Source organism: Sulfitobacter sp. M05, from assembly GCF_029285175.1.
Lineage (GTDB): Bacteria > Pseudomonadota > Alphaproteobacteria > Rhodobacterales > Rhodobacteraceae > Sulfitobacter.
The window spans coordinates 1-57671 of sequence record NZ_JABEDH010000006.1 but is presented as its reverse complement, the minus strand read 5'-3'; the positions used below and the strand labels follow the sequence as shown (position 1 = coordinate 57671).

Genomic DNA, 57671 nt, shown 5'->3' with positions numbered 1-57671 from the left:
CAAAGCCGGCTGGAACTTCAGGTAATAGGGATAAAGGTCTTCCCAACCTTCTGCCCCTGCTGGCGCTTTCAGGTCATATGCGCTTGGAAACATTGATGTCTTTGCATCCATTTCACTTCTCCTCCCAGAGATTTCTGTGTTCTGATTTATTTTTTTGATCCGACAGGATTGTTCAGAGCCCCAACCATCCCCATCATTCCCGTTGCAAAGCTTTTGGCGGGTTGCTCTATCGGCTTTTGCGACCAGACCGTTTCCGGACGGCTTTGCAGGGCAACAAGGTTTTCCCCCTCTGGAAGGTCGGCATCGAAGGCCCATTCGACATCTTGCGGGCACTTGTTCTGACGTTCGAGTGCCTTTGCCAGTTTCGCCACCGCAATCACCTGCGCATCTGTCAGACATTGCGCCTTGCGCCGGTCCGCATCGACCTCCCGCTCCACGGTGGTGGCGGCGGCAACATCTGGCACCAGCTCGATATGTTTGTCGGAAACCTTGCGGTCTATGACTTCCATCAGCACTTTTTCGACAGTGAAATTGTCCGGGGTGACGATGCCTGACACGACCAATTCGCCCAGCCCGTATGACGCATCAATTACGATCCGCGTGCGATCACCGGTCAGGGGATCAAGCGTCATGGCAACACCGGCAGTCTGGGCATTGACCATCTTTTGAACTGCCACACTCATCAGCACATCAATCTGGCCCAGATCGTGATCATGGCGGTACTTCATGGCACGGGCCGTGAACAAGGACGCCCAGCAATCGCGCACATGTTCAATGACCGAATCCGCCCCGACCACCCAAAGATAAGTATCCTGCTGCCCTGCAAAAGAAGCATCAGGCAGGTCTTCCGCCGTGGCGGAAGAGCGCACAGCAACCGGCATGTCACGGCCCATCGCAGTGTAATCGTCGCGGATCGCCGCTTCGACCGCCGCAGGGATCTTGTGAGAACGGAAACGGATCTGAATGGCCTGCGCAGACCGTTCAAGAGAGGGCACATTGTCAAAATCGGTGCTGTCCAGCTGTGCTTGGATTTCGGCACGCAGGCCGGTTTCATCCAGCATCGCAACATAGGAATCCGTTGTCACTGCAAACCCTGTGGGGACAGCAACACCGGCTTGAGTCATCTCGCCCAAACTGGCGCATTTCCCACCCACACGGGCATGGTCAGCAGTTCCGATACCGCTGAACGGCAAGGTAAATTTGGTCATCAGGCAGCCTCCAAACCCAGATCCAACATCACCTTATTCGGGACGCGGAACGAGATATTATGCAGATATTCAATGTGTTGATCCGGTTTCATCGTCATGTTCGGGAACCGCGACGCAAGTTCTCTCAGCATGATCCCGAACTCCAGTTTCGCCAGTTGGAAGCCAATACAGAAATGTATGCCATAGCCGAAACTAAGATGATTGCGGGCGTTATCGCGATGGATGTCGAAGGTTTCAGCATTCTCAAAAACCGCTTTGTCGCGGTTACCCGAGCCCATCACCAACAGAATATTCGCGCCCTCAGGTACAGGCACACCGCCGATGGCCGCCTTCGTTTTGGCGCGGCGGCGCCATGACACAATCGAAGGCTCGAACCGCAGAACTTCCTCGGTGGCTTTCGGGATCAGGGATGGGTCTGCGCAAATGGCCTCCCAAGCGTGCCGGTTCGACATCAAGGTAATCACAGCGTTCGACATCAAGGTGGTGGTGGTCTCATGCCCGGCAAACAACACGGAATACATCACCCCGGCGATTTCCTCATCCGTGATATCGGCACCGTTGGCCTGCGCCTGCACCATATCAGTGGGGAAATCGTCACCCGGCGTTTCCTTGCGAGCAGCAACAAGATTACGGCAATAGGACCAATACTCGACCATCTTTTGCGCCAGCGGCAATTGCTCTTCGTCGCTCAAGTTGCCCCAAGTCAACAGCGCCCGGCTTGCGGCCCAGTCCTTCACCTTCGGCACATCGTCATCCGGGATACCCATCAGCGCGAACAACACCAACGCTGGAACATCATAGGCCACTTCGCGGAAAAAATCACAGGACCCAGCTATCGCAATTTTGTTCAGATGGCGGTCGATGATGGCCTCAATACGTGGCTGGATCGCTTTGAACCGGCGGGGACCAAATGCGGATTGTGCAATCTTGCGGATACGCGTGTGATCCGGCGGGACCCGGGCAGACAAACCCGAATACACGGTAAATCCGCCGTCTTTCATAATCTGCTTACCCGCATCACACATTGGCCGCATCGGGGCCTGTGCATTGTCTGATGAAAACGTGTTCCAATCTTCAAACACAGCTTTGACATCAGCATGACGCGTTACAATCCAGTACCCTGTCTGCGGGTCCTGAAACACTGGCGCCTCTTCGCGCAACTCCAGCCATTTGGCATGCGGCGCGTTGAGGTCAAAAATATCGTATCCCTCAGTACTGAGGTGTTTCTCGACGGTCATCACAAGTCCTCCCAGACAGCCATTCGCTTTTGAGAATCACTCTACATTGCCCGCTTTGGTTTTTCTTTGGGTATTTTAAGCTATTGTTAGGAAATAGAAAAAAGGAGGCTGTTTTTCAACTTTTCCAGTGTGTCGCCATCCGGTGCCAATTCAAGCGCCGACACGGCCTTCAAGAACTGGTCATATTGCCGGCGGATCGCGTCACTGCGGTTTTGGGCATGGAACACATGCATCGCTTCGGCATGGGCAATCTCGCAAATGGGGTCAATTTGCAGGGCTTTCTGACAGTTTCTTATGGCGTCACGGTACTGTCCTTGGCGGCGTAACATAGACGCCTTGTCGCGCAGAACTTTCAGGGCCATGTCCTTGAACCACGCGCGTTTTGGCACCACCCAGTTTTCCATCTCGTTTTCGAAATAGACCGGTGAAAGGTCTTCGAACAGGGGGCCGGAATACAGGCGGTCGGCCCCGTCCAGTAAGGCAATAGCATCATCAAAGCTGCCTGATTTTTCCAACACTTTGGCGCGGTTGCAAAGCTGTTCGAAGCTGGCGACATCAATCCATGTGCCATCGGGCGGAACCAAGGTGTAATATTCCCCGTTGCGTCTGATGTACTCGGGGCCCCCAAGGGTTTTGCGTAGCATCGCAATGGCCTGATGCAGCCGTTTGCGTTTTTTGGTTTCGTCCGGCTCGTCAGACCACAACATCTCTGCCAGCGCATCAGTTGGCGCACCTTTCTCGCCCCTCTGCAACAGAAAGGCGAACAACGCTTTGTTCTTTTTCACCGCACTGCCGGGCAAATCCCACTTGATCTGGCTCCCGTCCGACAAATAAATCCGCAGCCGCCCGAAACATCTGATTTTCCAAATCTCATCCTTGCCGACACGGGGGCGCAATCGGCGCGGCACAGCAAGCCATTGCGGGTCTGCCCCGGAAGCGGCTCCGTTATCTTCGACAATCAGCCCTTGAAAATCCGACACCAACCGGCCCAGAACAAAACCGATCTGTTGCGAAATTGTGGCCCCGTTCTGGTATTCGGGCGGCAACCAATACGGGTTTCCGTGCAGCCCGGACGGGGCCAAAAAATGGCTGTGGCTGCGCATCGCGGCCAACAGTTGGTCATCAATCATCAAATCCCGGGAATAGGCCGACACTACTGTCACCCCATCCTGCGCGACCAGCTTGTCACACAAGGCCCCCCAGCGTTCAAAGTTTGCGGCAGCAGCAACTGTGCGTGTGCCCCATCGCATATCTACGATCACCAGCGACACAGCGGTCCGGCCTTCGATCAATTGCTGAATCCGCGCGCGGACATTTGTCAGGCTGATCGGTACATCATCCAGCCCAACCATCCCGAAATCGCTGCGAACCTGATTGGCCAGATGTGACAGAAACAGCGGATCATTGGCGATGACGAGGGTCGCACCCTCACCCAGCACCTGACCGACCGATTTTGACAGAAATTCGGCATCTGTCTTATCATATATCGTCGAAATGTTGCGCGGTGCCGTTGGATCAACACCGGCTTGTGATGTTGTCACGTGTTGTTCAATTCCTTTGACCACTGGTGAATCCAAATCATGGACCGGTGACGGCATGGTATTCAAGTCCTTGCCATGCGGCTGACGAAATTGGAAAAGGAGCGCGCCGCGACAGATTGCACTTCTTCGGCCCTCCGCATCACGCCAACGGCACCGCGGGTCTCGGTCATATCAAGGTCAAGTGCAACAAGCGCCCCCTGCGCAATGTCACGCGCCACAACCCCCCGACTGATGATCCAGACCGTATCGGGATCGGCACGCACAACTGCATGGCCAAAGGATGACGAGGCCGTTTCGATCCGATTGCGAAACAGCGGGACGCCCTTCGCAATAAGATACCGTGCCGTTAATGGACGGATCGCGGAATCCTTAGGTGGATACAGAACGCGAAACCCGTCCAGTTCGCTTGGATCGCGCACCGCCACTGCCCGGCTTTGGGGATGGGCGACGACCACAACTTCTTCGGTATAGAGCTGGCGAAAACTGAGCCCGACCATAGTGTCCGGTTTACCCAAGCGACCAATCACCAGATCAAGCCCACCACTGCGCAAGCGGCTTGTCAGATCCTGATGCGGACCTTCGTGAATTTCCACCATCGTATCGGGGTTTAGGCTCTGAAATGTCGACACCGCCTCTGGCAAAAGGGAGGACGCAACGCTTGGCAGCGCGCCGATACTCAACTTGGTCGAAGCATTCTTTAGCGATTGAATGCTGCGCAATCCATGTCTGAGGGCGGCGGTACTTTGCTCTGCAAATTGCAGAAAAATCTCGCCCTGAACCGTCAGTTCGACGCCGGAGCGGCTGCGGTGCAGCACCACCACACCAAGGATTTCCTCCAGTTCTTTCAGGGTTTTAGAAATTGCCGGCTGCGTCAGGTTCAGCCGCTCGGCGGCGACCTTGAAACTGCCAGCCCGGGCTATTTCACTAAAGGCATCAAGGTGACGAAATTTAATACGGCGATCCATATTCATATCCAAATGGGAAACTAAATTGCGCTGTATATCAATTTTCTTGCATATTCAAATATGGGATAGGGATGCAACACGGTCAGGAGGACGATATGAAAACTCAGGTTGCAATTATTGGCGGCGGTCCATCGGGGTTGCTACTGTCACAGCTTCTGCACAAGCGTGGCATCGAAAGCGTCATCCTTGAGCGAAAGACAAAAGACTATGTCCTTGGCCGTATCCGCGCTGGCGTATTGGAACAGGGTTTGGTCAAGCTTCTGGAAGAAGCCGGATGTGCCGATCGTCTGCACGCCGAGGGCATCGTGCATGACGGCACGCTGGTCTCTAGCGGTGACACCCTGTTCCGCATTGATTTCACCGAACATACCGGCACGCCAGTGATCGTTTATGGACAGACTGAGGTGACGCGCGATCTCTATGCTGCGCGCGAGGCGATGGGCGGAAAAATCGAATTTAACGTGGAAAACGTGGAAATTCACGACGCAAACAGCGATGCGCCGGCGGTCACATATACTGTCGGAGACCAGCAACACCGTCTGGAATGTGACTTCATCGCCGGATGTGACGGGTTTCACGGCGTCAGTCGGCAGGCGATCCCTCTGGATGTCCGAAAGGAATACGAAAAGGTCTATCCCTTTGGGTGGCTGGGCATCCTCTCTGAGACGCCGCCGGTCAATCACGAATTGATCTATGCCAATTCCGACCGGGGGTTTGCCCTATGCTCCATGCGCAACGAGAACCTAAGCCGGTATTACATTCAATGTTCGCTGAGTGACAAACCCGAGGATTGGACCGACGAGGCCTTTTGGCAGGAACTGAAACGCCGCATTCCCTCCGAGCAAGCCGAGAAGTTGGTGACCGGTCCCAGCATCGAAAAATCCATCGCGCCCCTGCGCTCATTTGTAACCGAACCGATGCGATGGGGCCGGTTGTTCCTCTGCGGTGATGCCGCCCATATCGTACCACCCACGGGCGCAAAGGGGCTAAACACGGCGGCCTCTGATGTTCACTACCTCTACAATGGTTTGCGCGATTACTACGAAAACAACAGCAGAGCAGGCATCGACAGCTATTCACAAAAGGCACTGGCGCGTGTCTGGAAAGCAGAGCGGTTCAGCTGGTGGTTCTCTTCCCTGATGCACCGCTATCCTGATCAATCCGAGTTTGATTTGAAGATGCAGGTAGCCGAAATCGAATTTCTGCGGACCAACGAGGCGGCACAGAAATCCATGGCCGAAAACTATGTCGGGTTGCCCTATTGATGCGCGCAGTTATTGCAAACGGGGTCACCCTACACGTTCAGGAGGCCGGTGACCCCAATGGCCAGCCGGTTCTGTTCTCGAATTCGCTCGGCACTGATTTGCGGCTTTGGGATGAAATTTTGCCCCTCCTGCCAGACGGGCTACGCATTCTGCGCTATGACACGCGGGGGCACGGCCTGTCCGAGTGCCCCGGCGGACCCTATTCGATGGATGCGCTGAGCCGCGACGCAATCGCCTTGATTGAGGCCATGAAGCTGGGGCCGGTCATATTCGTTGGCCTGTCCATAGGTGGCATGATCGGGCAGCAACTGGCCGCCCGCCGACCGGACCTTGTGATAGCATTGGTTCTGTCAAACACAGCCGTCAAAATGGGGGACCCCCAGGCTTGGCAAGACCGGATTGCCGCAATTCAGGCCGATGGGCTTGCCGCTTTGGAAAGCGCTGTGCTGGACCGGTGGTTCGGGCCTGATTTTCGGACCTCTACAAACCTGCCGCTTTGGGGTGCGATGCTGGCCCGTACACCACAGGCCGGTTACACGGCCTGCTGCGCGGCCATTGCCGGATGCGACCTGACAGAAACCACCCGCGTACTGCGCCTGCCGGTCCTTGTCATTGCGGGCAGTGATGACGGCGCAAGCCCGCCCGATCTGGTCGCGGCGACCGCGGCCCTGATACCGAAGGCAGATTTTCACGTTATTGATCGGACAGGGCACCTGCCCTGCGTCGAGAACTCTGCCGCCTATGCGGCCATTTTGAACCCATTCCTAAAGGAGTATGCCCATGGATAACCGGTATAACGAAGGTATGCGGACACGCCGCGCAGTGCTGGGCGAAGCCCATGTTGATCGGGCAGAGGCTGGCAAAAGCCCGTTTGACGCCCCGTTTCAAAACATGATCACAGAAGGCGCATGGGGCACATTATGGTCGGATGATACGATCAGCAGGCGGGAACGCTCTATGCTCACCCTGTCACTGCTAGCGGCCACCGGCAACTTTGAAGAAATACCAATGCACATCCGCGCAACCGCCAACACCGGCGCAACGCCACAGGATGTTTTGCAGGCATTTATGCATGTAGCGGTTTACGCCGGGGTGCCGAAAGCCAATCATGCAATCAAACTTGCCAAACAGACCTATGCGGAAATGGGAGTAGACCTATGAGCCCGACAAACCCACAGAACCGGCGGGGCGGATTTGTACCACGTGATCGCGACTGGCAGCCCGACGCATTGACCCCCGCTTACAAGACCAGCGTGAAGCGCAGCCCGCAGGCCGCGCTGTTGTCGTTTCCAACCAGCCTGAGCGAAGAGACATCGCCGGTGTTCGGTCACAGCATGTTGGGTGCCTTGGACAATGATCTGACGCTGAACTACGCCCGTCCCGGTGAAAGCGCGATCGGCCCACGGATCATTGTGCATGGCCGTGTCCTTGACGAAATGGGGCGCGGTGTGCCCGGGGCACTGATCGAATTCTGGCAGGCCAACGCAGGCGGCCGGTATCGGCACAAAAAGGAAAGTTACCTTGCGCCGCTGGACCCCAATTTTGGCGGCTGTGGGCGGGCCATCACATCCGAGGATGGGTCATACGAATTTCGCACCGTACAACCAGGCCCCTATCCCTGGCCGAACGGCATGAACGACTGGCGCCCTGCGCATATCCACTTTTCGGTGTTTGGCCATGGCTTTGCCCAGCGGCTGATTACGCAGATGTATTTTGAAGGGGACCCCCTGATCCAGAGATGCCCGATCGTCGGGGTTCTTAAGTCACAAGAAGCTGTGGATGCGCTAACCGCGCCGCTGGACATGCACCGCACCACACCGATGGACAGCCTGGCCTATAAGTTCGACATCGTTTTACGCGGACGCCGCCAGACTTATTTCGAAAACCGCAAGGAGGGCATGTGAAGATGGTACAGAAACTGGAATACCTGCGCGAAAGCCCAAGCCAGACCGCCGGCCCTTATGTTCATATCGGCTGCACCCCGAACTTCACCGGCATCGAAATCTATGGCAATGACCTTGGCGTGTCGATGAAGACGGGCACGGTCAAAGGGCAGGAAATCACCATCAGGGGGATCGTCTTTGATGGGACGGGAACACCGTTGCGCGACGCCATGATCGAAATCTGGCAGGCCGATGCAGCGGGATTGTTTGCCTCGCAAAACGAAACACGTGGTACAAGTGACCCTAATTTTACCGGTTGGGGCCGCTCTCCCGGTGATATGAACACCGGCGAATTCTGTTTTGAAACGGTCAAACCAGGTGCCGTGCCTTTTGTCGATGGTCGGATGCAGGCCCCGCATATCACTATGTGGATCGTGGCGCGGGGTCTGAACATGGGTCTGCATACCCGCATCTACTTCGAAGACGAAGCAGACGCGAATTCAGCCGATCCGATCCTCAGCCGGATTGAACATCAAAACCGTATCTCCACCTTGCTCGCCAAGAAACAGAGCGACGGCACATACCGTTTCGACGTGCATCTGCAGGGACCGCACGAAACCATCTTTTTTGACATTTGAGGCCACCATGGGAAACCCCTGTATCATCTGCGTCGCGATCACCGGCTCTTTGCCAACCAAGGAAAACAACCCCGCGGTGCCGATCACCGTCACCGAACAGATCGAAAGCACCCATGCAGCATTCGAAGCCGGTGCAGCGATTGCGCATTGTCATGTGCGTGACGATGAGGGCAAGCCAACCGCCGAACCGGAGCGGTTTGCACGGCTCAAGGAAGGGCTGGAGAAACATTGTCCGGGCATGATCGTGCAACTGTCAACTGGCGGGCGGTCCGGCGCGGGGCGTGAACGCGGCGGCATGTTGTCCCTGTCTCCTGATATGGCATCGCTGTCGGTGGGGTCGAACAATTTTCCGACCCGAGTTTACGAAAACAGCCCCGATCTGGTCGACTGGCTGGCCTCTGAAATGATCCGCTATGACGTAAAGCCTGAAATCGAAGCCTTTGATCTTGGCCATATCGTTCAGGCCACTCGTATGGCGGCAGACGGGCGGCTGAAATCGCCCCTCTATGTGCAGTTTGTCATGGGCGTTCAAAACGCAATGCCCGCCGACGAGGTGATTTTCGATTTCTACATCGAAACGCTGAAGCGGCTTGCCCCCGATGCACAATGGTGCGCTGCGGGGATCGGCGCGGCCCAACTGACAATCAACGAATGGGCCATCGCCAAAGGCGGGCATACCCGCACCGGACTGGAAGACAACGTACGTCTGGATCGGGATACTCTGGCCCCGTCAAATGCCGCTTTGGTGGAGCGCGCTGCGGCCCTGTGTGAGAAATATGAACGCCCCGTCGCCACCTGGCAAGAAGCGCGCCGCATCCTGCACCTTGATCATCCGTGATCAGCGGCCCTTTGTGATCAATGCCGCCCAGGCGTCATATTGCGACAGGAAGAACCTGCCGTTCAGATCATCTGGCAGATGGGACCGTTTGAGGCGGTCCATCACCGGCCCTTTCACCTCGGAGAAGTGAAGGCGGACATCCATGTCCTTGAGGCGATGATTGATCGCCTCAAGGCTTTCGAGGGCGGAATAGTCGACCTCGTTTACTGCCGAAAACATCAACACCACGTTTCTTACGGAACAGCCTGTGGTCACACGCTTCTGGATCAGGTCTTCCAGAAAACGGGCATTCGCGAAATACAGGCTTTCATCCACCCGCAATGTCACCAGTGTCGGATCGGTGTCCACCTTATGGCGGCGAATGTTTCGGAAATGCTGTGTACCGGGCACCAGCCCAACTTCGGCCACATGGGGTCGGGCACTTTTGTAAAGATGCAACAAGATTGAAAGTGCCACACCCGATGCCACACCAATTTCCACGCCAAACCCAAGGGTCAGGAAAATCGTGGCTGCCACTGCGGCAAAATCCCTGCGCGCATAGCCCCATGTTTTCTTGAGAATGGACAGGTCGACAAGGCTGAGGACCGCAACAATGATCGTCGCTGCAAGCGTTGCGTTGGGCAGATAGTAAACCAGCGGCGTCAGCGCGATGGAGGCAAAAGCCAGACCGATTGCGGTGAATGCACCGGCGGCAGGGGTCGCCGCACCGGCATCAAAATTCACAACCGAACGGGCAAATCCGCCGGTGACCGGATAGCCGCCAGTGAAGGCCGCACCAAGGTTGGCCGCACCAAGGCCGATCAACTCCTGATCGGGATCAATGCGCTGCCGTTTCTTGGCCGCCAATGTTTGTGCAACAGAGACGGATTCGACAAACCCAATGACCGAAATCAGGATCGCCGGCACCAGCAAGGCACTGACCAGATCGGGAGACACACTTGGCAACGTAAGCGGCGGCAGGCCTTGCGGCACTTCGCCCACAATTTTCACCCCCTTGCCGCCCAGATCAAAGGCCCAGACCGCCAACGTCGTTGCAACAACCGCCACCACAGGACCGGTTTTGGTCAGGATATCCGCCAGTAAGGCAGGCGTGCCCATACGCAGAAGCGCAGGCTTGAGGTTCTTGCGTACCCAGAACAGAAAACCGGTTGCCGTCACACCGATCACCACCGTGATCCAGTTGATCTCGGACAGATGCGAGAAAATCGAACCCAGCATTTCAGGCAGGGTGTGGCCATGCGCGCTGACGCCCAATATATGTTTAACCTGGCTGGTGGCGATCAGGATGCCCGAGGCGGTGATGAACCCTGCAATCACCGGATGGCTGAGGAAATTCGCAAGAAACCCAAGCCGGAAAACCCCCATCAACACCAGAAGCCCGCCAGACAGAAACGCCAGTGTCAATGCAGCGACCGCATAACCTGCCGTTCCCTGTTCAGCCACCTGTCCAATGGCCGAGGCCGTCAACAGGGACACCACCGCCACCGGCCCCACGGCCAAGGCGCGGCTGGTCCCGAAAATTGCATAAAGAACAATTGGGGCAATCGAAGCATATATCCCCGCCTCAGGGGGCAGCCCCGCCAGCAATGCATAGGCGAGGGATTGCGGGATCAACATGATCGTAACAATCACTGCCGCGATCATGTCATCCGAAAAAGCACTTCGGTCGTAGGTGCGGCCCCAGTCCAGAACCGGAAAGTAGCGTCGCAGGTTTTCAATCATCTTGATGTCCAGAAACTAGCAGGGGCGGGGCAAGGCTGTGACGCCCGCCATTCATCGTGCATTGGGGGAAAAAGAGGGGGGTTATTTGTTTGCGACTTCCAGCCTTTGCGGCTTGGCCATCCATTCTTTACCTTTCAGCATGGCCTTCCAGTAGATTGGCGGCAGCAAGGTCTCTTTAAGGAACCATGCCGCACGGCTTGGCTTTGTGCCATCCAACAGGAAAGACGGAAAGCTTGGCTTGAGAACACCACCATAGCCAAATTCAGCCAGAACAATCTTGCCGCGTTCCACCGTCAGTGGGCAGGATCCATAACCGTCGTATTGCGCCACGGCAGAGCGACCGGCGATGTCAGCAACGATATTGTCCGCCACTGTTGGTGCCTGCATCCGTGCGGCGGCGGCGGTCTTGGCATTGGGGGCGTTCATCACATCGCCAAGCGACCAGATATTGTCATAGGCTTTGTGGCGCAGGGTGGTCTGGTCAACATCGACCCAACCCGCCGCATCCGCCAAAGGCGATACCTTGATGAAGTCCGGCGCACTTTGCGGGGGGCAGACATGCATCATATCGAAATCTACCGTCACTTCCGTTGCATCAGTGTCCGGTTTCGCCACTTTGAACGTCGCCTGTTTGGCCGGGCCATCGACCCGCACAAGCGTATGGAAGAAGTTCAACGTCGCGTCGTATTTTTCAATATATTCCATCAGGGCCGGCACATAGTCCTTGACCCCAAACAACACGCCGCCGGCATTCATGAACTGAATATCAATGCCCTTGAGCGCGCCTTTGCGAAACCATGCATCCCCCGACAGATACATCGCTTTTTGCGGGGCGCCGGCACATTTGATCGGCATCGGCGGCTGGGTGAACAGCGCACGCCCCGATTCCAAGTTTTGGACAAGCTCCCAGGTATAGGGTGCCAGATCATAGCGATAGTTGGACGTGACCCCGTTGCGGCCCAGGGTCTCCTCCAGCCCCTCGATGCCGTTCCAATCCAGTTTCAGGCCCGGACAAACCACCAGACGGTCATATTTCACCACACGGCAGCCATCCAGAATGACCGCGTTCTTCTCCGGTTCAAAAGCCGCAACCGCGGATTTGATCCAATGCACACCCTCGGGAATGAGACTGCCCATGGTCTTGGCCGTGGACTGGGGATCAAAGATACCGCCGCCGACCATGGTCCAACCGGGCTGATAATAGTGAATGTCAGCCGGATCAATGACTGCGATTTTCAGATCGGGCTGGCGTGACTTCAGGCTGGCAGCAACAGAAATGCCACCGGCCCCTGCCCCGACAATAACAACTTCGAACTGTGCATCCCCTGTATCGGTGGGCGTCTTGCCCCCGTTGGCAATGCGCCGCGCCACCCCGTTCATATCGTATCCGGCGGCCTTGGTCGCCGCGAGGATTTCCGGCATCGGGCGTTTCTGGGATTCATGAAAGGACCAAAGCGTCGCTGAGCGTGTGCCTGTGCGGCAATAAGCAAGCACCGGGCGCTGCATTTGGCCCATCGCTTCGGCAAAGGCGGCAACATCATCATCTTTCACCATGCCGCTTTGAACGGGCACATACCGCGCCTCAATGCCCGCCGCTTTTGCCGCTGCCTCGATCTCTCCGAATGAGGGCTGATCGGCACCTTCGCCGTCAGGCCGGTTGCAAATAATCGCACGAAAACCTGCCGCCTTGATCGCGGTCATATCTTCGGCTGTGATCTGAGGACTGACGGTAACCTTGTCAGTCAATTTCTTCAAATTCATGTTCTTACCCCTAATTTCGGCCAGCATCTGCAACGGCCAGGCGGCCATCGTGGTTAAGTTTACGGTCAGACAAAGCCAGCCCTCAGGGTGCTATTCTTGGCCCCAAGGATCACAGCCTTGAGGTCTCGCATTCCTACGGCAAACCACGCAGCTTGCATAAACGGCGGGCACCGGAACCGGGTTTCCTGTGGCGCCTTGCGCCAGTTAAAGTGCGTTCACCGGCACCTTAAGCATCGGTACACCATCCTTATCGGTCGGTACCTCACCTGCGCGCATGTTCACTTGAAGGGACGGAATAATCAGCTTTGGCATATCAAGCTGGGCATCACGCTCTGTGCGGAACTTGATGAAATCTTCCTTGGTTTTGCCACGGCCAACATGGATGTTGTGTTCCTTTTCATCAACGACAGTGGTTTCCCACGCAATATCCCGCCCGTTCGGCCCATAGTCGTGGCACATGAACAGCCGTGTTTCATCCGGCAGGGCCAGCACTTTCATAATACTCTCGTACAGCTCTTCTGCGCTGCCGCCCGGAAAATCACAGCGCGCGGAGCCACCATCAGGCATGAACAGCGTGTCACCGACAAAAGCGGCATCGCCCATTACATGCACCATACAGGCAGGGGTATGTCCCGGCGTATAGATGGCGAAGGCCTGCATATTGCCAATCATATAGGTATCGCCGTCTTCAAACAGGCGGTCGAACTGGCTTCCGTCGCGCTGGAATTCGGTGCCTTCGTTAAAAACCTTGCCAAAGGTGTCCTGAACCACAAGAATTTTTGAACCGATGCCGATTTTACCACCCAGTTTCTGCTGGATATAGGGGGCCGCCGACAGATGGTCCGCGTGAACATGGGTTTCGATGATCCACTCCAGCTTAAGGCCCTGCGTTTCGATCCGGCGGATCAGTTCATCCGCATGGCCATAGGTGATCCGCCCAGCGGCATAATCGATGTCCATCACACTATCCACGATGGCACAGGCGTTGGACGAAGGATCTTTGACGATATAGCTGATTGTGTTCGTGGCCTCGTCAAACAGCGCCTGAACGTCGGGTTTGATATCCATATTTACAGGGTAGTCAGACATTTTCTCTCCTCCGGGTGCGCAGGCAGGACCATGTGGCCGCCACGCCTTCTTGTTTCATCATCATTTCAGGGGTTTGCCGCCGCAACCAACATCTCGCAGGTCGACGGTAGCTTTCCCTTGTTTGCGTTTTGACACCCACCCAATGGCGGGCGTTAAGCAGCTTCTGCTGCGGGCTGCCGATTCATGATCCATCGCGCAATAACGATGCCGGCAATCAGTGCGCCGACAAAAGCAAAAGCTTCCCAGCGTCCAGTGCCGAGGGCCGGCAGGGCACCGCCCGGACAGAACCCTGCGATACCCCAGCCAATCCCAAACACCGCTGAGCCGCCAACAAGTTTGGCATCAATGCTGCGGGATGTCGGTACCCTGAACGTACCGTCGAAAATCGGTGCCTTGCGCCCGAAAACCAATTTATACCCGATGAACGTCGTGAGCAGCGCACCACCCATCACAAACATCAACGACGGATCCCATGTTCCGAAAACATCAAAGAAATTCAAAACCTTCGCCGGGTTGGCCATGCCTGAGATCGAAATCCCTACGCCAAAGATAATCCCGATAAAGTAAATTGCGATCAACTTCATATGCTCAGCCTCCGATAACGTGGCGAATGACAAACACGGTGACAAAGGCACAGGCCATAAATGTCAGGGTTGCCGCAAGGGATCGGGGGCTAAGCCGCGCCAATCCGCAAACACCATGACCCGAAGTACACCCCGAACCAAAAGTAACACCGAACCCCACGATCAGGCCACCGATCACAAAAGCTGCGGTTGAGTTGGGCACCTGTAACGCCGGCATGTCACCAGAGATCAACCAGACCACCGCCGGTCCTGAAACCATCCCCGCCAAAAGAGCCACCCGCCAACCAAAATCCTGAGCGGAGGCCGGTTGGACGATACCGGCCAGAACGCCGGTTGCCCCCATGACGCGCCCGGCAACCAGCATCAGAAGAGTGGCAGCAAGGCCAATCAGGACCCCGCCAACCAGAGAAGCAAGAGGTGTAAACGCCGTTTCGATCATCAGCAGTCCTGACATGTCTTAAGGCCCACAATCCGGTAGAGCGGGCAGTTGCCGACAAAAGCTGTCAATGTGAACACACCCGCGACAACCAGTGCGATCCAGAACAAAATACCCGACCCCAACATCGCAGTGCCAAAGGCGACAAACAGAAGTGCCGCCGCAATAACGAGCCGCAAGCCGCGGTCGATTTTTCCCATGTTCGTTGCCATGTCTCACTCCATCGATAAGTTATAAACATATGTTTAACCCAAATCTCCGGAGACCTTGGTGACAATGTCACCGAAACCAATTCTTTTTCTTGGGGGACATTAAAAATGCAAATGGGCGACCCTACGGGCCGCCCATTAACCTTCATTGCTGTTGTCACTGCATCGAATTCAAGCCGAACATATTGCCTTCAGTGTCTTGGCATAAGGCCACCCAACCGTATTCCCCGATCGAAAATTTGGGCCGGATCACCTTGCCGCCCGCCTCCTCGACCCGCGCCTGTTCAACCGCACAGTCCTGTGCAGAAAAATAGATAATGGTGCCCCCGACACCCGGTCCGGCATGGGGTGATTTGGTCAGCGCACCCGCAGCTCCATACGCCCCCATATCGGCAGGAAAACTCATCATCTGGGTTTCACCGGTCGGATCACCCATGGCCTCCAACTGTTGGCCCAATACGGTTTCGTAAAATTTTACGGCCCGATCCAAATCGTCCACATAGATATCAAACCAGGCAACTGCGTTCATCTTTGTCATCTCAATCTCCAATTCATGTGTTGTTCTGACACTTGGATACCAAGGGGCCTGCCCCCTGTATTGTAGATTTCAGACATCGAATTTGCGGGCATATTTCCCCGGAGTATATCCCGTCGCTTTACGAAACGAGTGGATGAAGTGGCTTTGATCCGCATAAGACCATATGTCACCGCCATTCAAGGAGTGCTGTATTCTCAATATCTTAAGGAAGTCATGTGGCGTAAAACCGGTGGTGCGTTTCAAGATCCGTTGCAGTTGACGCGCCGACAGACCTGACAATTCTGCCATCTCAGCCACAGAGGAGATATCGTCCAGATTTTGGAATATTCTTTCAGTGACAGGGTTAGGGGCAACCAGTTTTTGCGCCACCAGCATATCCATCAGCGCCGACAGAATATCCTGACTTTGCTCAAACCCCTGTTTCTCCAGTTTCCGGTTTACCTCGATCAGCGGCAAGGCCCCGTAATAGGGTTTGTCGACCATACCGTGGGTTACCTCGGTCGGGTCGCCCTGCCAGACACCGGGCAGCAATCGAATATTAATAAAATGAAATTTCCTGCCCAGATCAAACTCTTCTGACTGCGCCCGAAGGCGGGACACGCCAGCGACTTGCCGTGTCAGCTGGTCAAATACAATATAGGTGCAGCCATCCGGCAGGGCGTGGAAGCGATACGCTTCGGGCAGAGATCCGTGGGTGTTCAACTCCAGATACCGGTGAACGATACCTTGCAAATGAGCCGGCGGTTCAGCTTCGGTAAACGCCACCTCGCGCACCGCTTTCTCCTTGCCGTTGCCTTTGGGGTTGTACATGCCGCGCCTGTCTATCCTGTGCGAAATCTGAACCGCCATATGGCAAATATACGGCCTAGCCGGGAGGAAAACAGCCCATCAATCGGCAAATCCAGCAAACAAAGATGCCGGGACGCTCGTCAGCACACTTTGATCACGGGCACACCCGCCACGATCTTGCCACCGTGGCCAGTGCTATCACCGATACGCATCACACCTTTGCCGTTGATTTTGACCTTGGAAGACCCTTTTTTGTGCTTATCCGGCCCCGGTAAACCCGTGCAAAGGGCTGCCCCTCCTTCAACCGCCCAGGGGATGCCGTTGAATTTGACATGGCTTTGACCGGCGGTGATGATTGGTCCGCCGACATGGGGCCGCGGGCCCGGCTCAACCTTGGGGCAGACGTGCATCATTCCTAAAATAGCGAGAGGTTTGCTACTCATAAGGTGGCTCCTTTCATCCGGCCGTCGCGGGGTCTTGTGCGGCCTTGGCCAGCAATAATGCGACATCTTCTTCGGAAGGTGGCTGAATGCGCAGCGGCATCCCGGTTTCGACCAAATCAACATGGCGGCTTTGCAGGCTGCCATCCGGGCGCAACTTGTGGCGTTGCAGATGCACGTAATCCTGATGAGTTTCGGCAAAGACCGCATCGACCCCGCGCAGGAAACTGACCCTCTGCGCCTCATCAAACGCCGGCAGATAGGCGTTCAGATGTTGCGGGCGATAGTATTTAAAAAAATAGGTCTGGCCGTCCTCGTCCTCAATCTTGATAAACTTTTTCATCTGCGTTTTCAGGCGCATCAGCGGCAGACGTGTGTGCAGGATGATGCCCCAGTTCTGGCCATAGCCGTCTTCGACAAACCAGTCCCAGGCATCCCCGAAGCGGCGCAACTCGACCAGCCATGGCCCAACATCGCCAAGGTCTTCAAAGGCGGCACCGTCAAACAGGCAACGCGCCGGTTCTGAAAATGCGTCAACGCAGATCGGAATGTCGGGATTAATTGAAGCGTCGAGCAGCAAATATGCCTTAAGCGGTGGCGTCTCTTCGTCTTCGGCCTCCGTCCGTTTGGCCTCATCCGCTTCCAATGGATCAAAGATCAACGCATCCAGCGCCAATTCGACCGCTTCTTTTTCTGGCGGCGGGGAAATGAATTCAGGCAGGTCCATGGCTTACTTCCCCTTACAATCCTGCGCGAACGGCTTGTCCGATTTCAACGCATCCACCTGATCCGGCGCACCGGATGTAAAATCAACTTTGGGCGATTTCACCTTAAGGTGCTTGGTCTTGATTGTGATCCCGCTGTTGTCGATGATGATCGTGCCGCCGGGGCCACCAATCACAAATTTATCCTTGGCGTGCAGCGTATGCTTGCGGGTGCGGCTGAAGATGGATTTCTTGGTCTCAAGGTCGTAGTCCTCGCCCACTTTGGTCTGCATCAGCTTGCCCACAGAGGTGGTCAATACATTGCCGACCAGGACGTTTTTCGCCAAACCAACCTGCTCGGTTGATCCTGCGCCAACGGTTTCCTTTTTGTATTTCTCTACCGTGACATTCATTGTCCCCGAGGACGGCATGATCATCTGCAACAACCGCGCCATGGTGGCACCCTTGCCCAGCTGGTCCGCACCACCCGCGTTCCGGTGGCCACCAGAGCCGGTGAATTGCCCCTTCATCGCAATCGCGGCCAACTCGTTTGGCAAATCAGACACGCCTGCAACGATCCCCGCAAAGCCACCAACGCCTGCTCCTGATCCAGCTTTGTTGGCCCCTTTTTTCATGAACTTGCCGCCAGCCTGCACCAGCGGCATCAGCATTTTCAGCAAGCCCATGCCACCACCACCGACAGAAATGTTCTTGTTTGCGCCAACCCTTTCCATCGAGTTTGCCGCAACATTAAGCGAGGCATTAGCCCCGATCTGTTCCACACGGTTGGCCGAGATATTGGCGCTTTGGTCATTCAGCACGCGGATCGTCTGATCCTTTTGTGCATGGATCGCCATGTTTTCCTGACCGGCCTGTGCTTCAAAGCTGATCTCGTTAAAGCCGGACCCTTCATGTGTATCTGCACGGATCACATGTTTCGTTTTATGCCCCGGCAGGGAATAGGGCCGATCCGTCTTGCCGTTAAACACACAGCCGGTGACCAGCGGCTTATCCGGATCCCCCTCAAGGAATTCAACCACCGCCTCCATGCCGATCCGCGGAATGACCATACCGCCATATTCACCAGCGGCAGAATGCTGCAAGACGCGGCAACGCATCGAATAGGCTTTTTGCAAATCCCAATGGAAATGCACCAGAACCCGCCCATATTCATCACAGTCAATTTCGCCCTCACCCACAACCATAGCAGTCTGTGGCCCGTGGATACGGGGGATATATGTCGTGCGCGGCGGCAGGATGGGTGCATCCACCGGTGTCAGCACATATTCGCCGCTGAATGACGCCGTGTCGCCGCCTGAACCGCCTGATTGATAGCCATTGGCGGAATAGCTGTGGCGCGCTTCCAGACAGATCAGCGTGCCCGGCTTGCGCCCAGGAATTTCATCACCGGTCAGGTCCAGCGCCAACCCAGATGACAGCGAAGGGGCGTTGCCGACAATGCGCTGCCGGTGATCGGCAGATTCGATTTGTTTAAGCCGCGTTTGAGACAGTCCCTTGCCGGTCCCCGCCTCAAGATAATCACCCGGATAGGCATAGGACTCAATCTGCCCATGCGGATGGGTACGCCCCGAAAGCTGGCTGACCTGCATCGCGGCCTTGGGTGTTTTGAAGTTAAAATCAGTAAGCTTGACCGCACCAGTGGTCAGCCCCCTGCCGGACCGCCAGTCCCAGAAATGTTCGTCATCGGCATTATGATCATCAACTGAGTTGTAGTAATCCCGCGTGCCCCCTGCGATGGCGCTAAAACTCAGCGGGTCGTCCGTCATCACCAGCGTGTGCGCCCCAGCCTGATGATCAAAGCAATAGTTAATGCCAAAACGTTCCATCTGGCGGCAAATGAAATTACGGTCAGTTTCGCCAAATTGCACCGTGTATTCCAGTACCGGGTAATCCTGCAACAGACGGTTATCAAACAGCGGCTGTGATGCCTCGGCCCAGTCGGCAAAGACTTCCTCGATAATTTCGACGACTGTTTTATTATGGAAAATCCGCTGGTTCTGGCGTTGATCCGCCAGCCACAACCACGGTCGTAAAGTCAGCGAGTAAAGGTAACCACCATCCCCGACTCCCAGCGTTTCAGCATCCGTGATGATCCCGTCATAAAACCGCGGCCCGTGCAGCTGGTTGGAGAACGCCACATGCGCGTGGGTGCCCATCAGCGCGTTCAGATCAATATCCGACTTCAGCGATACTGCCTCGATCCGATATTCAAACAGATCATTCACCGCATCCTGTCCGGTGAAACGCAACAGCACCAGTTCCGTTTCTCCCAACATAGTGGTCAGGATAGCTGGCCGGTTTTCTTGATTAAGAACTAAATTCATAAAACCCACTGATCCTATTTAGAATCGCCCAAAGAATCGCCATTTCACAGCCCACCAATCAAATGCGGATGCGCCCTTAGGTAGAATGGAAAACTTCTGGCTGATGTACAAGTGAAAGCCGTAGCGAAAACCCCGATACCCGTCCGGGTTTGTCTCTCGGATATATATGACGATGGATTGACGTCGCCGGATTTTCCGCGACACTCTGGCAATATGACGCCCGATGATCCTGCATCCACTGCCGAACCAGACAAAACGCAACCGCCGCTGGCCGCGTTGCGCTATGCCACGCCGGCGGAACTCTATGCCAAAATGCCGCATGTGTCCCAGCTGACGCTGCACCGCCCAACGGCAACCGAAAGGGCGATTGAATATCTTTACCGACTGCGGGCCTCGACCACTCCGGAAGAGGCGGTCACATTCACTGCCTTCGCCACCATGCCAAAGATGGGCGTTTGGTGGGGATATGAATGCCTGCGCCAGTCGGGCGATGCGCTAAGTAATGCAGACCGCGAGATGATGGAGCTGGTGGCAAATTGGACCCAGTACCCCGATAACGAAAACCGCTACCGCGCGATGAAGGCTGCACTTTATGCGCCGGTGCTGACCCCGGCCACCTATCTGGGGCTGGCGACGGGCTGGTCTGGCGGCGCAATTGCCCCCAATGATCCCGCGGGGGTTCCGGCCCATCGAGGGCCACGTGCGTTGAACACTGCCGTATTGTCCTGCCTTGCGCAGTCCAACTTACAGGCGCGGTCAATTCGTCTGGCCCGGTTTATTGATCAGGCCGAAGTGCTTTACCACGCGACCTAGGGCGGCAAATTGACAGCTCTGGCTCCCCATTGTTCCGGCATATCCCACTGGAATTGACGGTAATTTTCGCGCAAGTTGGTTTGCAATGACATTGCGTTTGCGAATCGATAATTTTGACACGCTCGAAGATGGCGGACCGACATGGATCACTCTTGATGAAAGAGGGGCGAGTGTCGGACGGCGTACGTCAATGGATTGGATTCTGCCCGATCCGGCCAAACATGTTTCAAGCCACCACTTTGACATCCAGTTTCATGAGGGCGGGTATTGGCTTCGGGATACCTCGACCAACGGCACTTACCTGCAAGGCAGCCACTACCGGATTGACGGCCCGATTCAGTTGAAAGGCGGCGAGCGGCTGATTGTTGGCCATTATGTTATCGCTGTGGAACTGGCCACGCGAGATGCCGCCCCACCGCCGCGCCAGCAGCAAGCCGGCGTCACCATTGATCCCTGGGGCGGCATCGGCACAGATGCCGATCCCTGGGATATGGCAGGCGACGCCAATGCTGGCGGCCTTGCACCGGTTAACCCGTTACCTCCTGCTGCTGCCAACCCACATCACCTTGATGAAATGGCGCATGATTTTGTACCGCTTCAGCAGCCCTCGCGCCCGCAACACGACGCGCGCCCATCCCTACAGCAACCCGACGTGCAGGCACGCAAAGCCGACGCGGTGCGACAACCGGCCCCGCAACACGTGAATGCGCCGCCGCCGCCACTGGCGGCACCAAAAGCGATGCCAATGCCACCAGTGGGCAATCCACCAGAGACCCGCAGCAGACCCCAAACGCCGCCCCAGCACCACCCATCTCCTGCCCCGCCTCCTTCGGCCCCCGCACCGGCAGACGCGCCCGCCCAGCTGGATGGGCAAGCGGTGTTGGCGGCCTTCTGTACCGGTGCCGGCATTGACCCCAAAGCCGTCGAAGGGGTTGACCCTCTGCTGTTGATCGAAACTCTTGGCCAGAGCGCACGGGTGACGGTGGACGAGGTCATGCTGATGCTGAGGGACCGCGCCAGCGTCAAACATTTCACCCGCAGTGGCGAACGCACCATGCGCAGCGCCCGGGGCAACAATCCGATGAAATTCCTGCAAGACAGCGATCAGGCGTTTGCCGCCTTGCTGTTTGCCCCCCGCGACGGTTTTGTAAACGGCGCGGAAGGGTTCGAGAACGCGCTGAGCGATCTGCGCCAGCACCAGACGGCAGTGTTTGCCGCCCTCCAACCGGCACTGGCCGAAGTCCTGAGCGGCCTTGCACCGGATGAGATTGCCGACCGCGAAGGGACTTCCGGTAACCTGCTTGGCGGATCAAAGAAGACCCGAAACTGGGATGCTTTTGTCAAACGCTGGGACGCAAAAGCCAGCACCGGAGATCACGGTATGCTTGACGTGTTTTTGCGCGCTTTTGCCAAAGCTTACGCTGATGCGACTGGAAAACCGGATCAACCTTGACGGTAGCAGATTTTGCGCCTTACCTGCGGAACAAATGAATTGGGGAATAACCCGTGACACTAGACGAATTGTTGATGCCTGTTGCCGAGAACGCCCCCTGCGGTCCTGATCTGGATGCGACAATGGACGCCGGATATGAGGATTACTATTTCGGTGCTTTGGGGCGGCTGCCCGCCTATTATTACCGTCCCGGTGTAGAGCGGCCCGACGGCACAACCTCGCAGGATATGATCTTTGACACAGGTGATGTGGACATCACTGCAGAACGTCGCGAGATCAACGGCCTGCTGGCCCGCAGCCGCGACATCCGTCTGCTTGTGCTTCTGGCCCAATGGGAGGCGTTGGCTGGCCGGCTTGAACCTGTGGCGGATGCCATCGACACAATTGCCGCGCTGCTTGAAACCCATGGCGATGACCTGCACCCCGGTTTCGCCGATGGCATCTCTGCCCGGCGGGACGCGCTGGGGGATCTGAACAGCCAAATCACCCTTATCCAACCGCTGCAATTCCTGGGGCTAACCGGCACCGACGAGGTGAGCTTGCGGAAAATCCGTGTCGCCGCCGGTGCGCTGACCCCTTTGCAAAACGAGCAAGACCTGACGCCCGGCATGATGACAGACGCGCTGGGTGATCCCGGCAACAAAAAGCGCTTATCGGTCAACCATGCCGCGTTGCTGCGCCTTTCAGAGGCACTGGCCCGGATCACACGCACCTGTCAGGCGCACGAAACTACGCCCTTCACCCCCGCGTTCGATCTCCTCACGACAACAGTGCAGGAAATGCTGAGCGCGATCAGTGCGGCACGCCCAGAGTTGCGGGCGGCAGAGACACCAATCTCGGCCACGCCAGAGCCTGCGCAAACCGATGACACACCCGCGGTTAATACTGCGGTGCAGGAAACACCGCCTGCCAATGCGATCACCAGCCATACCCACGCAAGGCTCACGCTTGAGGCCTGCGAACATTATTACCGTCGCCACGAGCCCTCTTCGGCTGCATTGTTGCTGGTCACGCAAGCGCGTCTGCTGATTGGCCGCCCACTGATCGAGGCGCTGGAAACCCTGCTGCCGGAGAAGGCCAGTCAGGCCATTGTCGATTTCGGCCCCCAAACCGGATTTTCCCTGAACATCGACCGGTTGCGCCAACTGACCGACAGTGCCCCGCAAAGCCCGACACCAGAGAACGAAACCCAAGAACCTGAAGGCCCCGCACCACGGGTTCTGTCCGGCGATCAGGCCGCAGGCGCAATGCGCGCGGTTGAGACCTATTTTCTCACTGCCGAACGATCCTCACCGGTTCCGCTCTTGCTTCAACGTGCCCGAAGTTATCTTGCCCGCGATTTTCAATCATTGGTTGACGAACTGGTCCCAGTGGTGGAAACAAACCCGTGAATATGATTGCTTTGCCAAATATCCTTTCGCCTGAATTCTTAAGAGATGGCGCAACGTTGACTTTGATGGTTAACGCTGGTTCACTTTTGAGTGAAAAACCAAAGTTACTTTCTTGGAGTAGTATGAATGGCGTCTGATTCTGGTTCCGGTTTCATCAAACGAAACCGTCCGCCCCGCGTGCAAATTCAATACGAAGATCCCTATGACAGCGAAAAAATGGTCGAGCTGCCATTTGTCATGGGCGTGATGTCCGATCTTTCGGGGAACAACCCCGGTGTTGAACCCGAAGCGGCAGATGACCGCAAATTTTCGGATGTGACCAAAGACACCCTTGATGATTACATGGGCGCGACCAAACCCGGCATGACCTTTATGGTCGGCAACAAACTGGACCCCGACAGTGGCCAGAAGATGGGCGTGGATCTCCAATTCGAAAAGATGGAAGACCTTGAGCCAGCTGCGATTGCGCGTCAGGTTCCAGCGCTGAGAAAAATCCTCGAAGCGCGGGAGCAACTGGCAAACCTGCAACGCTACATGAGCGCGAAACCCAAAGCACAGGAGCATCTGCAAAAGCTGCTGAGCGACCCCGAACTGATGGCAGCCTTGGCTGATCGTGCCGGACCCGACACCGATGATGACTGATGTAGGCGGCAACAGCCCCACATGTCAGCAGTTTAGCCGGAAAAGAGATCAAGATGACCAATGAAACACAACAGGAAGACCAGCAGGGCGCAGAGGCGCTAAACGAGCTTTCCGAATTTTCGGATATCCTGAAACAAACGATCAAGCCACGCTCTGAAGTGGCTGCCAAAGAAGTCGACAATGCCGTTGTCGCTTTGGTGCGCGAAGCGATGGGCGACCAGTCGCTGATTGCGGAAGATGTGATTGATACGCTGGATGCGATGCTGGCCAAGCTTGACGAAAAGCTGTCCGACCAGATGAACGAGATCATCCACAACGAACAATTCCAGCAGTTTGAAAGCAGCTGGCGCGGCCTGGCCTATACACTGAACAACGCCGAGACCGACAGCACCCTGCGCGTCAAGGTTCTGAACATCTCCAAAAAAGAGTTGCAGGCGATGATGCGCCGTTATCCCGGTGCCAAATGGGACAAATCCCCGCTGCATGACATGGTCTATGAACAAAACCTTGGGACGTTGGGCGGCAAGCCGTTTGGGTGTTTGATCGGGGATTATCACTTCAGCCAGTCATCTCCGGATGTAAACTTGCTGAACTCCATCGGTAAGATCGCCGAAGCGTCACTGGCTCCCTTTGTTTCTGGTGCCTCGCCTGAATTGCTGGGCCTTGACAGCTGGAACGAAATTTCCGTGCCGCCAGACCTGAGCGAGATTTTCGAAACACCGGAATATGCTCAGTGGAACAGCCTGCGCGACAGCGAAAACGCACGTTTCCTTGCGCTGACCCTGCCCCGCGTTCTGGCCCGCGAGCCTTACGGCCCCAACAGCAATTCTGTTGTAGAAGAGTTCAACTTTGTCGAAGACACGGACGGCCACGGCGGCCAGATGTATTCCTGGATGAATGCGGCCCATGCGATGGCGGCCAACATCAACCGTGCCTTTAAAGAGAGCGGCTGGACCGTGCGCATTCGGGGCGTGACCTCGGGTGGTGAAGTGGCAAACCTGCCGACGCATTTGTTTGATACCGGTGATGGTTCGAAAGACCTCAAATGTCCGACCGAAGTGTCGATCACCGACCGTCGTGAAGGGGAGCTGTCGCAAGCGGGCCTGATCGGCCTTATCCACCGGCAACACACCGACAAGGCGGCGTTCATCGGGGCGCAATCCCTGTACCGCCCCAAGAAATATGTCGATGATCTGGCCACCGCGTCAGATAATATGTCGTCACGTATTCCCTATATCTTCGCCGTGTCGCGGTTCAGCCATTACCTCAAGGCGATGGTGCGCGACAAAATCGGGCAAAGCCCCGATAGAATGCAACTTCAGATGGACTTGCAGGCGTGGATCAATAAATATGTTTCCGGAAACCCAGACAGCGCCAGCGAATTCGAAAAGGCGAAAAAGCCTTTGGCCGGCGCAAAAGTAGAGGTGGTAGAGGACGAATTGAACCCTGGTTACTATCAGGGCAAGTTCTTCCTGAAGCCTCACTTCCAACTGGAAGGCATGGATATCGGGATGAGCCTCGTATCCAAGCTGCCAACAGGTAAATAATTATAAGATTTCCTGCCGCGCAATTACGCGCGTCGGGTTCCAAAGTCCCAAAAGGAGTGAACTAGATGGCCATTGATTGCTTTTTGTATCTCGACAACAACATTGTAGGTGAGTCTCAGGACGATAAGCACCGCGACTGGATCGACATCCTGTCCTGGAACTGGGGCATGGTACAGTCCGGTACGACCCATCAGGGCGGCGGTGGCGGCGGCGGCAAGGTTGACGTCAGCGATATCACAATCAGCAAATACGTTGACAAAGCGACACACGATCTGATCGCGCGCTGCTGCTCAGGCGAGCACATCAAAAGCGGTCAGCTTGTGGTGCGCAAATCAGGCGGTCAAGCGCCGGTTGATTACCTCAAGATCGACATGGAAGATATCATCATCAGCACCTACAACACCGGTGGCAGCAAAGATGGTCTGGACCGTGTTCAGGAAACACTGACGCTGAACATGCGCCGTTTCCAGGTCACCTATACCTTTCAGGAGCAGTCCGGTGCGGCGGGCCCCGAAAGCATGGCCGGCTGGGAAATTGCCGAGAACAAAACCTGGGGCAAGTAAGCCGTCACTTGTTTCGATATCCAAGAGGCTGGCCTTCGGGCCCGCCTCTGCGTCTGAGGCCCTTGGGATAGCCAACCATGGTTGGCCCGAACGCAAGCGAGATTATGCAAAACGCCCCAACCGACAAGCGACTTGCAGCCCGGCGCATATGGCGCAAGGGCGAGCGCGCCAAGGTTTCCATCCTTCAAGTATTCCGCAACTCATTCGAAGCAGGGGATGCGAAGGGAGGCACCTCTGATGCCGGTCCACGCAGCCTGCAACGCCGTGACGGATTGGACGAAGCGACCCTGCGCAGCTATCTAGAGACGGATCTAAACGCGCTGTTGAACACGGTCGAGCTTGGCTCGGTTGTTGATTTGCAGGACTTGCCCCATGTCGCGGCCTCTGTAGCGAATTACGGGTTTGGCGATTTATCCAGTGTCGCAACCGCTGACATCAACAGCCCCCATATCAAAGAGACCATTCGCAAGTCCCTGATCAATCACGAACCGCGTCTGGTGCGCGACAGCATCGAAGTAACGGTTGTCGAACCTGACGGTGATAATCGTCAGCGGTTGTCGATTTCTGTTTCTGCTGAACTAATGGGCGATCCCATTGATATCCCTTTGGATTTTGACGCAGAGGTTGATATGGCCGCCGGCAAAATGAAAATGTCTAAGTTGAGGATGCAGGCATGAAACGCGCCCTGCGCGAAGCCTATAACCGCGAATTGGCGCTGCTCAAAGAGCGCGCCGCCGAATTTGCCCATGATTATCCGGGGTTGGCCGACAGGCTGGGCGGGCTGGTCGAGGAAAACCTTGATCCAACCGTTTCCGGCCTGCTTGAGGGCAGCGCCCTATTGGCCGCCCGGGTTCAGACCAAGATGCAGGAGGAATTCAAAACCTTCACGCATGAATTGCTGGATCAGGTGTTTCCCGACGCGTTGGCCCCCACCCCGTCAGCGATGTTGGTGCAGGCCAACCTGCCGCTTGAGAACACCGATCTCGCCAAGGGCATCCCGTTTGAAGCCGGTGCCTATATTGATGCCCGTTTCAAAGATGCCGACAAACAAATCGCTTGCCGTTTTGCGCTGACGGCGCCGCTTAAAATCTGGCCGTTGACGGTCAGCGATGTAAAGTACCACGCCGGGGCAGGGCCGATCGGCGCGCTGGGGCAGGAAATTGCACAGGGCACCAAGGCCGGTATTGTCCTGACACTGGAACGTCTGGGCGCGAAAGGGGCCGATCCTGCGGATCTGACCCTTTCTGGTCTGGGCGCTGACACAGGGCTGGACGAACTGATTGTTCATTTGACCGGCCCGCTGAAAGACAGCGTCGCCCTGTTTGAACAGTTGTTTTGTGACACCACCCGCATCTCGCTGCGCTGGTTGAACGCCCAGGGCGACCCCGTATTTGCCACCCTGCCGCAACACAGTCTTGAACAGGTCGGCTTTGACCGGGATCAACGTCTGTTCGCCCATAACACCCGCCTGTTTGAAGGGTTCGCCTTTCTGCGTGAGTTCTTTGTTTTTCCACGAAAATTCGCCGGTTTCCGCCTGAGCGGGCTGGCCGATATTCTGCGCTACGTCCGTCAATCACAGGTCGAAGTGATCTTTGAATTCGACACGGTGAACCGCGCCCTCGCTTCGCGACTTGAAAAAGAACATTTCGCCCTGAACGCCGCGCCCGCAATCAACCAGTTTGAGGAAATGTCCTCGCAGGTGCGTATCAACACCAAAGAGCACGAGGCTGTTGTTACCCCCAACTCGACCCCGATCACCCATTACGAGGTGCAATCAATCAAGGATGTCTGGGCGTTCTATCAAGGCCAGCAAAATAAGGTCCAGGTTTACCCGCTCTATGCTCTGCCCCCCGATGCCAAAGATCCACGTCAGGTACTATATTATACCTATCGCCGCCGCCCGCGCCGCTTGACTGCCGCTGAACATCGCTATGGCGCATCAAACTACCGCTACCGCGGAACCGAAACTTTTGTATCAATCTATGCCCCACCCGGTGATGACATCGTGCAGCGCTTGCAGATCAACACACTGTGCTCAAACCGGCATCTGCCCGAATTCTTGCCCATAGCACAGTCCAAGAATGATTTCTTTTTCTGCGATGACCAGACCGTTACCTTATCCTGTGTGGCAGGCCCGACCGCGCCCACCGACAGCCTTGCCGACCTGGAGTCCGGCGCCGCCCATCGCACTACATCAGGTGACGTCTATTGGCGGCTGGTTTCTTACCTTTCGCTAAATCACTACGGGTTGGAAAGCCGTGATGGGAAGGATGCCGCCGCCAGCATGCGCGAGATGTTGTCGTTGTTTACCGATCTATCCGACAACGTTAGCGAGGCCCAGATTGCTGGCTTGAACAAGGTCGAAACCCGCCCCGTGGGCCGCACGATCCCCCATGCCGACGGGTTTCACACCGCGCGCGGGATCGAGGTGACCCTGACCTTCGATGAAGAGGAATACGAGGGATCCGGCGTGATGTTGCTGGCTGCGGTACTGGACCGCTTCCTGTCGGAATACGCCGCGGTCAACAGCTTTACCCAGACGGTTGTGCGTACCGTGCAGCGCGGTGAGATCAAGGTGTTTCCGCCCCGTTCAGGTTCCGGGCCCTTGCTATGAGTGCGCCAAGCAAGACCGAAATCCTGAACCAGCGTGATGCACAGGCCAAAGCGGCGTTTGGACAGGGCCTGTTTAACCTGCTGCGCCGACTGGAGCGCGAGGGCCAGGGCGCGCCGCGCATCGGTCAGAACACGCGGCTAAAAGAATCGCTGGTGCGCTTGGGGCAGGACCCGTTTCTGGCCTTTCCCGATGCCGATATGGCGCGGGTCGATCTGGACGCCAGCCCGCCAATGATCCGGGCACAGTTTATGGGATTCTTCGGACCACAAGGCGCATTGCCGCTGGTCTGGACCGAAGAGGTGCGGCGCTGGTTTGATGCAGGCGACCCGAGCTTTGTCGCTTTTACCGATATCTTTGCCGCCCGGTTTCAGGAGCTGTTCTTTCGCGCCTGGTCGGATGCCCGCGCAATCACCCAGTTTGATCACGAAACACAAGACAGGTTTTCGGCCTATGTGCTGTCCCTGACCGGCAGTGGCTCTCCGGCTTATCGCAATCGGGACACGGTACCTGATACGGCCAAACAACGGCTGGCCCCTCTGGCTGCGGGGCGGATCAAAAGCCCGGTGAAGCTGCGGCAGATGTTGCAGGTCCATTTCGGCAATGCAGTGCGGATCGACATTGATGAATTCGAACCTGCCTGGCTGGAATTCGAACCGAATGCCCTGTGCCAGATGGGCCGTCAGGCGGCAACCATGGGGCGGGATGCCAACCTTGGTGAACGTGTTCTGTCCATTGGTGAAAAGATCACCATCCAGATTTACGTCGAGGACTATGACACCTACCTGCGCTTCCTGCCCGGCGGCACGGATCACGATCACTTGCGCGATCTGACCTTCTGGTATCTGGGCCGTGCCTTTGACATCGAAGTGGCGCTGTGGCTGCCAAAACCCGAGATACGGCCTGCCGTATTGGGCCAGACAATCATGATGGGCTGGATGGCCTGTATCGCACCTGATCCCGACAATCCCGAACACCTGCTGCGCGTTACACGGTTTGAACTGGAACCGCTTGAACATGCGCAGCCTGAACAGACCGCCGCCTAGAATAGCGAAGGACACCCGATGACCGAGATCACAATCGAAAAATACGCCGGCAAGATGAACCGCGCCGGCTATGACGCGTTTTTGCAGGCGATGCGCCATGCGCGCAGCGAACGCAACCGGTCTGTCGAATTATGTCACTGGCTGTTCTATTCCCTGTCAAACAAAGATGCTGATCTGTCGGCGACCCTAGCGGAACTGGGGTTGGATCGCGGACGGGTGTTGAAAGACCTCGACAAGGCGATGTCCGCGCTGGACAAAAACGTGACAGAAACACCCGGCATTTCCGACTTTCTGTCCGATGCTCTGAACCACGCATGGACCTATGCGACCCTGTTCTTTGGAGAGCCACAAATCCGCACCGGCCACGTTTTGGTGGCCCTGCTGAGTGATCCCCATCTGAAACGCCAGTTAACCCGCTATTCCATGGTGTTTGACGAAATCTCGGCAGAGCAAATCAGTCAGGACAGCCGCACAATCTGGGCCAATTCCGAAGAAGACACCATGCCGCCGATGGATGGCAGCGGCCTGTCCTCGCCCGATGTTGACGGCACAGGCGAAGACCGCAAAGGCGCCGCCACCCCGCTGGGTCGGTTTGCCAAGGACATGACCGCGGTGGCCGCGACCACCGACCCGATCAAGGGGCGCGGTGACGAAATCCGCCAGATCATCGACGTGTTGTTGCGCCGCCGCCAGAACAATCCGATCCTGACGGGAGAGGCGGGTGTGGGCAAGACCGCTGTTGTCGAAGGGTTTGCACAGGCCTTGGCCGCCGGGGATGTACCGCCCAAGTTGCAAGGCACATTGCTCTATGAACTGGATATCCAGTCGATGCAGGCCGGTGCCTCTATGAAAGGTGAATTCGAACAGCGGCTGAAGTCTGTCATCGACGAGGTGCAGAATAGCCCGACGCCGATCATCCTGTTTATTGACGAGGCCCATACGCTGGTTGGGGCCGGCGGTGCGGCGGGCACGGGGGATGCTGCCAACATTCTCAAACCTGCGCTGGCACGTGGCACCCTGCGTACCATCGGTGCGACCACGTGGTCCGAGTACCGTCAGTATTTTGAAAAAGACCCTGCCCTGACCCGCCGTTTCCAACCGGTCAGCGTCGATGAGCCCACGGTCGAACAATGCTGCTTTATGCTGCGCGGCATTCTTGGCCCGATGGAGGCACACCACGGCGTGCGCATCTCGGACGAGGCGATTGTTTCTGCCGTTTCCCTGTCGCACCGTCATATCCCGGCGCGGCAATTGCCAGACAAGGCGGTTTCGTTGCTGGATACCGCTTGCGCACGGGTCGCGGTCAGTCAGGCCTCGGTTCCTGCCCGGATTGCCGATACGAAAGACAAGATCGAAGCCCTGAGCAGCGAGATCGCCAGCAAGATGGCAGAGCGTGATCTGGGTGAAACCGACGAGGAGCGGCTGACCGAGGCGGAGGCGGAAAAGACCAAGCTTGAGGCGCGTCTGGCCGAACTCGATGCCAGCTTTTCCGCCGAAAAGGAAGTTGTGGATCGTATTCTGGAACTACGTCTTTCGCTTGCCGCTGAGACCCCCGAGGAAGATGCACCAGACCCCGAAGCGTTACGCGCGGAAATGTATGAAAACATGGCCACTCTTGAGGGCAGCAACCCCGACAACCGCATGGTATATGCCCATGTGGATGGGCAGGCCGTGGCGAGCGTGATCAGCGACTGGACCGGCATTCCTGCGGGGCGCATGGTACAAGACGAATTGCAGGCCGTGCTGCAACTTGCCGACCGTTTGCAGGAACGTGTCATCGGACAGGACCACGGGCTGAAAGCCATCGCCAAGAGGATCGAGACCAACCGCGCTGGCCTGTCCAACCCGAACAAACCCATCGGTGTGTTCATGCTGTGCGGGCCTTCGGGCGTTGGTAAAACTGAAACCGCGCTGGCTTTGGCAGAACAGCTTTATGGCGGTGAGCAGAACGTGATCACCATCAACATGAGCGAGTTTCAGGAAGCGCATACAGTCTCCCTGCTGAAAGGGGCCCCTCCCGGCTATGTCGGCTATGGCGAAGGCGGACGGCTGACCGAAGCCGTGCGGCGCAAACCCTATTCCGTGGTGTTGCTGGACGAGATTGAAAAAGCGCACCCCGATGTGCACGAGCTGTTCTTTCAGGTGTTTGACAAAGGCGTCATGGAAGACGGTAACGGGCGCACGATTGACTTCAAGAATACCATCATCCTGCTGACATCAAATGTCGGCACAGATGTGATTATGGAAATGGCCGAAGCGGGCGAAACCACACCGGATATGGAAGAGCTGGAGGCCGCGATCAAACCCTTCCAGCTGGATGTCTTCCCGCCTGCCCTTTTGGGCCGCATCGTTTCGATCCCCTATTTTCCGCTGGGCCGCGATGTGTTGACCGGTATCACCAAACTGAAACTCGGCGCGGTAGAGCGGCGGTTGAAAGGTGCGCATGGCGCGGTGATCACCTATGACGACGGGGTGATCGAACATATCGTCGAACAATGCCGCGACCCCGACAGTGGCGGGCGGATGATTGACAACATTATCACCAACTCGATCCTGCCCGATCTCAGCCGTCAGGTGCTAAGCCGCATGGTATCGGGGGACGTATTCGGATCGGTTGAAGTGTCGGTAGACGACGGGAATTTTGTTTATAACTTTGCTTAAGAACCACGAAGGAGAGAGTAATGGCTGCTGATAAGATGGAATGGGTACTTGTCCAAAAATACGGTACGGAGCCGATCGGTGCCGTCGGATTTATTGGAAAGGATGCGGTCTCGGTTGTCGCCTTCTTTGATGATCGTGACGGTAACAGCGACGGCAAAATCAGCATTGGCGAACGTCTTGCTGCAATGTTGTCCCCGATCAGCATCGAAGGGCGCAATGTCGTCGAAGTGGCGATGCAGGCACGATATGACCTCGACATCCTGCAACGCGATGCCAGCTTTGGGAATATGGCGTCGAAAATGTTCCTGAACTTTGCCCGCGGTCTGGTGCTTGACGGGGTCTATGCAGTCTACTTCGCCCGCGGTGTAAAGATGACCGGCAAGGGCATTGCAAAATACATTGGCGGCGGCACCGTGAAAGAGTTTGCCGTGCGCAAGGGTTTCGAAAAAGCCGTGAAAGAAGCGTTCAACGCCAGCACCGCGCGGTAAATTCAGCCCTTTTGCCCTGCGCCTTTCGGGTGTTTTTGGCATTTCATGAATTGCAGTAAGAATACGTTTTCCGACGTCCTTCACAGGTCGGGAAACGTTCTTTTGCCCCGTTGAGCAACCATGGCCCGACAGAAGCGCGCGTCTCAGCTGCGTCCGGCACAGGACGTTCATTTCAAACGTAACTGTCCACGCTTTTACATCTCGACCAACATCGCATCCACCGCGGCGCGATATGCCAAGGCGTGAGGGGGAATACGCCGCACGGGCGCGGACGCTCGCGGCGTTTTGCCCTTGCGCCGCATCTTGCGGTCCGACCATGCCCGCAGATCAGCAATGCTTTTTCCGCGCAGAAACGGGTTCGCATTGACCACCTGCGCGCCCATCACGGACAAGACGCTGGCCTCCGGATTGGCGCGCAGGGCGGTATGCGCCCCGCCCGGCCCCAGAAAATGCGCCAGATATAACCGCCCGGCAGTGATCTTGTGACCGCGCGCGCGCAAGAAAGCTTCATTCTCGCGCGCCAGATTGCGCACCATTTCACGGCTAAGCGCCGGGTCCGTGCGCAGGGCCAGCAATTGCGCACGGCTCATCTTGCGTACCAAATCGGGCCGGTAGTCCCGCATCATCCGCAGCCATGTGCTTTGGATAAATTGCCCCAGTCCCGTCGCTGTCGAAAGCGGGTTTTTCGCGGTTGCAACACCCGCACTTTCAACGCGGATAATCTGGTTTACCAGGGCATCAACCGCCTGTGTTGCGCGGCCTTCACCGCTGCCGCCATAGGTCAGTGGATCAACCGGTTTGCCACCCGCATGTAATTCGAAATGCAGGTGCGGACCCGTGCTGCGCCCTGTGGTTCCGACAAAACCGATGACCTCGCCTGCGGCGACCTGTGCCCCTTTCTTCAAGGATTTAGCAAAAGCGTTCAAATGCGCATATCGCGTTTCGACACCGCCACCATGATCCAAATAGATCACGTTGCCATATCCCCCGCCATCACCGATCCGTGTCACGCGCCCTGCCGCAACCGCAAGAACCGGCGTGCCCGTGGGCGCGGCCCAATCCACCCCATTATGGTTGCGCACCTGATTGAGGATCGGATGGTGACGCGGCCCGAAACCCGATGTTTTGACCCCATCCACCGGCACCAGAAACCCACCTCCCAAACTTACGCCGCCCCCCGATGGCGCGTCAAAGTCAAAACAGCTGAAATCATCGGCACTGGCCAGCACGTAACAGCGCATGGTCTGTGTTGGCCCATGGATCCCGACATAGAGAACCGCGCCGAGGCCGCGCCCCGCCGGCCCCGGATCCGCCGCTCGTAAAAGCACCATTTCATCCCCGTCCGCCACGAACCGATCCAGATCAAACCGTTGCGACATCAGTACAATCAATTCGCCCACAATACTGGTCGACATGCCGTTACGGATCGCCGCAGAATAAAGCGCATCCAGCAAGCGCACCTCGCCGGGTTTGCCCGCCTCCTGCCTGACCTTACCCGAGCGCGACAAGAGATCAGCGTCAATCCAAGGATCAGCAGCCGGTTCGAAACGCCCCGCGCCAACCTGTGCAAGACTGGCCAGATACCCTTGAGGGCTATAGACCGACATCTGCATTAGCTGCCCCGACCGCCCCCCGGGGCGCATCCGCAGCGCCACCACAGAACCGGTGGCCAATGGGCTGAGCAAGGTCAGTTTCTGCGATGCTGCGCGGGCGATGCCCGCCGCCTCGCTCATACTCAGCCCACCAGACATCAACACATTCGCCAGATCACGCGGGGCCTGAAGCACGATGATCTCGTCTTTATACAACTGTTTTCGCTGGCTCTCGCGCAGGGTAAGTGCGGTGCTGGTAGTGTTCTCGATCTGCGTTTCCACATAAACCGCTGCCGTTGCCGCTTCTTGTGCCGGTCCGATCAAGGTGCCCCAACTGCTTTCTTCCTCAACGGCCACAACCTGACCCTGCGTTGCTGGTGCAGCCATGGGTGTTTGGCGCACCGCGCGCAGTCCCTGACTGCGCTGTGCTTTAAACAGGGCAAAATCATCCCGGCTGGACGGCAGGGTTGTGACCAACCGGCGCTCTGCCACAAACAGTCTGTCCTTAAGGGCGAGAACCGCATCAGGCCCGTTGCGCATCAATCGCCCCTGCGCAAAACCGGTCGGGGCCGGCAGGTTCTTCGATAGATCGCTTTTGGTTCCGGCAAAATGCAGGATCATCGGATCACGGCGCAAATCAATGAAAGAGTTCACCCGTTCAACATCAATCGAAGACCGGGCATTCTCCCCGCTCTGGACCAATGCGAAGGCTTCCTCGTCCGCCCCCTCGGCATTTTCCGCCATCACCGCGACGTTGCCGCCAGTGCCCCGATACCAGCCGGCAATCCCCCACAACAAACCCGCAAATGCGCCCAAGACCAAGGCCACAGCGCAAATGCGCAGCGTGCTGCGTCGGCGACGTCTATCGCGGGCCTGCTGTGCAGTTGTCCGAAAACGGGGGTCGACATCAAACGGCATATGTTACCGGAACACGCCGCCCAGCCTGCCGCCAGAAATGGTTCGCTTGGGGGCCGCCTTGGCCGCTGGTTTTGGGGCGGCGCGCCGCGTTGTTGTGCGGGGCTTGGTGGCGGCACGGCTGGTTGTGCCGCTTGAGGATCGCTTGGCCGTGGCGCGTGGCGCAGCGGCGGCAGCTACCGGCGCAGGGCAGGTTATATCATCTTGCAGAACAATCTGCCGGAACAACTCTACCGACGGATCTTGCGACACCGCCTCCACCCCGTCGATTTCGTCAAAGTAACGCCCGACAGAACGGCGCGACCCCGGCCCCCATTTGCCATCTACCCCCGAGGTGTAACAGCCCATCCGGGACAACTCTGTTTGCAGCGCAGCCGCCAAAAGCGGCGACGGCGGATCAAAGGCACCTGATCCCACCAATGTGGCGAATAGCGCTGCATCCTGTGCGCGCAACGCCCGGCGGGCCTCAAGGTTTTCATAACTGATTTCATTACTTGTCACCTCGCCCAACGGTTCAGCAGGTGAAAAGGACGCCAAGGTCAGGTCTTCGATGATACCCACAATAATCGACGGTTCCGGCAGGCCAGCCGCACGGGGCAGTGCTGCTTGTTGGGCCTGTGGCGTCGGGGCGAAAATCACCACTTCACCTGCATCCGGTGACGCAGAGACCGACGCCGTTTCCAAAGCAACAGGCATCAAACCAACATTTGCAGACGGGGCGCTGACCGGCGTCAAAGACACCACAGAGCTGGTAACCACATCATCACTGATCAAGGAAACGACCGGTGCAACCGGCAACGGTGCCCGCAACACAAGATCGTCCTGCAAGTCAGAGCGCACCGTCACAGCCGACAATAAGCCACCCAGTGACGTATCCGCCTGCAATTTTGATTTCAGCAGATCGGTCAGCCGCATCCCGATTTCGGGACAGGTACCGTCACCGCCAGCAGACACCGCGCCGAGCATCTCAAGACCCGGTTGCGACAATGGCAAGACCGGACGGGCATTTTGCATCGGACAGGTTTCAACCAGCAAGGCCAATTTGGACACCCCAGCATTGACCAAGCCACCAACGACATCGTCAAACCGCAACGCGCCGCCCTCAAGCACAATTCCGGCACCGTCTTCTGTCAAAGGACCGGTCAGGTAAACCACCGCACGCTCACTGCCGTTTAACGCCTCAAGCGCGGCAACAGCGGCCGCGCGCGGTTGATCGCGCAGCATCTGGACGGCTTCAAGCCCTCCAGTGCGCAAGGCACCCGCAGCATAAAACGCATCGGAAAAAGCACTGGGCGATTTCGGGCCGGACTGTCCGATCACAACACCTTGCCAGTCCTGCGCAAAGGCCGGTGCCGGCACCATCAAACCGGCTGCACATCCCAAGGAAGCCGCCCATTTGCGGATACTGAAACCTGCTCCGTTAAGGATCATGGTGCCCGAACTCCTGTTAATACATGCACCCTACATCAAACATCCACCACAGGGCGAGTCGTGATTGGAACTTTCTCCCTACAAACCGATCAGCCCGGTGGTGGATACACAAAGAGCGTCCAACGCTCGCTTTTGCGGGTATCCACCTCGTGAAACCGGGCCTCGATCAACCCGCGCACAAGGCAATCGCCCTCGCCTCTGATCTCAAACCGGTCCGGTGCCACACACATCGGCGTTGCCCCCGTCAAAACCTCGCGGCCAAATACATCCTTGGCAAAAACATAGAAATACCGTGCCGTCAGAATGTCATCTATCACATTGGCACATTGGTTCGGGCCGATCGTCCACCAACCCGATGTATTAAACGCCGTGCGGTCATAGGCGCCAAGAGCCACATTGATCACGTCAAATGTTTGGTTACAGACGGCAAATTGCGCGGCCGCACGGGCAGGCAACAACGAGGCCAGCCCCAAGGCGCAGACCACAAGGCCGGTCAAATTTCGCGATGTTGGACGATCCGTCACAAAATTCCCTGTAAATATGTGGCCAGATACTGTCCTGAAAATCTCATGGTTTCAAATGGTTCTACAGGGTTGCGTGAGGAATATACCACAAGTTTGACGGTTAACGATAATAATGCTGAAAAACAACGCGTTTTGGTGTATGGTTCGGGCATGATACGTCTTTTTGGCATCACAATTGGTTTGGTTATTCTGACCGTCGGGGGCGGCATTGGGCTTTCCAATGCGCATGGCTCTGCGGGTAAGGCTGCGGTTTCGACGCCTGAACCATTCGCGCCGGACAATGCCGAATTGCGCCGGCAAGCCTGGCCTGTTCAGGATAAGTTGACAGCGCAGGCACCCACTGCGGATGAAATGTCGAATATCGTTTCCAAAGACGTCTCGCGGGCAAATGTCCTGCGTTGGCGGCTGTTTGGCTCCGAACTGGCACCGCAAGCAGGACACCGCCCTAAATCACGTGCGTCTGCGCCCACACAAACCGCGCACGCCTCTGGCGATCTGGTGTTTGACGCACCCGTCATTGCGCCCGCAGCAAGGCCGGCAACCGCCATAAAACCCCAACACCGTGTCGTTACAAGACCACGCTCTGTTGATACACCTGCTGTCGCAAAGCGCAGCATGCACGGCGCACCGAAACCCGAATTTCTGATCGGCGTTTTCCGCTAATTCGCCGCGGCCCATTGCGGGCGGTGAATTTCCTTTTCCAGACCATAAAATCCTTGTCCACCTTGTGATTCTGATTGACTTGTCGCACAGTTCGCGGCGCTATGGTCAGGCAATTGATTTATGAATTTGCAAGGAAGACACATGTTATTTAAGCGCCTTATTGCCTCCACCTTCGCCGCCACATTCACCCTCGCTGCACCATTGTATGCGCAGGAAACCCCTGTGTTTTCATTGGAACTCAACGGGGCTACAGAAACCGAAGCAGGCAGTTGCAGACTGACCTATGTCGCGGCCAATCGCACCGGCCAAGCTCTGGACAGAACCGCCTATGAAGTGGCCGTATTCGATTCTCAAGGGGCCGTGACCCGCCTTTTGGTGCTGGAATTCGGTGGGCTGATCGAAGGGAAAACCAAAATCTTGCAGTTTGATCTGGCCGGCACGCCCTGCGGGGCCATTTCACGTATTGTGGTCAATGATGCTGCGGCCTGTGTGGTTGCCGGTGCAGAAGCCCCTATTTGTATGCAGTCACTGACCGCCTCTTCACGCACAGCAATTCAGTTCGGCATCTGATCCACGGATCACGACGTGCTTTGGCGCGGATGACGTCAGAAAGGATGTTATGGAACAGGTCTTTGGGACTTCTTTGAACCCTGCCACTCTGGTGGTTTTTCTTGCTTTGGCGATCCTGTCGCTCATGTCGGTAACGGTCTCAGTCTTCAAACTGGTTCAGTTTGCCCGGATCGGAGTGGGCAAACGCAAACGTGCCGAGGAAATTCTTGATACATGGCTGTCCGGGCGGGGGGATGACGCAATGCGGCTGGCTTCTGAACGGAAATCCGTTCTGGCGCGCATTCTGCAAGCGGTGTTTTCAGGGGTGCAGGCAAAGCCGGGTGAAACCGCCTATGCCGAAGAGCTGGGGCGGCAGACCGCAGTGATTGAACTGGCCCGCATGACCGAGAAAATGCGCCTTTTGGAAATGGTGGTTCAGGCCGCCCCGATGTTGGGCCTGTTAGGGACCGTTATCGGCATGATTGATGCCTTTTCGGTTCTGTCCCTATCGGATGGCGGCGTTGATCCTGCAGCCCTTGCCGGCGGCATCTGGACCGCCCTGACCACCACGGCTGTAGGGCTTGCAATTGCGCTGGTTGCCTACTTCTTTGCCAGCTGGTTCGAAAGCCGGATCGACCGGGAACGCAATCTGATCGAGGCGGCTATTTCTGCCGCGATTTATGGTCGGGTTGACCCAACCGCAAAGGCATAGCGGGGGCGTGTCCGGCGGATTTTCCCTTAACCTACCCAAGCGGCGGACCAATTACCGTTTCGCGTTAACACCCTTGGCTGATGCCATGTTCCAGCTGCTGATTTTCTTTATGCTGTCTTCTGGACTGACGCCCTATTCGCTGCTGCCGTTCCAAAGTGCGCAGGCACAGGTTGACCCCTCTCCAAGCGTGGCTGGCGAAGAGGGGGAAGACCCCGAGCCACCCGCAGCCGAGGAGGCTGGCGATGTCGCCCTCTGGACCATCGAAGCCGAGGCGGTTCTGGTTGGCGGGCAACGTTTTGGGTTTGAGGCGCTGGATGATCTTGCCGGTGCGCTTGGCACGGCAGGATCCCCCGGCGCGGTGGTGCTGATTGTGCGTCCCTCCGCGCAGGTGCAGGATATTACCACTGTTCTGGCCCGTCTCAGCGCCGCCGAGGTGGCCTCGGTTCAGGTCAGCATCGGGGAGGAGTTCTAGAATGGCCCCCCGTCGTCGTCCCCTGCCCCGCCCAAGTGAACCGATCAGGCCGGATGTTTCACTATTCATTGTGAACATCGTGTTGCTGTTGATCCTGTTTTTCCTTGCCACCGGGTCTCTGGTCAGCACGCCGGACGAAGGCGTGCGCATCTCCGAAACCCGTGATTTGCCGATTGATAAACTGCCCAAGCCAGTGCTGATTGTCGAAGACGACGGCAGGCTGACGCTTGACGGCAAAGAGGTGACCGCGGACGGGTTGCCGCAGGCGATGGTCGGACATCAGATCTTGCATGTATTGATTGACCGGACCGCGCCCGCCCTTGATCTTTTGAAACTGGTCAACCGGCCCGGGATGGAAAATCTTGATATCCGGCTTGTCACCATCCACCGGCGGGAGGGCGCATGAGTTTCCTTCCCTATAGCGGTGCTGGCCCGGGGGGCTGGTGGGCTGCAACCGCAGGTGCCGTGGTACTACATGGTGCCGCCATCGCCATCGGATTTGGCGGGTTGCAAAATATTCTGGCCGTGGCCGCACCTGACCCCGAGGACCGCCCGGAATACACCATCACCATTGCGCCGCTCGACAGCGACACCATCGCCGGCCTGCTAGAACAGGAAGGCGAAGCAGGAGCAGATGATGGTAACGGCATTGATCCCGCAACGCCGGAAACCATCGACGATGCGGACCCCGAGGAACTGGCCGCACTTGCCCCCGAGGAAACTGTGCCTGCGGAACCCGTTGCACCGGAACCGGTGGAGCCAGAACCAGTTGCGCAAGAACCTGAAAAACCTGCCACATTGGAACCTGAAATTCCGGAGGCATTGGAAGCGGTACCCGCCGCACCACTCGAGGCGGAGCCTGAAACTGTCCAACCCGTAAGTCCCGCGACAACAGAGCCGCTTGATACCGGTCCGTTGATCCCCGAAACGGTCACCGCTCTGCCTTCAGCCCCCGCGCTGAGCCCGGTTGTACCTGAGGGAACTGCCGGGTTGATCACGACGCCGGTCCCTTCCGCTGGTGAAGCCATCACGCGGGTGCGCCCAGAGGCCGAGGTGATCCGCCCTGCCGCCGCCACAGGTACCGTGGTCGCCGCCGTGGGCCGCCGGCCCGATACGACACCGCCAACACCACGCCCCGCGGCACCAGCCCCTTCCGCACAGGACATCGCGGTCGGTGACCTGTTGCGCCGGATCAAAACCGCAGTGACCGACCCCTGTCTGCTGGCCCTGCCGCGGCGGGATGGGACAGAGGGTGTTGGCCTGGCGTTGATTGCCAGTTCCGACGCTGCAATGGCGCGGTTCAGCGACGCGGTATTGAACGAAGCCGATAGCGAAATACGCCAGACCCGCGTGTTGATTGATGACCGGCAATGTGGCGCATTGAACTATGTGCGGCTGAACCGCGATTATCCGGCCACCCAGTTGGGCCTGCGCCTTGATGCCGCTGAAGTGCCCTCTGGCGGCAATCTCACCGGAGTTTTACGTGGCACTGCGGGACGCTATGTCACCTTGCTGTTGGTTGATAACAACGGTGTGGTTCAAGACCTGCAACGTTTCATGTCGTTCTCGGGCAATTTCGCGCGTTTCGACGTGCCCGTCACGCGGCCAGGCGCGCCCCGCGACACCAAGCAAATCCTGCTTGCGATTGCCACACGGCGTCCGTCAACCGACATAAAGAACCGCGCCGGACAGCTGGCGCAGGATGTATTCTCTAATCTGTCAGGTGAAATCGCCAGTCAAGCGGCCCTTGCCGTTGCCACATTCGACGTCCGCTAAACCCGAACCGCTCATAGCCTCCTAAACTCAATTAATTCAATGCGTTGAGTGATGTTCTTTGTGTCAGACCGTCTTTGCCGAAGTGCCTTAACCCTCTGGTGGCAACAACCTGACATACCCCAAACTCGCCGAGGCTGCTCCTTTGCGGTTGGAAACCTCCTCAAGCACCAGCGCCAGAAGTTCGGCCGCAGGAATGCCGTCACCCGCTGTTGCCGTACGCGCCAGCGGACTGTCGCTTGCAACGATCAGCACCAGTTGCGGCACGGCCTCTGATCCCTTCGCCAGATTAAGACCAAAATTCAGGCTGCGTTGCCCGCCGACGGGATCTGACAAGCGCTCTGTCAGATTAAACAGCGCCCCGCTCGGCGTGATCAGCGCGGCCCAAACCGCCTGCCTGCCAATATCTCCGATCCGCACCGTCATGGCTTGCCCCGAGATCATCTCATCTCTGGTCATTTCGATCCGTGGTGCCTCACGACCACGGCCCTGAAGCGCGTGGGTGAACTCAAGTGCGGCGCATTGATCCGGCGTGATCTGGCGCGGCAAGATCGCAGGGCGTGCGCCGAACTTCTCCTCATAAGCGACAGGCAACCCGGCCAATTCCTCTCCGGTTGGCGAAAACACCTCGATCATTCCAGCGTTGCGCCCCGCTGGCACCCGCGCCAGCAGGATACATCTGCCGGCGTCGAACTCGGCCAGAAAACCGGCACGGGTATTTGTCCGCCGCCCTGGCATCCCCGCCGTCTGGGCCTCAATATCAATACCCGACTCCGGCAGCGGTGGGGCCTCGCCAAACATGCCCATCTGCCATGCCCCCACTCCAACGGCGGCACTGATCGCGACAAACGACCCAACCAGCAACCCAAGCGCCTTGCTGGGGCCGCTGGGTTCTGGTTCTGCACTGGCCCCCGCCGATGGGGCCACGGTCTGGGGTGAAATGGTGCTGGGGTAAATACTGCGCTGCGTGAGGCCAGCCGTTGGCATCTGTAACCCATGCGGCGGCGCGGTGAATTGCCCCGAGCCCGTGGTTTCGGCCGGAAAGAAGCCCATCCCCTCACGATAGGCCGGCGGAATCAACTCGGGATGGTCCACCATCCTGCCCACCAACTCCATCGAGGCGGGGCGGCGGGTTTCATCAGGTTCCAACATGTGGCTCAGAATCGGACGCAAGGCCATCGGCACCGCCGACAGATCGGGGATGGTCAAACGCGATTGCACCGCCACAACGATAGAGCTGCCCATATCAAGCGGCGTCCCAATCGCCGCCGCCGCCGTCAGCAAGGCAAGCCCGTAAATATCCGCTGGCGAACTAACCTCGCCACCGCCCAATTGTTCCGGGGCCACGTATTTATATTTACCGGCGAACTGTCCGTGGGTTGTGCCTTCGGTGACGACTGTGGATTTGGCAATGCCGAAATCAATCAAGCGAGCCTGACTGACATCACCACCGGGCAACATCACATTATCCGGTGATAGGTCACGGTGGGTGACCCCCTGTTCATGGGCCTTGGCCAATCCGCCGCTCAGCCGTTTTAACAAGGTCAGCACCGCCGGCACAGGCAGGGCACCGTGTTCTTTGATATGATCCGAAAGTGGAATACCCTCGATAAATTCCATGACCAGAAAATACTGATCCAGATCACGGTCATGGACATAGTTGTAATAGCGAACAATCGCCTCATGGGCGAGCTGGCGCAGGGTGCGCGCCTCGCGTTTGAACATCAGGCCGGCTTTTTCATCTTCGGCCAGTTCCGGCAAGATTGCCTTGATCGCGACGGGATCGCCGGTGCCGATTTCCACACCACGATAAACGGCCCCCATGCCGCCAGACTTCAGAACCTGATCAATCCGGTAATTATTGTTGATTGTGGTGCCGATCCCCAAAGCGGTGCTTTGCGGCTTTACCGGTGCCACGCCCACTGGCGGATCAAGCGGAGGAACATCCGCAGCCGGCAGCCCCGACGCAGAAGGTGGCGGAGCGTTATTCGGGTCCGGTGTATTGGCAGACGGGTGCGCCTCGAACTGCGTGCGTTCGGCATCCTCTGCGATGTCTTGCGCCGATGGGGCAACTGGCGGGCGGCTTACGATCCGCGTCTTGTCGTCATCCTCATCGTCCGATACCGGTGGCACGCTTTGGCTTCCCTTGCTGTTGTCTTTCCCGCTCACAATACCGACCTTGTATCTAGACTACTGTTATCGAGATCATACAGCATCTCATCTTCCGCCGGCGGTGGCGCATCCGAACAACGTATAACGATTACTGTGACGTTATCACGCGCGCCCCGCCGCACTGTCTCATTTATCAGCTCCGCACTGGCGTCTTGCGGTGGGTACCTCAACAGCGTTTCTGCAATTTCCGCATCCGCAATGTGTTCTGTCAACCCATCCGAGCAGATCAGGAATAAATCGCCCAGCTGCAATTCTCCGCTGACCCGTTCGCAGAGCGGTTTGTCACTGACGCCAATCGCCTGTGTGATGACGTTCTTGCGGGGCCAGTTCTGCGCTTCCTCTGCGGTAATTGATCCGGCATCCAGCAGGGCGCGGGCCTCGGTATGATCGCGCGATTGCTGGGTAAGTTGCCCGCCGCGCAGCAGATACAAACGGCTGTCGCCTGACCAGATACAGTCAAAGCGGGTTTGATGCACCAAAAGCGCGGCCACAGTTGCCCCGATCATGCCCCCCTCTAACGCCGCCGCCTGAGCGCGGATAATGTCATTGGCCCGCGTCAGCCGCTCGTCAAACCGCGCGACCAGATCATCCGCCGAAACGGCGACCCCGATCGAGTTCAGTTCATGCACAATGGTCTGGCTGGCAAAATCGCCAGCGGCATGTCCGCCCATGCCATCGGCAACCACCCACAATCCGTATTCGGGCCGCGACAGGTAGCTGTCCTCGTTAACTTTGCGTTTACAGCCGACATCGCTGCCCTGCCCGGTTTCAAAGGTGAAAAAATCGTTCCGGTTCACGCTCCGTCCTCCGCAGTGCCGGCCACCCCGCCCAAAAGCCAGCCCAGTGCTTGCGGTTCCGGCATTCCGGCACAGCCCAGCCATGTTGCCGCGCGGTTGACATCATCAACCCGGCCGCCTGTCGCCCACCAGTATGACCGGCTCAACTGTGCGCGGGCGCTGTCCGGACCGGACGCCGACACAAGCAGGGCCGCCAAATTCCCTTCGGGGTGATGGGCCCAAAGTGTCGGCCCCGTCGCGGCGTGGTCTTCCCCTTCGGCTGGAATCTCTATGTCCATTCCGTCCAGCAATGCCGCGCCCCCGTGACCGGCGCGCATATTGTCCAAATGTGCCGCCATGCTGTCCCAGACAGCTTGATTGGTACTCTCCCCCAAAGGCACGGTAACATCAGCACCTGCCGCCAAAATGATCAATGGAAAGCGCCGCCCGACACGATCACGTGACGGGTGCAGAATGCCCACAACCGTCTGCCCAAAAACCGCGCGCCCGATCCAGAACCGCACATCCTGCGCACCATCCCAGAACGGGGGCCATCCCTCTCCCATCTGATCACGCAACACCGGCAGACAGGCATCAAGCCACCCGTTCATCACATCAACCAATGGTTCGGGAATGCCCGCCTGAAGAAAATCGCCATAGTCGGGATGTTTGCCCATGATGCCAATGACTGCGTGATGCATCTTATTGCTCCATCGACGCAGGGCAGGAGAAATCGGCCAGCTCGCGCATCAGGAACGGCACCGTGGTGCTGTTGAACTCGATCCGGTAGGTAATCGTGCGCCCGCCAACTTCATGGGTCACATCTACCACATTGTTGCTGACACGTGATCGGCCTTTGCGCAGAAAGTTCACGATGTCCCAGCGGCCTTGCGCAAAGGTGATATGCGACTTGCGGTCATCTGCGGCGGGGAACAGCTCAAGCGCCACACCTGAACTTTGACCCGGCCAGCTGAGCGCGGCGGGGATGCTGTCAGGCTGAGTGCGTACCGATCCGCCGTTCATCGACAGGATCGCCAGTTCAACCGAGGGCGAGGAACTGAGATGGGTCACAGACATATCCACCTTTGGTTCCGATGATCCCGTCGCAAAAAACGCCAGCTGGATCGCCTGCGCGCGGTCGAACTGCTTTAACGCGGCAATAGAAAGAGTCTGGCCGATGGTGCTGTCCGGGGCCGGCATCAACCCGTTTGGCCCGCGTATTACATGCGGTTGCAGATATGACGTATAAAAACTGTCCATCCGGCCACCGGGTCCAAAGAACTGCCCGAAGACCGCCGGCGACAGGTGCCGTCCCGTGCCAAAAGGATAAAGCGGCGCAATCAGATCACGACAGAATTGTGAAACTTCATCGTTCAACGCGCGGTTCAATTGCGTCATGGTGGCCGCCGTCGCAACGGCACGGAATTCGCTATCCACCTCGTTCAGCATTCGCGCAAGATCATCGGGCAGTGCGGTATTGTTGCGGGTCAGCGACGACAGAGACTGACTAAGCATGGTTTCATCCGCCGGGGTCGGGGCCACCGCCGATTGACGCCGGTTCTCGCGCAGGTCCTCAAGATTGGCGAGGATAATATCAATCGGACGGTTCGGAGCCTCACCTTTCAACAGGGCGTGCCATTGGGCAAAATCATCGCTCATCCGTTCGACCTGTCGACGTTGGGTGTCTTCTGCCACCGCATTACCCGCGCGGGTCTGAACCTTGCCCTTTTTCGCGATGTTATCCAGCACAACCCGCTGGAACACACCTGACTGGCTGTAAATCCGGCGGAAAACCGCGTCTCCCATCCCATCACTCAAGGCACCACTGGCAATCTGTTCCGCTGAAATATCGCCGATCTGATCATAAAGCCGCGTAAGCCGCGTTTCTTCCTCTACCGCCTCGACATATTCCAGCAGGGGCGAGGCAACCGAGGACGACAAAACCGCCAGCGCATCATAGCTCGGGGCATCCGTCGACAAGGGGCCAAGGCCGATCCGGCCAAACATCTCGCGCCAGGCATCGTTAAATTCAATACGGTAGGACCGGTGCAGATCACGTTCCAGATTGGACAACTGCGCCTCATATCCGACCCGTCCGGCGGCATCTCCCAGCACCCATTGGTCATCCCGCAACCGGTCGCGGGCGGTCGTCAGCTCCTCAAGGAAAAAGCCCCAGTACCCTTCGAACGTATAAATTCCCGGGACCCCAACCGTGTCGAGGGGGCTGCCGTCGGTCGTGTCGAACACCCGTGCAACCTGCCCCGAAACCCGCTCGACCAGATTAAAGTCGGGCACGCCGGATAACACCGCGCGATCCTTGATAGAGGCATAGGCCTGATCCGCCAGGGGCAGGTTCACAATCGCCTCGCGCGCGCTGCGCACAATCTCGGGATCAATACGCAGGGCCGGCAATCGGTCCTCGTCCAGCGATAACATCGCCGCCAGATGGGCGTTGATCCTGTCACGTTCATCCGCCTGCCCTGGCCCAGAAAACAACTGCCCCCAAACCTCTTCAAAATAGGCTTCGATCGCGGCGTCATCACCCTGCCCTTCGCCCTGTCCACCCAGCAACAGATAAACCTTGAGCGCGCGATAGATGCCGCCGGTGTCCTGATCTGCAATCAGCTGCGGAATCTCGTTTTCCAGATGCAGGATCATGCGTGGACGCAGCATCCGCTCCAAACCGTCGGAATAGGCCCGATCCGCAGCCAGCGACACCTCACGATGACGAGACAGGCCGAACCCCTCCCAGACTGGCGGCTCACGGGTGTCACCATATCCGGCGGTCATGTTGCGCAAATCTTCAAGGTGCAACAAAATGACAGAGGGGTCTGTGTTATCAACAAGAGGGCGCGAAATCTCGCGACGCGCCTTGCCGAAATAACTCTGCGCTTCCAGATCGGCCGTGCGCAGCAAGGTGGCGTTCTGCCAGAAGCTAAACCCGAAAGCCCCCATCGCCGCCATGGTCGCCCCCACGATAATGGCAACCGCACCGGTTCGCAGAATGCGCGCACGACGGATGGCTTTATAGTCAAAGCTTACCCAATCGCGCTCCTCGAATATCACCCGCTTGAGAAGGTCGTGCAGAAAGAAAGATTTGCCCTTACCGGACATAAACGAAGGCTGGAATTCAGCACCGTCCTGATTGCGCGACATCGCCCCCAGAACCTGATCAATCGGCGTACCTTCCTGTGTTCCCGAGGTGAAATAGAATCCGCGCAGGATGGCATTGGTTTTGTAACGCGTCGGTTCAAACACCTGCCGGATGAACTCTGCCACATTGGCCCGCATCATCGCCATCTGACCGGGCAGGCCAAAAACCGCAATGCGGCTGACCCCGTCAGGCTCTTCATTCATCCGGTCAATCACTTCGTCGCTCAGCCGCGCCAAAAGCGTGTCGAATTCGGCTTCTACATTTTTATAGGTCTCTGCCTTGCGGTCCTTAGTCTGAAAGGTCACACCCCAGACGTTCTTACGCCGCATCGTGCTGAAGCTGGCGAAATATTCACGGAAACCGGCGATTAAATCGGCCTTGGTGAACAGCACGTAAACCGGAAAGTCGATCTTGAGCTGCGCATGAATTTCACCCAAGCGTTTGCGCACCGTCTGGGCATGTGCGGCAAGGTCCTCGGGTGTGGCGTTCAACATCTGCTCCACCGAAAACGCCAGAATAACGCCGTTGATCGGTTGATCGGGGCGCCCGTTTTTCAGCAGGTTCAGGAACGATCCCCAGCTTGCCTCGTCTGCAACCGCATCACTGTCTTGTGTGGTATAACGCCCTGCCGTGTCGATCAGCACCGCGTCCTCGGCAAACCACCAGTCGCAATTGCGCGTGCCGCCAAAACCGGCACCCTGTTCGGGCATTGCATCGAGCCCCGGGAATTCAATGCCCGAGTTGCGCAGCGCCGTTGTCTTGCCCGCGCCGGGGGGCCCAATGATCACATACCAAGGCAGATCATAGAGGTAATTCTTGCCGCCGGATTTCTTTAACTTGTCCAGCGCCAGCTTCATGTTCTCGGCCAGCACCTTGCCGTCGCCGGTCTGATCCGGGAGCAGGCTTTCTTCCAACTGGCGAGCTTTCTTGCGCCGGGACCGCCAGCGCAAAAGATAGATCAGCCCGATCAGCCCCAGAATACCGGCAATCGACAAGGCGCGGGCAAACACCGTGCTGATGGCCGCGTAACCGGTCAGCGGGAAACCAAACCAGATCGCGGCAAAAACCGCAGCAAAGCCGCAGAGGATCAGAAACGCTTTGCCCCATTTAGACTTGAACATCCGTTGCAGCAGCCGGAACAGCCTGACCACCGGATTAAAGATCGCGCGCATGTCAGCCTACTCCGGTGATTCTTCTCTGGGGATCATAATCTCAACCCTGCGGTTACGGGCGCGCCCCTCTCGGGTGGTGTTATCAGCAATCGGATCAACGGCGCCTTTGCCTTCAACAAGCAGGCGCGCAGGATCAATCAGCACACCCTCCAGAATTCCGGCCACGGCTTTGGCGCGGGCAACTGACAGATCCTGATTTGTTTTGAACTGCCCGCGCCCGGTGGGCGGCACACTGTCGGTATGGCCAACAACCCGCACCGGACCTTTTTCATCGTCAAATGTGCGTCCGATCGTAGCGGCCAGCGTACCGAAATCACTGGTCAATGTGGCGGACCCTGACCCGAATTGCAGCACATCACCAACCCGTACAAACACCCAGTCATTGGTCCGGGCGACCTCGACCTGCCCTGCCGCAATTTCATCGGCAAGTGCGGCCCGGATACGTTCCAGCTGAGTTGACTGCGGGGCCTCATAACCGCGCACAATCGGCGCGGTACGTTCAATGGTGACAGGCGGCTGACCGGCATGTAGCGCCAGAATGCGCCCGCGCACCTCGGCCCCTTCACGGGTCAACAATGTCGAAAGCGTTGCAAAAAGCGACACCACCATCACCGTTGCGATGGCCGCAATCACCCAAAGCGGCGTCCCGCCCTGCCGTCGTTTCCCGCCCAAAAGAACCGGTGTCCAACGCACCGAGATATCATCATCCGGGCGCGGCTGTACGCGGCGCAGGGTTTCATACATCGCGGTACGAATCCGGCTAAGTTCGACACTACCGTTCGGCATGGCGCGGTATTGCCCCTCAAAGCCCAACGACAGACAGGTCAACATCAACTCAATCAGGTTGAACCGTTGCCCCGGCGCGCGCATTGCCTCATCCATCTTTTGGAAGAACCCGACACCGGAAGAGCGTTCACCAAAAAACCGCGCGACCATGGAATATTCCATCCACGTACCACGATCCGCCCCCGGCAGGTTCTGCACAATATCATCCGCCGTTGCGCAAAGCGCGTATTTCGCATCAAACACATCCTGCTGGCCCACACCGGCGTTCAGGGCGTTCCGCTCGAACACGTCAATTTCACGGGTCACATGATCTATCAGCGGCGCCGGCTGCATATCCACCAGACCTGTGCGCAACCGCCCGAGCAGGATCAACAATCCCGACGCGGCCCGCACCAGTGGGTTCGATGACCCGCCAGTTTCAGGCCCCGCCGCCCGCAAAGCATCCTGAAAGGCGATCCGCGGGCGCGGCGCATATTGCGGTGTCTCTTGGGCAGCACGAATTTCGGGAAAAATCTCGGATCCCGCGGGGCGCTGTCCGGTGCCCGGCTGGTACAGGGGTTGCTGCGCTACCGGCTGGCCATAAGGTGTCTGAAGCGGAGGCGGAGGGGGTGGCGCATATGCCGGTTGTTGCGGCATCGGGGGCTGCGGTTGTGGGCTTAACGCCCCGCCAAGCCAAGTGTCATCCGGGCCGGGATTGTTTATTGGTTGCTGCGCCGGGGCGACCCGTCCGCCACTGGGCGGCACGCCGCTGGCCGGTGACAGGGGTTGACCAAAAACGGTCTTATCCGATCCGTCGTCACTCGCAGCCACAGGGGGCGTTTTCGCCGCAGGTCCACGCGGCTCGGGCAGCGGCAACCGCTGGCCAAAAACGGTTTTGTCGTCATCATCCGACATCACGCGCTCTCCGGGATGGCCCACATTTCTAGTTTCAGATCCGGCCAATTGCCCGCGAAGTGCATACCGATGGCCGGAGCGGTTGAAAATTCCCGCCACAGTTCGGTGGACTTATCCAGCACGAAATAGACATTGGTACTCACCACCCTGATCTGTCGCGGCGGATTGGGCAAATGCACAATCCCGATGCCAGGCAGGTTGTTGTTGATGATCTGTTTCATACTGGTGGACGGGCCAACCTTGGCCAGCTGCGGGAACTGGGTCTGCACCTGTGACAGAGGCAGACCCGAGCTGACCTCGATCACAAAGGTTGCCTGTGCAAACAGGTTACGGTCATTAACCAGCGCGGCATAGGAATTGGCCCGCACTTCTTTCAGCGGCAGGCGGATCGCGCGCCCTACGTCACGGGCCAGCAACCGCTGGATGTCCTGCACAACAGGGGTAAAGCTGGCTTTGGGGTTCTCATGCTCATAGCGGGCATAGTTCGGCGCGCGCCTTCCAGCCTGATCAAAGGTAGACAGTTCTCCCGCCAGCCCGATCAGTTTCTCATACAACCGTTCCGGATGCACTGCCGCCATCCCTTTCAGGTGTTGCAGCACCGGCAGTTCACGGTTCAACACCATCAGCATCAGGTAATCCGTGGCCTGCATCCCGCCGCCTGATGACGGGTCTGAGGCAAAGCGCGCCAGCGTCTCCAGCTTGGCCTCGATCCAACCGACAACACGGCTCAGGTACCCCTCGTAAGCGTTATGCACCCGTACCACCAAACCGGTGGGCGGCACCGTATCATCCAGCGTCACAATGCCATCGCGCATTTCAATAATGCGTCCCAGATGAATGTTTTGATAGCCTGGGCGCGGGGTCTTGCGCAGCACCAACTCAAGCCGCGGATTGGCAATTTCCAACGTCTGTTCATTGCGCGAAGCCGATGAGGTCTCTGTCACGGTTTCTGTCGACAACACATATCGCGTGGCGGCATTGCCCCCCTGCGTGGATACATTTTGCCCGCCAATGCTGACATCCGGCAAGGTCAACCAGATCGACAACCCCTGTGCCTCTTCCTCAGGGACGGGCACCGGCAATGGCAGCGGTGCGCCCGCCGGTGCGTCAAACGACGTGCCATCCGGGAAAATACCCGCCACCGCAGTCAACCCGATCTTGGCCTGCTGAGCCAGATCGCGGTTAAACCGCAGCTCGCTTACTCCCCATGGATAGGGTGTAATGTCAGCCGTGCGCGCCTGCACCAACCGCTCCACGTGGCGGTCGGCCTGCTGCATGTGGTGAGGATGCAAAAAAAGCCCCTCTTTCCAGGCTACCTTGCTGGTCCAAGACATCTGCGGACGGTTTCCTTGTTCTTTGGTACGCGCAACGCACGCGCCGTTGTTTTGGTGTCCTGATCAGTGTGGCCACCCCTGACCGCGGGGTCAAGCAGGGGTGGTACGGTTCAGTGTGTTAACCCTTAGAACTGGAACCGCATTTGCCCTGTTATGCCATAACTGTCCAGCCCGCCTGAGAACCGTCCATCAATCCGCAACGAAGCATCAAACTGCCGCGCACCACCGGGCGCACCGGGCTGAAGCAGCTTGGTATAATTCACCCCAAGCGACACCTCTGCATAGGCCCCGAGATTGCTGCTGGTTGTGGTCAACGGCTCGCCTTCGGGCAGACCATTGGCATCCAGCGCGAAATAGCGTGAGGTCGTATCATCGCCAAAGTCGTGATAATAGGTAACCGTCCCGAACATGTTCAACGCCGCCGTACCACTGGGCAGGACCTTGCTGCGCGACAGGGTTGCCGACACAAAGCCCACGGTGCTGACAATATCGTCAATCATCAGGATGCCATCATCCCCAGCGATGCCCGGTGTGCCGCCGTCAAAGCGCAGGTTGTCCACCGATGTCCGGCTGTGTGAAACCCCAACCGCCGGAACAAAAACCAGACCGGATGCCTCGCTAAGCGGGAAGGCATAGCCGACAGAGCCGCTGATTGTGGTGCTGGTGCTATCGTATTCCTGATCCGCCACCCCAAGGTCATCCAAACCGCCATTCGCGGCACTTTCAACAAAGGCTGTGTTCTTGAGGTCAAAGGACGTCTGGTCAAAGCGCAGCTGGATATCCCCAAACAACCGGCCCCGCGACGCCCCGATATAGGCCCCCGCATAGGTCTGGTTGAAATCGGTGTCGTTCACACTGACCTGTTGGCTGCGATCAAGGCTGATCGTGTTTGGATCAAACTTGAAAACCGGCTGCGACAGGGAACCGGCGTTGGCCCCGATGATACCGCCAAAGCTCAGGTCAAACCCCGCATAGCGGCTGTCAAAACAAGAATAGTCAAACCCGACCTGCAAACCACCATAGCTTGCCGAAAGTTCGGATTCGAAATTGCCGATAGATGTCGATGTCTGGCCAGTCGCATCCGCAACCCCGCCGACACCCCGTGCCCAGCTGCCAAAACCGCAAGGATCGTCGTCTTCCGCTGCCAGACCCGCCACAAACGGGCTGGATGGACGGTTCACCACGGTATTGATCAGTGATTGTGTCAGCGTCAGACCCGAGGCAATGCCGGCAACCGCCGGGTTGGCGCCGGACTGGATAACAAGCGCCTTGCGGTCAGGATCGTTCTGGAAACCATAAATCAGTGCACGACCCGCCGGCAGGCCGGTTTGATCATAGGTAAACCCGTCATCCAGTGACCCGTAGCTGAGAACCGTCATGCCCCCGTCCAGCGTACCAAATTCCTCGCTCATGTCGGTGAAATCAACCTGAACATTACCACTCAGACGGCCGGTCACGTTGATCTGATCCACGCCCTGCCCCTCGGGACTTAGGTTCATATCCGCCGTCACGCGCCCATTCAATTCCGCGTCGCCCGTCACCGTGATCACATCAGCGGTCGACCCGTTCTGCATAAGAATTTCCCCGGACGCCGCATTGGTAAGGTCACCGCCAACCTGATTGGTACCGACTGCCGTCAAGGTCGCGTTGTTGGTGACATTTGCACCAATCACCCCGTCGCCGGACAACCGCAATGTCGCGTCATTCACCAAGGTGCCAGCTGCGACCCGGCCACCATTGCCAATGTTCAATTCACCCGCATTGGCGAAAGCACCCCCCGAGAGGATGCCAGCGTTGCGGATATTTGCCACACCATTGTTGCTGAAGGTGCCATAAGTCAGCGTCCCGATCTCGGCTGTGAACTGAGTATCGTTCACAAAATCCTCAACCCGCGAAACCCCTTCCTGCAATGTGGTTTGACCTGCATTCGTCAACATGCCGTCCACCCGTCCGCGCAGGTTCAGGTCGCTGGCATTGGCAAGATTGCCTGCTACCCGGCCATTCAGGTTGATCACCGCCCCATCGCCCACGCGCAAACGCAATTCTGACGAAGATGCGCTGCCGTTGTTGGTCACATTGCCGGTGACCTCGCCGTTCAGATCAAGAACCGCAGCGTTGAAAATATCGCCGTCAACCGTGCCGCCATCCACGACCGTCAACTGGTCATAGTTGATCACGCCGCCGATGTTGGTCCCCGTGACGGTCACTTCGCCACGGTTCTCAATGGCCCCTGTCTGAGTTCCGGCAAGCGTCACCTCGCCCTCTGCCGCATTCGCAATATTACCGGTCATGGTACCGCCAATGGTCGCACTGCGCCCCGCATTGTTGGTGACATCACCGGTGATGTTACCGTCCGATTGCAGGTTGCCATCATTGGTAATGGCCAGTGCAACACTGCCGGTTTCACCAACGCGAATGGTACCTGTGTTTGACAGGGTGCCACCGCTGGCCGCCAAAGCCCCCTCAACAGTGAGGGTGCCTGTGTTGGTGACCAGACCACCATCATCCAGCGTCGTTGTGCCCGCAGCGATCTCAAGCGCGCCGGCACCGTCATTGGTGATGCTGTCCACACCAGTCAGGTTTCCGGTGACCGTGACACCACCGTCGCCCGCCAAAAGCGCGCCGTCCAACCGGCCCGAAACGCTGGTTGTGCCCCCCAAAGCATCAAGCGGCCCAACAATGGTACCGGTCGAAACCAGAGTGCCATCAGAAACAATAATGCCGCCATTCAGCACACCGGTATTGGTCAGGGTGCCACCGGTCAGAGTTGTCGGACCGGAAACGCGGCCGCTGACCGTTGAGGCACCACCAGAGTTGATCAGGCTGGTTGCCGATCCGGTCAGGAACAATGTCGCAGAGTTGGTCACCGCACCTGCATCAACGCCCAATGTCAAAGTGCCGCTCTGGTTGGCAACCGCACCAACGGTACCTCCGGTCAGCTCAACCGCGCCGCCATCAATTGTAATGTCACCGATAGAACCGGCACTGCTGGTAAAGGTGCCGCCCGTCGCTGCCACATCCCCCATGGCGCCCGTGTTACTTACGGTGCCACCAATAACCGTTGTCGGACCGGTGATCGTACCGCCGTTGTCAAATGTACCAGCAAGATTGCTCAGGCTTTCAACAGTCCCGAGGTTGGTTGCCGTGGCCGAATTGGTCACCGCCCCGGTCTCACCCGCAGCAGCGATTGCCAGTGTGCCCACCTCGTTGACGATCACACCAGCCGCGCCGCCATTGATATCAACCGTCCCGCCCGCATTGGTCACACTGCCCAGCGTGCCGTCGAGGTTGGTCAATGTCCCACCGGTCAGGGAAACCCCGGCCATAGCTGCGCTGTTGGTCACATCGCCCGCGCTGATCGTTGTGGTGCCGCTGACGGTGCCGGCATTTTCAAATGTGCCGCCCGTGATCTCTGCGTCCACCACTTCGCCGGCATTGGTTGTGCTGGCTGCCGAGGTCAGCGTGCCAACCGATCCACCAGTGATGTTCAGCACACCCGACGTGTTGTCCGCAACGGTGACGGTGCCGCCCTGCACCTCAGAAGTACCGCCAGAATTGTTCAACGTGCCCACGGTCCCGGATGTCGAAAACGAACCACCCGAGATATTGGCCGTCGACACATTGCCTGCATTGGTAAAGGTGCCGCTGCTTTGCGACAGGTTACCGACCGAACCAGCATTAGACGCGGTTGCACTGTTGGACATCGAAGCAACACTGCCGCCGGTGATCGTTGCGGTGCCAGAGTTGTTGTTCAGGGATGCAACGCTACCGCCGCCCACAGAAACCGATGCACCATTGTTGGTCAGGGAACCGGTCACACTTCCCGACGTGGAGAACGAACCGCCCGAGACCGTGGCCGTCCCGACAGAGCCGCCGCCCTGATTGGTGAAGGTACCCGCCGTTACAACCGCTGTTGTCACTGTCCCCGAATTTGATGTGTTCGACGCGCTGTTCACCGTGCCGACACTGCCGCCGGTGATGCTCAGAACACCGTTGTTGTTATTCGCTGTCGCCACGCTGCCGCCGGTGACTGTCATGGTGCCGCCAGCAATCGTGGCGGTGCCGCTGACCGTGCCTGCCGAATTGAAGGCCCCCGCGTTCAGGGTCACATCCCCAAGGCTGCCTGAACCGCTTGTTGCCAAAGTCCCGCCGTTGACCGTCGTACCACCGGTAAAGGTGTTCGCCCCACCAAGCCGCAGGGTGTCTGTTCCGTTGTTCACCACCAGCTGACCGCCCGCGCCCGCAATGACACCGTCAAAATCGGTTGTGGTCCCGTTGCCGGTCCCTGCAATATTCAGGGTATTTCCCGAAATATTAACAACACCCGTGCTGGCCCCGGCAAGCGCGCCAATGGTTTCATCCGTTGTCATCAGATCAAGCGTGCCATTTACAACAACCGCACCGGTATCCGCCAGCGTGTTCGCATTACCCAAAAATAACGTGCCGCCATCAACCGTTGTCGGACCTGTATATGTATTTACGTTGGTCAATGTCAGCGTGCCGGTGCCCGTCGGCGTGCCTACGGTCAGCCCGCCCATGCCGGAAATAACACCATCATATGTCGTGGCCAAAGGGGCCGCCGCTAGATCTGTCTGCGCGCTTGTCAGCACATGGGTATCCGCAACCGTAATCGACCCCGTTCCGGTGATCGACCCGACGGTCTCGCTGGCATCAACATCAAAAACAGTACCGGCATTAACCGTTACCGCGCTGGCATCACCAATGGCCCCGCCACCCAAAACTTGCAAAGTGCCGGAAGTGATCGTCGTCGCCCCTGAATAGGTGCTTGAACCCGAGGTCAGAGTGACAACATTCGCCGGTGCCCCGGTGGCAACATCCAACGACACAACACCCGTCGTGCCATTCACAAACGACCCGTTAAAGGCCGCCGTCCCGTTGAACGTAAACGTCGCATCTGCTGCATTTGAGGTGACAACACCTGTGCCCGTCAGATTGGACATAATCGGGTTCTTACCGTTCAGATCCAATATGCCATTCACCACGATGCCATTATCCAACAGGGCGCTGCTTTGGCTGCTGCCCAGAACCAGCTCAAGGTTGCTGGCAACGGTTGTCGATCCGGTGCCAGTGAAATTCGTGCTGTTGACAATAACCTGCCCGCCACCGCCCACAGTGCCATCGCCAAAGGTCATCGTGCCGTTGCGCGTAATGTCACCGGTCAGTGTTGTGACCGTTCCTGTTGTGGCCGCCACTGTACCGCCAGCCGCCGCAACCGTGATCGCATTGGCCACTGTTGAGGTCGCCGTCACATTCAGCGTGCCATTGTCCAATGCAATCGCACCGGCACCGGTGCCAAAGGCATTGGCACCGCCCGCATTGGCAC

49 protein-coding genes (1 of these 49 running past the window's edge) are annotated in these 57671 nt (G+C 57.6%); 23 read left to right on the top strand and 26 right to left on the bottom strand.

Features of this window, described 5'->3' with window-relative positions; all coding sequences use genetic code 11:
* The 5 genes from HKX44_RS17650 to pcaQ all read right to left on the bottom strand — a co-directional run.
* Positions 1-111 carry the 5' portion of a PEP-utilizing enzyme gene (locus HKX44_RS17650; RefSeq protein WP_276152731.1) on the bottom strand. It extends 1701 nt beyond the left edge of the window, so the window shows 111 of its 1812 coding nt (coding positions 1-111); it begins with the start codon at positions 109-111; its stop codon lies beyond the left edge, outside the window.
* Between the two features lie 35 nt (positions 112-146).
* On the bottom strand, positions 147-1208 hold the full coding sequence (locus HKX44_RS17645; protein WP_276152732.1) for a PEP/pyruvate-binding domain-containing protein: 1062 nt from the start codon (positions 1206-1208) through the stop codon (positions 147-149).
* Positions 1208-2446: a cytochrome P450 gene (locus tag HKX44_RS17640; RefSeq protein WP_276152733.1), complete on the bottom strand. Its 1239-nt coding sequence runs from the start codon at positions 2444-2446 to the stop codon at positions 1208-1210. The genes HKX44_RS17645 and HKX44_RS17640 overlap by 1 nt, the downstream gene beginning before the upstream one ends.
* Before the next feature lie 86 nt (positions 2447-2532).
* Entirely contained in the window at positions 2533-4044 is a 1512-nt protein-coding gene (locus HKX44_RS17635) for a BTAD domain-containing putative transcriptional regulator (RefSeq protein WP_276153240.1), read from the bottom strand.
* Positions 4045-4049: 5 nt separating this feature from the next.
* Entirely contained in the window at positions 4050-4952 is a 903-nt protein-coding gene (pcaQ, locus tag HKX44_RS17630) for a pca operon transcription factor PcaQ (RefSeq protein WP_276153241.1), read from the bottom strand.
* 95 nt (positions 4953-5047) lie between these two features.
* Between pcaQ and pobA the strand changes: the two genes are divergently transcribed.
* Genes pobA through HKX44_RS17600 form a run of 6 tightly spaced genes read left to right on the top strand, consistent with a single transcriptional unit; the run spans position 5048 to position 9576 of the window.
* Positions 5048-6217 (top strand): 4-hydroxybenzoate 3-monooxygenase, encoded by a 1170-nt coding sequence (pobA, locus tag HKX44_RS17625; RefSeq protein ID WP_276152736.1) that lies wholly within the window; start codon positions 5048-5050, stop codon positions 6215-6217.
* Positions 6217-7005 (top strand): 3-oxoadipate enol-lactonase, encoded by a 789-nt coding sequence (pcaD, locus tag HKX44_RS17620; protein WP_276152737.1) that lies wholly within the window; start codon positions 6217-6219, stop codon positions 7003-7005. Before pobA ends, pcaD begins: the two co-directional genes overlap by 1 nt.
* Positions 6998-7378: a 4-carboxymuconolactone decarboxylase gene (gene pcaC / locus HKX44_RS17615; RefSeq protein ID WP_276152738.1), complete on the top strand. Its 381-nt coding sequence runs from the start codon at positions 6998-7000 to the stop codon at positions 7376-7378. Before pcaD ends, pcaC begins: the two co-directional genes overlap by 8 nt.
* Positions 7375-8121 (top strand): protocatechuate 3,4-dioxygenase subunit beta, encoded by a 747-nt coding sequence (gene pcaH / locus HKX44_RS17610; protein WP_276152739.1) that lies wholly within the window; start codon positions 7375-7377, stop codon positions 8119-8121. Before pcaC ends, pcaH begins: the two co-directional genes overlap by 4 nt.
* Positions 8122-8123: 2 nt before the next feature.
* A complete protein-coding gene (pcaG, locus tag HKX44_RS17605) occupies positions 8124-8738 on the top strand; it encodes a protocatechuate 3,4-dioxygenase subunit alpha (protein ID WP_276152740.1) in 615 nt (204 codons plus the stop codon).
* Positions 8739-8745: 7 nt separating this feature from the next.
* The gene (locus HKX44_RS17600) at positions 8746-9576 is read left to right on the top strand and encodes a 3-keto-5-aminohexanoate cleavage protein (protein ID WP_276152741.1); all 831 of its coding nucleotides are present in this window, start codon (positions 8746-8748) and stop codon (positions 9574-9576) included.
* On the opposite strand, the gene sulP is transcribed toward HKX44_RS17600, so the two are convergent.
* The 11 genes from sulP to tssI all read right to left on the bottom strand — a co-directional run bounded on the left by sulP (position 9577) and on the right by tssI (position 20193).
* On the bottom strand, positions 9577-11298 hold the full coding sequence (gene sulP, locus HKX44_RS17595) for a sulfate permease (protein ID WP_276152742.1): 1722 nt from the start codon (positions 11296-11298) through the stop codon (positions 9577-9579). It lies immediately after the preceding gene.
* Between the two features lie 81 nt (positions 11299-11379).
* Positions 11380-13059 carry a bifunctional protein tyrosine phosphatase family protein/NAD(P)/FAD-dependent oxidoreductase gene (locus tag HKX44_RS17590; protein WP_276152743.1) on the bottom strand — a complete coding sequence of 560 codons (1680 nt, stop codon included), beginning with the start codon at positions 13057-13059 and terminating at the stop codon, positions 11380-11382.
* A 204-nt stretch (positions 13060-13263) separates the two neighbouring features.
* Positions 13264-14148, bottom strand: a complete 885-nt coding sequence (locus HKX44_RS17585) for an MBL fold metallo-hydrolase (RefSeq protein ID WP_276152744.1) — start codon at positions 14146-14148, stop codon at positions 13264-13266.
* A 152-nt stretch (positions 14149-14300) separates the two neighbouring features.
* Positions 14301-14732 carry a DUF6691 family protein gene (locus HKX44_RS17580; protein ID WP_276152745.1) on the bottom strand — a complete coding sequence of 144 codons (432 nt, stop codon included), beginning with the start codon at positions 14730-14732 and terminating at the stop codon, positions 14301-14303.
* 4 nt (positions 14733-14736) lie between these two features.
* On the bottom strand, positions 14737-15186 hold the full coding sequence (locus HKX44_RS17575) for a YeeE/YedE thiosulfate transporter family protein (RefSeq protein ID WP_276152746.1): 450 nt from the start codon (positions 15184-15186) through the stop codon (positions 14737-14739).
* Entirely contained in the window at positions 15171-15380 is a 210-nt protein-coding gene (locus HKX44_RS17570) for a DUF2892 domain-containing protein (RefSeq protein ID WP_276152747.1), read from the bottom strand. Before HKX44_RS17570 ends, HKX44_RS17575 begins: the two co-directional genes overlap by 16 nt.
* 154 nt (positions 15381-15534) lie before the next feature.
* A complete protein-coding gene (locus HKX44_RS17565; RefSeq protein ID WP_276152748.1) occupies positions 15535-15915 on the bottom strand; it encodes a VOC family protein in 381 nt (126 codons plus the stop codon).
* A gap of 69 nt (positions 15916-15984) precedes the next feature.
* The gene (locus HKX44_RS17560) at positions 15985-16725 is read right to left on the bottom strand and encodes an AraC family transcriptional regulator (RefSeq protein ID WP_276152749.1); all 741 of its coding nucleotides are present in this window, start codon (positions 16723-16725) and stop codon (positions 15985-15987) included.
* A gap of 119 nt (positions 16726-16844) precedes the next feature.
* The gene (locus HKX44_RS17555) at positions 16845-17147 is read right to left on the bottom strand and encodes a PAAR domain-containing protein (protein ID WP_276152750.1); all 303 of its coding nucleotides are present in this window, start codon (positions 17145-17147) and stop codon (positions 16845-16847) included.
* Between the two features lie 13 nt (positions 17148-17160).
* Positions 17161-17871, bottom strand: a complete 711-nt coding sequence (locus HKX44_RS17550) for a DUF4123 domain-containing protein (protein ID WP_276152751.1) — start codon at positions 17869-17871, stop codon at positions 17161-17163.
* Positions 17872-17874: 3 nt separating this feature from the next.
* Positions 17875-20193 (bottom strand): type VI secretion system tip protein TssI/VgrG, encoded by a 2319-nt coding sequence (gene tssI / locus HKX44_RS17545; RefSeq protein WP_276153731.1) that lies wholly within the window; start codon positions 20191-20193, stop codon positions 17875-17877.
* Positions 20194-20406: 213 nt separating this feature from the next.
* Here tssI and HKX44_RS17540 point away from each other — a divergent pair, with 213 nt between their 5' ends.
* From HKX44_RS17540 to HKX44_RS17490, 11 genes are all read left to right on the top strand, one after another.
* The gene (locus tag HKX44_RS17540; RefSeq protein ID WP_276152753.1) at positions 20407-21006 is read left to right on the top strand and encodes a hypothetical protein; all 600 of its coding nucleotides are present in this window, start codon (positions 20407-20409) and stop codon (positions 21004-21006) included.
* Between the two features lie 85 nt (positions 21007-21091).
* Complete coding sequence (gene tagH, locus HKX44_RS17535; protein WP_276152754.1) at positions 21092-22459, top strand: type VI secretion system-associated FHA domain protein TagH; 1368 nt, start codon at positions 21092-21094, stop codon at positions 22457-22459.
* Positions 22460-22512: 53 nt separating this feature from the next.
* Entirely contained in the window at positions 22513-23850 is a 1338-nt protein-coding gene (locus tag HKX44_RS17530) for a type VI secretion system ImpA family N-terminal domain-containing protein (RefSeq protein ID WP_276152755.1), read from the top strand.
* Between the two features lie 126 nt (positions 23851-23976).
* Entirely contained in the window at positions 23977-24492 is a 516-nt protein-coding gene (gene tssB, locus HKX44_RS17525) for a type VI secretion system contractile sheath small subunit (RefSeq protein ID WP_276152756.1), read from the top strand.
* A 53-nt stretch (positions 24493-24545) separates the two neighbouring features.
* Positions 24546-26039, top strand: a complete 1494-nt coding sequence (gene tssC, locus HKX44_RS17520; RefSeq protein ID WP_276152757.1) for a type VI secretion system contractile sheath large subunit — start codon at positions 24546-24548, stop codon at positions 26037-26039.
* Positions 26040-26104: 65 nt separating this feature from the next.
* Positions 26105-26602 carry a type VI secretion system tube protein Hcp gene (locus tag HKX44_RS17515; protein ID WP_276152758.1) on the top strand — a complete coding sequence of 166 codons (498 nt, stop codon included), beginning with the start codon at positions 26105-26107 and terminating at the stop codon, positions 26600-26602.
* Positions 26603-26679: 77 nt separating this feature from the next.
* Positions 26680-27279 carry a type VI secretion system baseplate subunit TssE gene (gene tssE, locus HKX44_RS17510; protein ID WP_276152759.1) on the top strand — a complete coding sequence of 200 codons (600 nt, stop codon included), beginning with the start codon at positions 26680-26682 and terminating at the stop codon, positions 27277-27279.
* Positions 27276-29216 carry a type VI secretion system baseplate subunit TssF gene (gene tssF, locus HKX44_RS17505; RefSeq protein WP_276152760.1) on the top strand — a complete coding sequence of 647 codons (1941 nt, stop codon included), beginning with the start codon at positions 27276-27278 and terminating at the stop codon, positions 29214-29216. Before tssE ends, tssF begins: the two co-directional genes overlap by 4 nt.
* Positions 29213-30259, top strand: coding sequence for a type VI secretion system baseplate subunit TssG (gene tssG / locus HKX44_RS17500; RefSeq protein WP_276152761.1), 1047 nt, complete (start codon positions 29213-29215; stop codon positions 30257-30259). Before tssF ends, tssG begins: the two co-directional genes overlap by 4 nt.
* A gap of 18 nt (positions 30260-30277) precedes the next feature.
* Positions 30278-32920: a type VI secretion system ATPase TssH gene (tssH, locus tag HKX44_RS17495; protein ID WP_276152762.1), complete on the top strand. Its 2643-nt coding sequence runs from the start codon at positions 30278-30280 to the stop codon at positions 32918-32920.
* 20 nt (positions 32921-32940) lie between these two features.
* Positions 32941-33408, top strand: a complete 468-nt coding sequence (locus HKX44_RS17490; RefSeq protein ID WP_276152763.1) for a hypothetical protein — start codon at positions 32941-32943, stop codon at positions 33406-33408.
* A 194-nt stretch (positions 33409-33602) separates the two neighbouring features.
* On the opposite strand, the gene HKX44_RS17485 is transcribed toward HKX44_RS17490, so the two are convergent.
* The 3 genes from HKX44_RS17485 to HKX44_RS17475 form a co-directional block, all read right to left on the bottom strand.
* A complete protein-coding gene (locus tag HKX44_RS17485) occupies positions 33603-35918 on the bottom strand; it encodes a M23 family metallopeptidase (RefSeq protein WP_276152764.1) in 2316 nt (771 codons plus the stop codon).
* 3 nt (positions 35919-35921) lie between these two features.
* On the bottom strand, positions 35922-37346 hold the full coding sequence (locus HKX44_RS17480) for a hypothetical protein (protein WP_276152765.1): 1425 nt from the start codon (positions 37344-37346) through the stop codon (positions 35922-35924).
* A gap of 89 nt (positions 37347-37435) precedes the next feature.
* Positions 37436-37870 carry a DUF1036 domain-containing protein gene (locus HKX44_RS17475; protein WP_276152766.1) on the bottom strand — a complete coding sequence of 145 codons (435 nt, stop codon included), beginning with the start codon at positions 37868-37870 and terminating at the stop codon, positions 37436-37438.
* Between the two features lie 150 nt (positions 37871-38020).
* On the opposite strand from HKX44_RS17475, the gene HKX44_RS17470 reads away from it, so the two are divergent.
* From HKX44_RS17470 to HKX44_RS17445, 6 genes are all read left to right on the top strand, one after another.
* Entirely contained in the window at positions 38021-38533 is a 513-nt protein-coding gene (locus HKX44_RS17470; RefSeq protein WP_276152767.1) for a hypothetical protein, read from the top strand.
* A gap of 141 nt (positions 38534-38674) precedes the next feature.
* A complete protein-coding gene (locus HKX44_RS17465; RefSeq protein ID WP_276152768.1) occupies positions 38675-39103 on the top strand; it encodes a hypothetical protein in 429 nt (142 codons plus the stop codon).
* A 49-nt stretch (positions 39104-39152) separates the two neighbouring features.
* On the top strand, positions 39153-39794 hold the full coding sequence (locus tag HKX44_RS17460; protein WP_276152769.1) for a MotA/TolQ/ExbB proton channel family protein: 642 nt from the start codon (positions 39153-39155) through the stop codon (positions 39792-39794).
* The gene (locus tag HKX44_RS17455) at positions 39763-40266 is read left to right on the top strand and encodes a biopolymer transporter ExbD (protein ID WP_276153149.1); all 504 of its coding nucleotides are present in this window, start codon (positions 39763-39765) and stop codon (positions 40264-40266) included. Before HKX44_RS17460 ends, HKX44_RS17455 begins: the two co-directional genes overlap by 32 nt.
* 1 nt (position 40267) lies before the next feature.
* Positions 40268-40672, top strand: coding sequence for a biopolymer transporter ExbD (locus tag HKX44_RS17450; RefSeq protein WP_276152771.1), 405 nt, complete (start codon positions 40268-40270; stop codon positions 40670-40672).
* Positions 40669-42042, top strand: coding sequence for a serine/threonine protein kinase (locus HKX44_RS17445; RefSeq protein WP_276152772.1), 1374 nt, complete (start codon positions 40669-40671; stop codon positions 42040-42042). The genes HKX44_RS17450 and HKX44_RS17445 overlap by 4 nt, the downstream gene beginning before the upstream one ends.
* 87 nt (positions 42043-42129) lie before the next feature.
* Here the strand turns inward: HKX44_RS17445 and HKX44_RS17440 are convergent, their stop codons facing one another.
* The 7 genes from HKX44_RS17440 to HKX44_RS17410 form a co-directional block, all read right to left on the bottom strand.
* Positions 42130-44208 carry a serine/threonine-protein kinase gene (locus HKX44_RS17440; protein ID WP_276152773.1) on the bottom strand — a complete coding sequence of 693 codons (2079 nt, stop codon included), beginning with the start codon at positions 44206-44208 and terminating at the stop codon, positions 42130-42132.
* Positions 44205-45008 (bottom strand): protein phosphatase 2C domain-containing protein, encoded by an 804-nt coding sequence (locus HKX44_RS17435; protein WP_276152774.1) that lies wholly within the window; start codon positions 45006-45008, stop codon positions 44205-44207. Before HKX44_RS17435 ends, HKX44_RS17440 begins: the two co-directional genes overlap by 4 nt.
* Positions 45005-45688, bottom strand: a complete 684-nt coding sequence (tagF, locus tag HKX44_RS17430) for a type VI secretion system-associated protein TagF (protein ID WP_276152775.1) — start codon at positions 45686-45688, stop codon at positions 45005-45007. Before tagF ends, HKX44_RS17435 begins: the two co-directional genes overlap by 4 nt.
* A 1-nt stretch (position 45689) precedes the next feature.
* Positions 45690-49313, bottom strand: a complete 3624-nt coding sequence (tssM, locus tag HKX44_RS17425; RefSeq protein ID WP_276152776.1) for a type VI secretion system membrane subunit TssM — start codon at positions 49311-49313, stop codon at positions 45690-45692.
* Positions 49314-49319: 6 nt separating this feature from the next.
* Entirely contained in the window at positions 49320-50993 is a 1674-nt protein-coding gene (gene icmH / locus HKX44_RS17420) for a type IVB secretion system protein IcmH/DotU (RefSeq protein ID WP_276152777.1), read from the bottom strand.
* Positions 50993-52327 carry a type VI secretion system baseplate subunit TssK gene (tssK, locus tag HKX44_RS17415; RefSeq protein WP_276152778.1) on the bottom strand — a complete coding sequence of 445 codons (1335 nt, stop codon included), beginning with the start codon at positions 52325-52327 and terminating at the stop codon, positions 50993-50995. The genes icmH and tssK overlap by 1 nt, the downstream gene beginning before the upstream one ends.
* A 125-nt stretch (positions 52328-52452) precedes the next feature.
* Positions 52453-57671 (bottom strand): autotransporter-associated beta strand repeat-containing protein (locus tag HKX44_RS17410; RefSeq protein WP_276152779.1); only part of this gene is annotated, 5219 nt, incomplete at its 5' end.

Bases quoted from the DNA above. Each gene is read 5' to 3' on its own strand.
- HKX44_RS17470 (WP_276152767.1), top strand. From the start codon at position 38,021: ATGATACGTCTTTTTGGCATCACAATTGGTTTGGTTATTCTGACCGTC.
- HKX44_RS17485 (WP_276152764.1), bottom strand. From the start codon at position 35,918: ATGCCGTTTGATGTCGACCCCCGTTTTCGGACAACTGCACAGCAGGCC.
- icmH (WP_276152777.1), bottom strand. From the start codon at position 50,993: ATGTCGGATGATGACGACAAAACCGTTTTTGGCCAGCGGTTGCCGCTG.
- HKX44_RS17590 (WP_276152743.1), bottom strand. From the start codon at position 13,059: ATGAATTTGAAGAAATTGACTGACAAGGTTACCGTCAGTCCTCAGATC.
- tssC (WP_276152757.1), top strand. From the start codon at position 24,546: ATGACCAATGAAACACAACAGGAAGACCAGCAGGGCGCAGAGGCGCTA.
- HKX44_RS17560 (WP_276152749.1), bottom strand. From the start codon at position 16,725: ATGTACAACCCCAAAGGCAACGGCAAGGAGAAAGCGGTGCGCGAGGTG.
- tssB (WP_276152756.1), top strand. From the start codon at position 23,977: ATGGCGTCTGATTCTGGTTCCGGTTTCATCAAACGAAACCGTCCGCCC.
- HKX44_RS17570 (WP_276152747.1), bottom strand. From the start codon at position 15,380: ATGGCAACGAACATGGGAAAAATCGACCGCGGCTTGCGGCTCGTTATT.
- tssG (WP_276152761.1), top strand. From the start codon at position 29,213: ATGAGTGCGCCAAGCAAGACCGAAATCCTGAACCAGCGTGATGCACAG.
- HKX44_RS17585 (WP_276152744.1), bottom strand. From the start codon at position 14,148: ATGTCTGACTACCCTGTAAATATGGATATCAAACCCGACGTTCAGGCG.
- HKX44_RS17645 (WP_276152732.1), bottom strand. From the start codon at position 1,208: ATGACCAAATTTACCTTGCCGTTCAGCGGTATCGGAACTGCTGACCAT.
- HKX44_RS17640 (WP_276152733.1), bottom strand. From the start codon at position 2,446: ATGACCGTCGAGAAACACCTCAGTACTGAGGGATACGATATTTTTGAC.
- sulP (WP_276152742.1), bottom strand. From the start codon at position 11,298: ATGATTGAAAACCTGCGACGCTACTTTCCGGTTCTGGACTGGGGCCGC.
- HKX44_RS17575 (WP_276152746.1), bottom strand. From the start codon at position 15,186: ATGTCAGGACTGCTGATGATCGAAACGGCGTTTACACCTCTTGCTTCT.
- tssH (WP_276152762.1), top strand. From the start codon at position 30,278: ATGACCGAGATCACAATCGAAAAATACGCCGGCAAGATGAACCGCGCC.
- pcaH (WP_276152739.1), top strand. From the start codon at position 7,375: ATGAGCCCGACAAACCCACAGAACCGGCGGGGCGGATTTGTACCACGT.
- tssE (WP_276152759.1), top strand. From the start codon at position 26,680: ATGGTTGGCCCGAACGCAAGCGAGATTATGCAAAACGCCCCAACCGAC.
- HKX44_RS17480 (WP_276152765.1), bottom strand. From the start codon at position 37,346: ATGATCCTTAACGGAGCAGGTTTCAGTATCCGCAAATGGGCGGCTTCC.
- HKX44_RS17460 (WP_276152769.1), top strand. From the start codon at position 39,153: ATGGAACAGGTCTTTGGGACTTCTTTGAACCCTGCCACTCTGGTGGTT.
- tagH (WP_276152754.1), top strand. From the start codon at position 21,092: ATGACATTGCGTTTGCGAATCGATAATTTTGACACGCTCGAAGATGGC.
- pcaD (WP_276152737.1), top strand. From the start codon at position 6,217: ATGCGCGCAGTTATTGCAAACGGGGTCACCCTACACGTTCAGGAGGCC.
- tssI (WP_276153731.1), bottom strand. From the start codon at position 20,193: ATGAATTTAGTTCTTAATCAAGAAAACCGGCCAGCTATCCTGACCACT.
- pcaC (WP_276152738.1), top strand. From the start codon at position 6,998: ATGGATAACCGGTATAACGAAGGTATGCGGACACGCCGCGCAGTGCTG.
- HKX44_RS17445 (WP_276152772.1), top strand. From the start codon at position 40,669: ATGAGTTTCCTTCCCTATAGCGGTGCTGGCCCGGGGGGCTGGTGGGCT.
- HKX44_RS17515 (WP_276152758.1), top strand. From the start codon at position 26,105: ATGGCCATTGATTGCTTTTTGTATCTCGACAACAACATTGTAGGTGAG.
- tssF (WP_276152760.1), top strand. From the start codon at position 27,276: ATGAAACGCGCCCTGCGCGAAGCCTATAACCGCGAATTGGCGCTGCTC.
- HKX44_RS17565 (WP_276152748.1), bottom strand. From the start codon at position 15,915: ATGACAAAGATGAACGCAGTTGCCTGGTTTGATATCTATGTGGACGAT.
- pobA (WP_276152736.1), top strand. From the start codon at position 5,048: ATGAAAACTCAGGTTGCAATTATTGGCGGCGGTCCATCGGGGTTGCTA.
- HKX44_RS17555 (WP_276152750.1), bottom strand. From the start codon at position 17,147: ATGAGTAGCAAACCTCTCGCTATTTTAGGAATGATGCACGTCTGCCCC.
- tagF (WP_276152775.1), bottom strand. From the start codon at position 45,688: ATGCATCACGCAGTCATTGGCATCATGGGCAAACATCCCGACTATGGC.
- HKX44_RS17490 (WP_276152763.1), top strand. From the start codon at position 32,941: ATGGCTGCTGATAAGATGGAATGGGTACTTGTCCAAAAATACGGTACG.
- tssK (WP_276152778.1), bottom strand. From the start codon at position 52,327: ATGTCTTGGACCAGCAAGGTAGCCTGGAAAGAGGGGCTTTTTTTGCAT.
- HKX44_RS17580 (WP_276152745.1), bottom strand. From the start codon at position 14,732: ATGAAGTTGATCGCAATTTACTTTATCGGGATTATCTTTGGCGTAGGG.
- HKX44_RS17550 (WP_276152751.1), bottom strand. From the start codon at position 17,871: ATGGACCTGCCTGAATTCATTTCCCCGCCGCCAGAAAAAGAAGCGGTC.
- tssM (WP_276152776.1), bottom strand. From the start codon at position 49,313: ATGCGCGCGATCTTTAATCCGGTGGTCAGGCTGTTCCGGCTGCTGCAA.
- HKX44_RS17600 (WP_276152741.1), top strand. From the start codon at position 8,746: ATGGGAAACCCCTGTATCATCTGCGTCGCGATCACCGGCTCTTTGCCA.
- HKX44_RS17455 (WP_276153149.1), top strand. From the start codon at position 39,763: ATGGTCGGGTTGACCCAACCGCAAAGGCATAGCGGGGGCGTGTCCGGC.
- HKX44_RS17465 (WP_276152768.1), top strand. From the start codon at position 38,675: ATGTTATTTAAGCGCCTTATTGCCTCCACCTTCGCCGCCACATTCACC.
- pcaG (WP_276152740.1), top strand. From the start codon at position 8,124: ATGGTACAGAAACTGGAATACCTGCGCGAAAGCCCAAGCCAGACCGCC.
- pcaQ (WP_276153241.1), bottom strand. From the start codon at position 4,952: ATGGATCGCCGTATTAAATTTCGTCACCTTGATGCCTTTAGTGAAATA.
- HKX44_RS17450 (WP_276152771.1), top strand. From the start codon at position 40,268: ATGGCCCCCCGTCGTCGTCCCCTGCCCCGCCCAAGTGAACCGATCAGG.
- HKX44_RS17540 (WP_276152753.1), top strand. From the start codon at position 20,407: ATGACGCCCGATGATCCTGCATCCACTGCCGAACCAGACAAAACGCAA.
- HKX44_RS17635 (WP_276153240.1), bottom strand. From the start codon at position 4,044: ATGCCGTCACCGGTCCATGATTTGGATTCACCAGTGGTCAAAGGAATT.